Annotated in this window: 44 protein-coding genes (2 of these 44 cut by a window edge); 21 read left to right on the forward strand and 23 right to left on the reverse strand. The window is 49.1% G+C overall.

The annotated features are described in order from the left end of the window. The 3 genes in view from L4D19_RS02905 to L4D19_RS02915 are tightly spaced (at most 12 nt apart) and all read right to left on the reverse strand, a layout consistent with a single transcriptional unit that may run on beyond the window. Nucleotides 1–2,247 carry the 5' portion of an ABC transporter permease gene (locus tag L4D19_RS02905; protein ID WP_428451107.1) on the reverse strand. It extends 162 nt beyond the left edge of the window, so 2,247 of the gene's 2,409 nt are visible here — the first part of the coding sequence; its start codon is at nucleotides 2,245–2,247; its stop codon lies beyond the left edge, outside the window. Nucleotides 2,248–2,259: 12 nt separating this feature from the next. Further along, on the reverse strand, nucleotides 2,260–2,973 hold the full coding sequence (locus L4D19_RS02910) for an ABC transporter ATP-binding protein (RefSeq protein ID WP_428451108.1): 714 nt from the start codon (nucleotides 2,971–2,973) through the stop codon (nucleotides 2,260–2,262). A gap of 9 nt (nucleotides 2,974–2,982) precedes the next feature. Then, nucleotides 2,983–4,239, reverse strand: a complete 1,257-nt coding sequence (locus L4D19_RS02915; protein WP_428451109.1) for an efflux RND transporter periplasmic adaptor subunit — start codon at nucleotides 4,237–4,239, stop codon at nucleotides 2,983–2,985. A gap of 715 nt (nucleotides 4,240–4,954) precedes the next feature. On the opposite strand from L4D19_RS02915, the gene L4D19_RS02920 reads away from it, so the two are divergent. Beyond that, nucleotides 4,955–5,917, forward strand: coding sequence for a TDT family transporter (locus tag L4D19_RS02920; RefSeq protein WP_428451110.1), 963 nt, complete (start codon nucleotides 4,955–4,957; stop codon nucleotides 5,915–5,917). Between the two features lie 35 nt (nucleotides 5,918–5,952). Here L4D19_RS02920 and L4D19_RS02925 read toward each other — a convergent pair whose 3' ends face one another. After that, nucleotides 5,953–7,116: an alpha/beta hydrolase gene (locus L4D19_RS02925; RefSeq protein ID WP_428451111.1), complete on the reverse strand. Its 1,164-nt coding sequence runs from the start codon at nucleotides 7,114–7,116 to the stop codon at nucleotides 5,953–5,955. Nucleotides 7,117–7,255: 139 nt separating this feature from the next. Between L4D19_RS02925 and L4D19_RS02930 the strand changes: the two genes are divergently transcribed. From L4D19_RS02930 to L4D19_RS02950, 5 genes are all read left to right on the forward strand, one after another. After that, on the forward strand, nucleotides 7,256–7,855 hold the full coding sequence (locus L4D19_RS02930) for a TetR/AcrR family transcriptional regulator (RefSeq protein WP_428451112.1): 600 nt from the start codon (nucleotides 7,256–7,258) through the stop codon (nucleotides 7,853–7,855). Nucleotides 7,856–7,980: 125 nt separating this feature from the next. Further along, nucleotides 7,981–9,018, forward strand: coding sequence for an NADP-dependent oxidoreductase (locus tag L4D19_RS02935; protein ID WP_428451113.1), 1,038 nt, complete (start codon nucleotides 7,981–7,983; stop codon nucleotides 9,016–9,018). A gap of 19 nt (nucleotides 9,019–9,037) precedes the next feature. Next, on the forward strand, nucleotides 9,038–9,652 hold the full coding sequence (locus L4D19_RS02940) for a glutathione S-transferase family protein (protein WP_428451114.1): 615 nt from the start codon (nucleotides 9,038–9,040) through the stop codon (nucleotides 9,650–9,652). A gap of 248 nt (nucleotides 9,653–9,900) precedes the next feature. Beyond that, nucleotides 9,901–11,022, forward strand: a complete 1,122-nt coding sequence (locus tag L4D19_RS02945) for an extracellular catalytic domain type 2 short-chain-length polyhydroxyalkanoate depolymerase (protein ID WP_428451115.1) — start codon at nucleotides 9,901–9,903, stop codon at nucleotides 11,020–11,022. A gap of 227 nt (nucleotides 11,023–11,249) precedes the next feature. After that, the gene (locus L4D19_RS02950; protein WP_428451116.1) at nucleotides 11,250–12,827 is read left to right on the forward strand and encodes an alkaline phosphatase; all 1,578 of its coding nucleotides are present in this window, start codon (nucleotides 11,250–11,252) and stop codon (nucleotides 12,825–12,827) included. Between the two features lie 107 nt (nucleotides 12,828–12,934). On the opposite strand, the gene pdxY is transcribed toward L4D19_RS02950, so the two are convergent. From pdxY to tnaC, 4 genes are all read right to left on the reverse strand, one after another. Next, nucleotides 12,935–13,810, reverse strand: a complete 876-nt coding sequence (gene pdxY / locus L4D19_RS02955; protein ID WP_428451117.1) for a pyridoxal kinase PdxY — start codon at nucleotides 13,808–13,810, stop codon at nucleotides 12,935–12,937. Between the two features lie 421 nt (nucleotides 13,811–14,231). Beyond that, nucleotides 14,232–15,485, reverse strand: a complete 1,254-nt coding sequence (locus L4D19_RS02960) for an aromatic amino acid transporter (protein ID WP_428451118.1) — start codon at nucleotides 15,483–15,485, stop codon at nucleotides 14,232–14,234. A gap of 108 nt (nucleotides 15,486–15,593) precedes the next feature. Beyond that, nucleotides 15,594–17,063 (reverse strand): tryptophanase, encoded by a 1,470-nt coding sequence (tnaA, locus tag L4D19_RS02965; protein ID WP_428451119.1) that lies wholly within the window; start codon nucleotides 17,061–17,063, stop codon nucleotides 15,594–15,596. Between the two features lie 449 nt (nucleotides 17,064–17,512). Further along, nucleotides 17,513–17,611: a tryptophanase leader peptide gene (gene tnaC, locus L4D19_RS02970; RefSeq protein WP_160653042.1), complete on the reverse strand. Its 99-nt coding sequence runs from the start codon at nucleotides 17,609–17,611 to the stop codon at nucleotides 17,513–17,515. A 251-nt stretch (nucleotides 17,612–17,862) separates the two neighbouring features. Between tnaC and L4D19_RS02975 the strand changes: the two genes are divergently transcribed. Then, on the forward strand, nucleotides 17,863–19,440 hold the full coding sequence (locus L4D19_RS02975; RefSeq protein WP_428451120.1) for an alkaline phosphatase: 1,578 nt from the start codon (nucleotides 17,863–17,865) through the stop codon (nucleotides 19,438–19,440). A gap of 345 nt (nucleotides 19,441–19,785) precedes the next feature. Beyond that, nucleotides 19,786–21,030: an Lcl C-terminal domain-containing protein gene (locus tag L4D19_RS02980; RefSeq protein WP_428451121.1), complete on the forward strand. Its 1,245-nt coding sequence runs from the start codon at nucleotides 19,786–19,788 to the stop codon at nucleotides 21,028–21,030. A gap of 175 nt (nucleotides 21,031–21,205) precedes the next feature. Here the strand turns inward: L4D19_RS02980 and L4D19_RS02985 are convergent, their stop codons facing one another. Both L4D19_RS02985 and L4D19_RS02990 read right to left on the reverse strand, forming a co-directional pair. After that, nucleotides 21,206–22,399, reverse strand: coding sequence for an acetate/propionate family kinase (locus tag L4D19_RS02985; RefSeq protein WP_428451122.1), 1,194 nt, complete (start codon nucleotides 22,397–22,399; stop codon nucleotides 21,206–21,208). Nucleotides 22,400–22,743: 344 nt separating this feature from the next. Continuing rightward, complete coding sequence (locus tag L4D19_RS02990) at nucleotides 22,744–23,682, reverse strand: LysR family transcriptional regulator (protein WP_428451123.1); 939 nt, start codon at nucleotides 23,680–23,682, stop codon at nucleotides 22,744–22,746. 102 nt (nucleotides 23,683–23,784) lie between these two features. Between L4D19_RS02990 and L4D19_RS02995 the strand changes: the two genes are divergently transcribed. Next, on the forward strand, nucleotides 23,785–24,720 hold the full coding sequence (locus L4D19_RS02995; protein WP_428451124.1) for a Rossmann-fold NAD(P)-binding domain-containing protein: 936 nt from the start codon (nucleotides 23,785–23,787) through the stop codon (nucleotides 24,718–24,720). A gap of 111 nt (nucleotides 24,721–24,831) precedes the next feature. Here L4D19_RS02995 and L4D19_RS03000 read toward each other — a convergent pair whose 3' ends face one another. After that, a complete protein-coding gene (locus tag L4D19_RS03000) occupies nucleotides 24,832–25,494 on the reverse strand; it encodes a CatB-related O-acetyltransferase (RefSeq protein ID WP_428451125.1) in 663 nt (220 codons plus the stop codon). A gap of 98 nt (nucleotides 25,495–25,592) precedes the next feature. Between L4D19_RS03000 and L4D19_RS03005 the strand changes: the two genes are divergently transcribed. Continuing rightward, a complete protein-coding gene (locus L4D19_RS03005; RefSeq protein ID WP_428451126.1) occupies nucleotides 25,593–26,066 on the forward strand; it encodes a hypothetical protein in 474 nt (157 codons plus the stop codon). 193 nt (nucleotides 26,067–26,259) lie between these two features. Next, nucleotides 26,260–26,964: a 6-phosphogluconate phosphatase gene (yieH, locus tag L4D19_RS03010; protein WP_428451127.1), complete on the forward strand. Its 705-nt coding sequence runs from the start codon at nucleotides 26,260–26,262 to the stop codon at nucleotides 26,962–26,964. On the opposite strand, the gene L4D19_RS03015 is transcribed toward yieH, so the two are convergent. Beyond that, nucleotides 26,959–28,269, reverse strand: coding sequence for a tetratricopeptide repeat protein (locus L4D19_RS03015; RefSeq protein ID WP_428451128.1), 1,311 nt, complete (start codon nucleotides 28,267–28,269; stop codon nucleotides 26,959–26,961). The two genes, yieH and L4D19_RS03015, sit on opposite strands and share 6 nt — an antisense overlap. A gap of 201 nt (nucleotides 28,270–28,470) precedes the next feature. Here L4D19_RS03015 and L4D19_RS03020 point away from each other — a divergent pair, with 201 nt between their 5' ends. From L4D19_RS03020 to L4D19_RS03030, 3 genes are all read left to right on the forward strand, one after another. Continuing rightward, the gene (locus L4D19_RS03020) at nucleotides 28,471–28,866 is read left to right on the forward strand and encodes a DUF3302 domain-containing protein (protein ID WP_428451129.1); all 396 of its coding nucleotides are present in this window, start codon (nucleotides 28,471–28,473) and stop codon (nucleotides 28,864–28,866) included. Next, nucleotides 28,866–29,996 carry an HlyD family secretion protein gene (locus L4D19_RS03025; RefSeq protein ID WP_428451130.1) on the forward strand — a complete coding sequence of 377 codons (1,131 nt, stop codon included), beginning with the start codon at nucleotides 28,866–28,868 and terminating at the stop codon, nucleotides 29,994–29,996. The genes L4D19_RS03020 and L4D19_RS03025 overlap by 1 nt, the downstream gene beginning before the upstream one ends. A gap of 80 nt (nucleotides 29,997–30,076) precedes the next feature. Continuing rightward, nucleotides 30,077–31,447 carry an L-serine ammonia-lyase gene (locus L4D19_RS03030; protein WP_428451131.1) on the forward strand — a complete coding sequence of 457 codons (1,371 nt, stop codon included), beginning with the start codon at nucleotides 30,077–30,079 and terminating at the stop codon, nucleotides 31,445–31,447. An 83-nt stretch (nucleotides 31,448–31,530) separates the two neighbouring features. Here L4D19_RS03030 and putP read toward each other — a convergent pair whose 3' ends face one another. From putP to L4D19_RS03050, 4 genes are all read right to left on the reverse strand, one after another. Further along, entirely contained in the window at nucleotides 31,531–33,027 is a 1,497-nt protein-coding gene (gene putP / locus L4D19_RS03035; protein ID WP_428451132.1) for a sodium/proline symporter PutP, read from the reverse strand. Between the two features lie 96 nt (nucleotides 33,028–33,123). Then, a complete protein-coding gene (locus L4D19_RS03040) occupies nucleotides 33,124–33,822 on the reverse strand; it encodes an aldehyde dehydrogenase family protein (protein WP_428451133.1) in 699 nt (232 codons plus the stop codon). 28 nt (nucleotides 33,823–33,850) lie between these two features. Next, entirely contained in the window at nucleotides 33,851–36,979 is a 3,129-nt protein-coding gene (gene putA / locus L4D19_RS03045) for a bifunctional proline dehydrogenase/L-glutamate gamma-semialdehyde dehydrogenase PutA (protein WP_428451134.1), read from the reverse strand. Nucleotides 36,980–37,394: 415 nt separating this feature from the next. Continuing rightward, a complete protein-coding gene (locus tag L4D19_RS03050; protein ID WP_428451135.1) occupies nucleotides 37,395–38,180 on the reverse strand; it encodes a helix-turn-helix domain-containing protein in 786 nt (261 codons plus the stop codon). 1,127 nt (nucleotides 38,181–39,307) lie between these two features. Here L4D19_RS03050 and L4D19_RS03055 point away from each other — a divergent pair. Both L4D19_RS03055 and L4D19_RS03060 read left to right on the forward strand, forming a co-directional pair. Then, entirely contained in the window at nucleotides 39,308–40,018 is a 711-nt protein-coding gene (locus L4D19_RS03055; protein ID WP_160649993.1) for a PAS domain-containing protein, read from the forward strand. A 187-nt stretch (nucleotides 40,019–40,205) separates the two neighbouring features. Next, nucleotides 40,206–40,370, forward strand: a complete 165-nt coding sequence (locus L4D19_RS03060; RefSeq protein WP_075766664.1) for an addiction module component — start codon at nucleotides 40,206–40,208, stop codon at nucleotides 40,368–40,370. 70 nt (nucleotides 40,371–40,440) lie between these two features. Here the strand turns inward: L4D19_RS03060 and pdxH are convergent, their stop codons facing one another. After that, nucleotides 40,441–41,076, reverse strand: coding sequence for a pyridoxamine 5'-phosphate oxidase (gene pdxH / locus L4D19_RS03065; RefSeq protein WP_428451136.1), 636 nt, complete (start codon nucleotides 41,074–41,076; stop codon nucleotides 40,441–40,443). 200 nt (nucleotides 41,077–41,276) lie between these two features. On the opposite strand from pdxH, the gene L4D19_RS03070 reads away from it, so the two are divergent. From L4D19_RS03070 to L4D19_RS03080, 3 genes are all read left to right on the forward strand, one after another. After that, on the forward strand, nucleotides 41,277–43,091 hold the full coding sequence (locus tag L4D19_RS03070) for a sensor histidine kinase (protein ID WP_428451137.1): 1,815 nt from the start codon (nucleotides 41,277–41,279) through the stop codon (nucleotides 43,089–43,091). Next, nucleotides 43,088–44,440 carry a sigma-54-dependent transcriptional regulator gene (locus tag L4D19_RS03075; RefSeq protein WP_428451138.1) on the forward strand — a complete coding sequence of 451 codons (1,353 nt, stop codon included), beginning with the start codon at nucleotides 43,088–43,090 and terminating at the stop codon, nucleotides 44,438–44,440. The genes L4D19_RS03070 and L4D19_RS03075 overlap by 4 nt, the downstream gene beginning before the upstream one ends. 287 nt (nucleotides 44,441–44,727) lie before the next feature. After that, the gene (locus L4D19_RS03080) at nucleotides 44,728–46,710 is read left to right on the forward strand and encodes a bifunctional diguanylate cyclase/phosphodiesterase (RefSeq protein WP_428451139.1); all 1,983 of its coding nucleotides are present in this window, start codon (nucleotides 44,728–44,730) and stop codon (nucleotides 46,708–46,710) included. A gap of 112 nt (nucleotides 46,711–46,822) precedes the next feature. On the opposite strand, the gene L4D19_RS03085 is transcribed toward L4D19_RS03080, so the two are convergent. The 6 genes from L4D19_RS03085 to L4D19_RS03110 all read right to left on the reverse strand — a co-directional run bounded on the left by L4D19_RS03085 (nucleotide 46,823) and on the right by L4D19_RS03110 (nucleotide 54,923). Further along, the gene (locus L4D19_RS03085; RefSeq protein ID WP_428451140.1) at nucleotides 46,823–48,490 is read right to left on the reverse strand and encodes a flagellar assembly protein A; all 1,668 of its coding nucleotides are present in this window, start codon (nucleotides 48,488–48,490) and stop codon (nucleotides 46,823–46,825) included. Nucleotides 48,491–48,947: 457 nt separating this feature from the next. After that, entirely contained in the window at nucleotides 48,948–49,337 is a 390-nt protein-coding gene (locus L4D19_RS03090; RefSeq protein WP_428451141.1) for a hypothetical protein, read from the reverse strand. Nucleotides 49,338–49,670: 333 nt separating this feature from the next. Continuing rightward, the gene (locus L4D19_RS03095) at nucleotides 49,671–50,411 is read right to left on the reverse strand and encodes a phosphatase (RefSeq protein WP_428451142.1); all 741 of its coding nucleotides are present in this window, start codon (nucleotides 50,409–50,411) and stop codon (nucleotides 49,671–49,673) included. A 70-nt stretch (nucleotides 50,412–50,481) separates the two neighbouring features. Then, nucleotides 50,482–52,572 (reverse strand): tRNA(Met) cytidine acetyltransferase TmcA, encoded by a 2,091-nt coding sequence (locus L4D19_RS03100; protein ID WP_428451143.1) that lies wholly within the window; start codon nucleotides 52,570–52,572, stop codon nucleotides 50,482–50,484. A 153-nt stretch (nucleotides 52,573–52,725) separates the two neighbouring features. Next, a complete protein-coding gene (locus L4D19_RS03105) occupies nucleotides 52,726–53,700 on the reverse strand; it encodes a ParB/RepB/Spo0J family partition protein (protein WP_428451144.1) in 975 nt (324 codons plus the stop codon). 8 nt (nucleotides 53,701–53,708) lie between these two features. Next, the gene (locus L4D19_RS03110; RefSeq protein WP_428451145.1) at nucleotides 53,709–54,923 is read right to left on the reverse strand and encodes a ParA family protein; all 1,215 of its coding nucleotides are present in this window, start codon (nucleotides 54,921–54,923) and stop codon (nucleotides 53,709–53,711) included. A gap of 256 nt (nucleotides 54,924–55,179) precedes the next feature. Between L4D19_RS03110 and L4D19_RS03115 the strand changes: the two genes are divergently transcribed. Continuing rightward, on the forward strand, nucleotides 55,180–55,356 hold the full coding sequence (locus tag L4D19_RS03115; RefSeq protein WP_428451146.1) for a hypothetical protein: 177 nt from the start codon (nucleotides 55,180–55,182) through the stop codon (nucleotides 55,354–55,356). An 848-nt stretch (nucleotides 55,357–56,204) separates the two neighbouring features. Further along, on the forward strand, nucleotides 56,205–57,671 hold the 5' portion of the coding sequence (locus L4D19_RS03120; RefSeq protein WP_428451147.1) for a replication initiator protein RctB domain-containing protein. The gene runs 534 nt beyond the window's last position; the window shows 1,467 of its 2,001 coding nt (coding positions 1–1,467); the start codon lies at nucleotides 56,205–56,207; its stop codon lies off the right edge, out of view.

Consider the following 57,671-nt stretch of genomic DNA (forward strand, 5'->3'; position numbering starts at 1 on the left):
AATAAACAGGGCCAAGCCTAACCCTAACGTGACACCTATCAGTAGTTGAATAAAGCTTTTTCGAATAAAGAACAAAATTACCTGCCCTTCACTCGCCCCCAATGCACGCCGAATACCTATTTCCCTGACCCGCTGAGAAATGCTATTTGCCATCACACCATAGATACCCGTAGCAGCCAATAACAAAGCAACAGCACCTAATATCACAAATAACCTAGCACCAAAAACCATTCCGGCAATCTGCTTATCAAGCAAGCGTTCATATTGCATGACCATTGCCAGGGAAACATTCGCATCAAGCTCACGCATTATTGTATCAATGCTATTAAGCAGCTCTCGGCTGCTCCCATCATAGTCAATCACTGCATAATTAAATAGGGTAGAAAATTGTGAATTAGGTACGTAAATAGAACCGAGCTGTGAACTTGGCAAATACGGTGACCCATAGTCGACATGCGAAATCACGCCTATTACTGTTGCTACATAATCATCGGCAATGTCCATTAGATGGATTTGTTTACCGAGAGGAGATTGTTTTGGCCACAGCTGTTTTGCCAATGAATCACTGATCACCGTAACACGCTGGCTCTCTTGAGTGTCCCGATGATCAAATAACCGCCCGTATAATGTCCGAATACCAAATGACTCAAAGAAGTTGTTATTGGTGCTCACGGTATTTGCCAGCACTTTTTCCAGCTCATGCCGGGTATCCATTGCTTTGATAGTGCTCGCCCACGAAAAAATACCGGGCGCCGACGAGCCCAACGCAATATTCCTCACTTGCGGCAACGCTATTATCTCTCGTTCGACACTGCTCAGGAAACGGTATCGCTTACCAGGATCTACGTAACCTTCCCACGGCATATAAATGTTAAAGCTCAACATCTTATCTTGATCGAAGCGCGCGCTGGTTTCAGCCGCATTCTTGCTGTAACTGATCAACATAGAGGCAACAATCAATATAAACACCGACAGGATAACTTCGATACTCACCAGTATCCGGCTAAATCGCCCGGTATAATGATTGGTCGCCCCCCGGGAGCCATCACGCAGAATTTGATTGAAATCACGGCTGGTTGCTTTCCAGGCCGGCAAGAACCCCGATATAAAAATAGTCACAATCACGACCACCACTGTCGCAATGACGGTATCGCTATCAAGTTTGAAATCCCACCAGTAAATGGGTTTAGTAAAGCTGGCATTTGCCATTATTGAGGTTGTCAGATCCAGCGCCCAGGCAGCAATAAAGAGCGCGAAAACAGCACTGATCACACAGATGATAATGCTCTCCCACAACATCTGGCCGATTAACCTGAAGCGTGGTGCCCCCAATGCCATTCGAGTCGCAATTTCTTTGGCTCTTTCTGCCGATTTCGACAGCAGCATACTACCGACATTGATGCTCGCAAGGAGCAAGACCAATACGCTGACCCCGAGCAAGGCCCATACCGTCGGCATCATCTGCGGCGTAATGGCCTGCACCTGAAAAGTATCGACATAAGCACTGGTGCCATGGTTAGTTTCCGGGTATTTTATCGCCAGTGACGCCATGATACGTTGCACATCCTGATTGGCAGCCTCTATCGACACACCGTCTTTCAGACGGGCAACCCCGGCTAACGTAAAGCCGCTATCACGCTTGATATATTTGACACTAACAGGCAACCATAGATCGGCCGTCCCCGGAAATTCATACCCCTCAGGCATCACACCGACGACTTTCTTTCGATGGCCGTCGACATACAATACTTCCCCGATAGCATCAGCCCGCCGGGCAAAGCGTTCCTGCCACATGGTATAGCTGATTACAGCAACCGGTTCTGCTCCCTGCGCCATATCCTGAGTGTTGAACACCCGCCCGAGCACCGGTTTAACCCCGGTGAACGAAAAGCTATCTGCCTCTATCGCGATAACATGATTTCGCCGGGCCTTGGCGTCCACATCCACATTCGCCAGGTAGTAGGCATACAGGACAAAGTCCTCGAACGCATTATTTCGTTGCTTGATTTCCAAGGCATCGGCTTCCGGGATCCGCCCACCTATATGCCGCATCCCGTTTTGTAGCTGATCTATCACCACGACCTGGTCACTATCAGGAAAAGGCAGTGCCTTCAAGGCCAGTGTATTGATGAAGGAATACATATATATACTAAGTGCCAGCCCGGCGGTCATGACCAGTAAAGTAAACAGCGAAAACGCCGGCGCTTTCATCAACAACCGCAGCGCATACTTAAAATCAGTCCACATCTTCTATGGCTCCTACGCTACTTTTTCTGATTGTTGGTATTTGATATCAACCAATTTGCCATCGAACAGTTCAATCACACGATCAGTTAACAGCGCACTGGCCGGATCATGGGTCACCATACAAATCGTCGAGCCATCACGGTGAAGTGCCTTGAGCAGCTCCATCACGATGGCGGCATTTTTCGAATCCAGATTACCGGTTGGCTCATCGGCAAACACAATCGATGGCGAGGCGACGATGGCACGGGCAACAGCCACCCGCTGCTGTTGGCCACCAGAAAGCTGACCGGGAAAATGCTGCGAGCGATGGGCCATATCAACCTTAAGCAAGGCATCGTCAACTTTTTTCTTAATCTCGCCACGCTTGATGTCACTACGATAGGTAAGCGGCAAGGCAACGTTTTCCTCAACGGTTAAATCGCTGATCAGGTTGAATGACTGAAATATAAATCCCATCTTCTGATTTCGAATAACGGCTCGCTGCGAAGGTGATACTTTGGATATATCTTTCTCTTTTAATAAATACTTCCCTTCCGTATTGCTATCAAGCAAACCAAGAATAGAGAGTAGTGTCGATTTGCCGCAACCAGAAGGCCCGGTAATTGCCACGAATTCCCCGACATTAATACTGAGGCTAATATCGGATAATGCATGGGTTTCTAGCTCCTCGGTATAAAACACCTTGGTCACGTTATTAAGTTCAATAAGAACATTATTTCCCTTCATTTCTGTTCCTTAATAAATATTAATTTCCGCATAGCTTTGCCAAGGTGTGGAGTCAGACAAAATAACCTGATCACCGGGGTTTAACCCTTCTTTAATTAGGATTTGTGAGAGGGAGCCTGTTCCGAAATAAACATCATGGCGAAATGCGCTTTTTCCGTCCTCACTGAGCTTATAGACATTGTTCAATTGATCGGCCTTGGCATAAGTCGGACGCCTTACAAATAGCGCCCGATCAATTTGTTCGATGGCTATCTTTGCATCAATAGACAAATCGGGCCGGGCATCGGCAGGAAGAGGTTGGGCGAACATTACGTCTACTTTGACGATACCGTCATTCACCGACGGGGCAATCCGGCTAACCTTTCCCTTGATTAAATTGTTGCGGGTATCGACAGTCACAGCCTGATCCAGGCTAACTTGCCTGACTTGTGTTTCTGCAATATTCACTTGCGCGTAGAGCTGATCTTGCTGACCAATCAACGCCAGATTAGTACCGACACTGACCCGCTGCCCCAATTCCACAGGAATGTCTTGCACCACACCGTCAATAGACGCCGTAATTGTCAATGCCTCGACATCCTTGACCGCCCGTTGATGCTGCTGATGCAGACGTTGGAAATTAGCATTGGCGGCATGTACCTGCGCCTCAAAATTCTGACGCATCTTCTCAAGTCGACGGACTTCTATCTGCCACGCCAGCTGTTGCTGGGCAACATCCAGCTTAGATTGCTGGTAATCGATACGGGAAACGGTGCTATTGCCAATAGTCACCAGTTCGGTTTCAGCATCCAGCTTGAGGGCATTCTTGTCATAGCGCATCTTGGCAGCCAAAATCACGGTTTCCTGATCCAATAGCTTAGATTCAAGCAACACCTTATCCGCCAGATGTTTTGCCTCCATGGCTTTCAGCTCCCAGCCCAACTCTTCAACCCGCTGTGTTAATTGTGGATTGACCATGACAACTAACGTCTCGCCTTGCTTCACGAACGTGCCCGGCTTAACGTTTAACTGATCAACACGCCCAGCCACACGGGACGCCACCCAACGCTCATGAAGCGGTAACAGCACACCAGGTCCGCGCACGCTGACATTGAATGAACCATATTGGACTTCACCAATGATCAGGCTATCGCGATCAACATTAAAGCCTGCATATTGCTTGTTTATCTGCCGATAGCCCCACAGCGCCATCGCACAAAGCAGACCCGCAACCGGCAGTAACATCCAACGTTTAAACCGGCTTCGCTTCTTTCGTACTCTGTCCATCATCATCCCTCCTAAGCGATATAGAGCACAAAACAGGCCAATTTTTAAACTGTTGTATTTAAAATGATTTTTTGAGTTCAGTAGCTATAAGAAGAAAGTAAGCATCCCGCTAATGGGACGAGGTTTTCCCGATATTGGGACGATTTGCTGTAGGTGGCTGTGGCGAGAGTAATAAAAAGCCGCACCATTGCAGTGCGGCTTGGATTATATTTCTTTTCACCTTAGTCTACCTACTCAGCACACATAAGGTGTAACGATGGTCATGTAGCCATCATGAGGCTTCGCCACTCATTACGTTGAGTATGCCGTGTCCGATGCAGTCACTTCTTTAAATCGGACATCTTTGTCATTTGGCGAAGAAGTATAAATATCTTTTTTGTCACTTAACCAAATTGTAAGTCACTAAGCAATAAAGCACTTAGCTTTTCGCTTTGCCAATGTTGATTCACATCAACACCGACACGAAACTTGCACCCTTGAGCCATATGAATACAGCTTAATCCTCCAGAAGCTAAGCAAGAAACAGCTCATCACAAGCTTCATATTAAATATGGTATGAAAATCTGCTTTTCGCAAATTCAATTTCCATGAAAAGCTGTTTAAAACGTGACCTGCAGCACTTATTGACTGATTTCAAAATGGCGCTTTTTACCGCCAACCTGGTGTAAGATCCACCGTTACATCACAATCTCTTGAAAGTAGGAATAGAGGCTTAATGGTCGCAATAGGGAATGCGCTGAGACATGTGCCAACAGCACAGGCCGCACTGGCACTGGCAACAACAGGAACAGGCCTTGCGTGGTCTCTGTTTTTACCGGGCAGCGGAGAGGTGATCCGCGGTTTTTGTGCGTTTATCGGAGCATGCCTGCTGATGCCCGTACTCCTGAAATACCTGTTAAGCCCGCAGCGATTTATCCAGGATCTTCGTCATCCTCTCTATGGTAGCCTGATGGCGCCGATGACCATGACCATGCTGGTACTGGCTGATTATCTGTCGTCCATTCATATCGAAAGTGCCCGCTTGCTCTGGTATCCGGCCTTAATACTCCATTTTGCCATGCTGACCTACTTTTTCAGTTTCCAGATCCGCCGATTCCGCCTGACCAACCTGTACCCGAGCTGGTTCCTGTACCCAGTCGGCGCCATCAGCGGCACCCTTGCCGGCCCGCAGCTCGGACATACCGAGTTTGCGATCACCATGACCAATACCTGTGTCGGTATCTACTTTGTCATGTTGCCTCTGGTACTATATCGCCTCTGTTTTGCCGGACGCCTGCCCCGCCCGGCTAGGCCAACGCTGGCGATTATGGCGGCGCCTGTTAACCTGTCACTTACCGCCTACCTGCTCAACGTCGAACAGCCGGATCCGGTACTGACCGGCGCATTAGCCGGGGTCGGCATTACCATGACCATTTTGGTCTACCTGTGCTACTTCAATTTGCTTAAGCAACGCTTTCAGCCTTCGCTGGCTGCGGTCACCTTCCCTTCAGTCATTAGTGCGGTGGCTATTGAGCGACTGACCCAGTGGCTGGTCATTGATTTTCCTCACTGGGCCTGGCTTGGCAAACTGGGACTGTTTGAACTGACGGTCGCAACCGGGCTGGTCATGTGGGTGGGATGGAACTACATCGGGTACTACTGGCCGAAGGCAAGACTCACCAAGCAGCCTTCGACCTAAATCTTTGCTCTTTCCGGAGACTGGCTACACCAGCATCACCCCTGATTCATAACCTGATGCATCATCTCGATGCTGGTCTGGTAATAGGGGTTCCACGTCAGGCGGGCATGGTTCTTACCTGCCTCTGTATATCCCCAGCCAGAAAACCAGGTTTCAGCCCCCTGCAGACAGTCCAGGGTTTGCGCCTCAGTCTGACCGTTGTTACACACCCTCAGGCTACCCTCGGTACCGTAAAGTACATTATCGGGCGAGAACAACAATCCCATATGGGAGCCGTTACTGATCCGCTGCTGCGGCAGGTTCATGGTAAAGCTTGCCACCCGCTCACCGGTCGGTGGATTATCGCCATACCACACGAGCTGGCTTTTCGGGTGGGTAAAGTTTTGGCTGAAGATAGCCGACACTTTATCGGTATCAATCACACTATCGCCTTCGCTGACAGCCATAAAGACCGGCTTGGTATATTGCTTATTCTGCAATGCCTCTCTGACAACTTCTGAGGTTTGATAATAGACGGCTGCGCCATTTATCGGCAACGAATCATAGCGCGTCATGTTTGTCTCTTCATCGATATCAGCCCAATCGACGAACCAGGAGGCAATCGATGCAAAGCGAACTGTCTCACTCCTGGGTTTAAAGGCAGGCGAGAACAACAATAGCCCGGCAACATCGTCATTGCCAAGCGCTTCATGGGTTACCAAATTGGCACCAGTTGAATAGCCACCGAGCCAAACCTCACCCACTTCATCCGCGAGCAACTGCGTATGATGGCTGACAATCGACTGCCAGTCTTCGTAATCCGGCAGCATTAAGTCGGCTGGTTTACTACCATGGCCGGGCAACAAGACAGTGCGAACCAGATAGCCCTGAGCAACCAAATCCTTGGCAATATCGACATAAGAAAACGGTGAGTCACCCAAACCGTGGACCAGCAGCACCCCGCCTTTCAGAGGGGTATCCGGCTTGAGCTCAAATGGCATAACCAGTTCCAGCTCCTGCTGATGCTGATGCTGCTCGGTAATAAAAACCCGGTTACGCTCTAGCCAGTCGCGAGTTTGATCCAGGTATTCCTGAAAAGAGCTCTGCTTATAGTCGGCAAGCGCAGCCGACGGCTTCAGCATCGGATCGGCCGTCTGACCAATACAGCCCGTAAGGGTTAGCAATACAATACTGGTTGCTGCAAGTTTTCTAACAGCCATGATGGAAATACCTGACACTGAATGAGATTAATGACAATCATATTCATTACAAGATGAATACAATGTGAATATACCTCAAGTCAATAAAGGCGAAAAATAGGACTAGACGACTGGTCTAGTTTGCTTTACTCTTACCGCCATGAACGCACAAACGAATGAAACTCGCCAACATATTCTGGACACCGGCTACGCACTTATCGTCGCCAAAGGGTTTTCGAATGTTGGTCTGTCACAGCTGTTAAAACACGCCGAAGTACCAAAAGGCTCGTTTTATCACTACTTCAAATCCAAAGAGCAGTTTGGTGAGGCCTTGATCCAGGACTACTTTGCCAACTACCTTAAACGGCTTGATACCTTGCTGTTCAGTGATCATAACGGCACCCCTTACGATCGCCTAATCAGTTACTGGCAGCGTTGGGTCGATGTTGAAGATGGTGTCTGTGGTGCGCAGAAATGCCTGGTAGTCAAACTAACAGCCGAAGTCTCTGATCTGTCCGAGCCCATGCGTCTGGCGCTATTAGAAGGTGCCACGAGTATTATCTCGGCTATCCGCCAGTGTATTGATGACGGTGTGAAAGACGGCTCCATCACCGTCAGCGATAGCCAGGAGACCGCCCAGCTACTCTATAACCTATGGATTGGTGCTAGCTTGATGAGAAAGCTCACACAAGATCAATCAGGCCTGGAGCTGGCGATGAGAACGACCCAAAACCTATTGGTCGATAAAGCAACCCGCTAAACGACGAACGAAATCAAAACCCCGTCAGTATGATGACGGGGATTTTTTTAAACCATTACTAGACGACCGGTCTAATTAGGTAGTTATAGACCAGTCAAAAAGCTGAAATTCAAAAGGAATGTACGATGACAAATGCGCAAAAGACCAACTCACGTATTGTGTTAGCCTCCCGACCAGTCGGTGCCCCTACTCCGGCAAACTTCCGTTTGGAAGACATTGAAAGACCCGTTCCGGCAGAGGGCGAAGTATTGCTACGCAGTGTATACCTCTCACTGGATCCCTACATGCGCGGGCGCATGAACGATGCCAAATCCTATGCCGATCCTGTTGCCGTTGATGATGTCATGGTCGGTGCAACGGTGTGTCAGGTTGTCGAGTCAAACAACCCTGAGTTTGAAATCGGCGAGTGGGTACTTGCCTACACCGGTTGGCAGAGTTATGGCATCTCTGATGGCGAAGGCCTGCTTAAACTAGGGAAACAACCCACAGCTCCATCCTACGCATTAGGCGTATTGGGCATGCCCGGTTTTACTGCCTATATGGGCTTGCTTGATATCGGCCAGCCGAAGCCAGGTGACACACTGGTAGTCGCTGCGGCAACCGGCCCGGTGGGTGCGACAGTAGGACAAATTGGTAAAATTAAAGGATGCCGGGTGATCGGGGTAGCCGGTGGCGAAGAGAAATGCCGCTACGCCAAAGAGGTATTGGGCTTCGACGAGTGTATCGATCACAAGGCGACGGATTTCGAACAACAGCTGCAGGCAGCCTGTGACAAGGGCATCGATGTCTATTTCGAAAATGTCGGCGGCAAGGTATTTGATGCGGTGCTGCCATTGCTCAACACTGGTGCCCGCGTGCCGGTCTGTGGCTTGATCTCCCAGTACAACGCAACTTCCCTGCCAGATGGCCCGGACCGTATCTCGATGCTGATGGCCACACTGCTGATCAAGCGGATCAAGATGCAAGGATTCATCATTTTTGATGACTACGCACACCGCTACAACGAGTTCGCTCAGGACATGACCCAGTGGCTTGCCGAAGGCAAAATCCAGTACCGGGAGCATTTGGTAGAAGGGCTTGATAAGGCACCGGAAGCCTTTATCGGCCTGCTGGAAGGCAAGAACTTCGGCAAACTGGTGATCCAGGTTAACCAGCCACTATAAGCACGCAAGGAAGCCAACCATGATTACACTGCATCACCTTAATCAATCGCGCTCTAAGCGTATTATCTGGCTACTGGAAGAGCTAGGGCTTGACTACAAAGTAGTCCCATATCAGCGCGATAGCGTGACGTTTCTGGCACCGCCGGAGCTGAAATCCATTCACCCTCTGGGCAAATCGCCGGTCATTGAAGATGACGATATGGTGATTGCCGAGTCCGGGGCTATCACTGAATACCTCATCGACAGGCATGCCGCCGGACAATTGTCGCCACAAAAGGGAACGAAGGAATATATCGAATACTCGCAATGGATGCACTTTGCCGAGAGCTCTGCGATCCTCCCTTTGTTGCTAAAACTGTTCGTCGACAAAGATGGTTGTGAAACTAACTTCCTCGCCGGTTATGCCGATGCCGAGATCGCCAAGGTCATCAGCTATTTTGACCAGTCACTCGAGGGAAAACGCTACCTGGTGGCCGACAAGCTCACCGGGGCAGACATTATGATGTCCTTTATTGTCGAGATATTAGCGAACAACAACACACTGAGCAGCTTCCCCAACATTGCCGCTTACGCCAAACAGCTCAGCACCCATGCCGCTTTTCGCAAAGCCGATGACATAGAGGCCAGTCACTAAACAGCAGAGCGGCCCCGAGTAATCTCGGGGCCGCTTATTTATTTGAGCTAGTTTAACGTTCCTTGCAAATCCCCAGCGCCTATCACTCTACAATCCTGTCTCACTCGCAAATCTTCCTGTTTCAGGCATAAGCCAAAACGTAAATATTCTTATGTGTGCATATTATTTCTTCAGCTTATAGCCCAGCATTCTATAAACAAATCAATCACTAACCTTTTGTTAATATTCTAATTTATCAGGAGACAAACATGATAAAGGAACTTAAACTCACCCTTGCTCTGTTGTCTGTTTTATTCAGTGCTTTATTCAGTACTACTTACAGTAGCTATGCCCTTGCGGCAAAAACAGAACTACCGGCCCTGAACGCGCTCCCCGACGCGACCTCTATCTCCGGACTGTCTTCCGGTGCCTTCATGGCAGCCCAGTTTCACGTCGCCTTTTCCGATGAACTGGTCGGGGCCGGAATAGTTGCCGGGGGGCCATGGAACTGTGCCGGTAACAATCCGTTTAGCAACCCGTTCATCACGCCGATCCTGACCGCTACCACGACCTGTATGAATCCCTGCAAAGGCAGTATTGTCGGCTGTCCGTCCATGATGTATCCGAACAGTGGTTTTCTGGTCGATCTTGCTAAGCAAACCGCCCGTATCGGCAAAATCGATCCTGTCGACAACCTGAAAGATGACAAAGTTTATATCTTCTCGGGCGCCAGTGACGAAACCGTCGTCACCGGTGTGGTCGATACCACGGCGGAGTTTTACCAGAAACTCGGCGTCGGTGATGACCAGATCCTCTACAACAACCGCGTGGATGCAGGCCATGCCTTTATCACCACAGATCAAAACGATACCCCGTGTAGCAAAACGAAAGCGCCGTTTATCAACGACTGCGACATTCCACAGGCCCAGCGTATTCTCAAGCATATCTATGGTGATCAGAAACCTGCGGCCAAAACACTCACAGGTGAACTGATTGAATTTGATCAGAGTGCCTTCTTTGACGATCCGCTGACCAGCATGAACGAGACAGCCTTTGTCTATGTGCCGGAAAACTGCCAGACAGAGCAATGTAAAGTCCACGTTGCCGTGCATGGTTGTGAGCAGGGAGTGTCAGTGATCGGGACCACCTATGTAAAAGAAACCGGGTATCTGGAAGCGGCCGATACCAACAGTACGATTGTGCTCTTCCCACAGGTAAAAAAATCATCGCTAAATCCCATGAACCCGAAAGGGTGCTGGGATTTCTGGGGCTACAGTACCAATAACTTGCCACCGTATAACTATTACAGCAAAGAAGCACCACAGATGGTTGCCATCAATAAAATGATTGCCCGCCTGATCAGTCAGCCGGTGAAACTGACGCAAAACTAACCTTCCTTTATTGAAGCGTGGAACACTAAAAAAGCAGTATCGGGCAATCGCGCGGTACTGCTTTTATGCCAGAGTTTTCGACATCCCTTCCCCGCAATGACCTGATATGAACAGCCGCTCGAGAAACGGGTTGAAACCTAGCTGCAACCTCTAACAATCGCCACAAGCAATTGAATCAATTGATATATTGGCGCTTTCAGTAGGCTATTCACTATCAGGAAAATATAATGAAGCATATTGTTAAACCCCTCATCATTGCCGCCGCGGCATCCACCTTCTCCATGTCTGCTCTCTCGGCAGAAATCAAAAACGTTATCTTTATGATTGGAGACGGTATGGGGCCGCAGCAGGTCGGACTGTTGGAAACCTATGCCAACAATGCCCCCAACTCCATCTATCAGGGCGATAGCACCGCCCTGTACCAGCTCGCCCTGGAAGGTGTGGTCGGCTCCTCATTAACCCACCCGGATGAAGCCATTGTGGTCGATTCAGCGTGCTCGGCCACAATGCTGGCAACCGGCCTTGCTACCGCCTCGGAAGTCATTGGTATCAACGCCAACGGCGACCATGTCGAAACCGTACTGCAGAAAGCCAAACGGCTTGGTAAGGCAACCGGACTAGTGTCGGATACTCGCCTGACACACGCCACCCCGGCTTCGTTTGCCGCGCACCAACCGCATCGTTCGCTCGAGAACGATATTGCTGCCGATATGCTGGAAACCGGTGCCGACGTGATGCTCTCCGGTGGCCTGCGTCACTGGATCCCACAATCAACCAATGACAAAGGATCGGTTTACAAAAAACTGGCTACCCTTACCCGGGGAGACGTCAAACTCAAATCCAAACGCAAAGATGACCGAAACCTGTTAACGGAAGCACAAGCCGACGGCTATAGCCTGGCCTTTAACAGGAAGATGCTTGATAACTCACAGGGGGATAAATTACTGGGACTATTTGCCTACTCGGGCATGAATGACGGCATAGCCCATAGCAACTCGAAAAACGATCCCGCCCGCACGCAGCCGACGCTCAAAGAGATGACAGAAAAAGCCCTGGCCGTGCTGTCGAAAGACGAAGACGGTTTCTTTCTGATGGTCGAAGGCGGCCAGATTGACTGGGCAGGACACAGAAACGATGCCGGACGCATGCTGCACGAAATGATCAAATTCGACGAAGCCATCGATTCAGTCTATGAGTGGGCCAAGGGTCGGAATGATACCCTGATCATCGTCACAGCCGATCACGAGACAGGCTCCTTTGGGTTCAGTTATTCGTCAAAAGACATTCCTGCACCTGAACAGCGAAGCGGAGAAGCTTTCCGGAAGCTCGACTATGCTCCGAACTATAATTTTGGCTCGTTTGATATTCTCGACAAACTATACAACCAGAAGCAAAGCTACTCAGCGATGATAAAGGCGTTTGATGCGCTGGAAGGCAGCCATAAAACACCTGAAAAGCTCGCAGAGATCGTCAATGCCAATAGTGACTTCCCTATCACTGTCGCCCAGGCCTCCAACGTCTTGCAGATAAAGCCGAATCCGTATTACCGCAAAGGCCACAAGCACCTTGCTGCCAAGCAGGTTCCTAAGATCAACGACTTTGATGCTTTCTTCCCATACAACTACCGCGAAAACCTGCTCGCCCGTGAACAGGCAACAGCACAACACACCGTATGGGGCACAGGCACACACACCCATACACCGGTGAATGTATTTGCCTGGGGGCCACTGGAAGAAATTATTCCAGTATCAAAAATCATGCACCACTCAGAACTGGGCGAATACGTGATGAGCAAGGTGAAATAGGCTGCTGACAACACTGGTTAAAAGTCAGTGGAAACAAAAAGGCTCTGAGCCAATACTCAGAGCCTTATTGATATCGGGAGCGCTAGATAAATGTTACCGGCGCTGGATTAAGCCGATGTCAACTGTACATCGAGCATCTCAACTGGGAATGTCTCACTTGGCTCGACAAGCTCATCCTGCGCCAGAACGGTTTGCAGCTCCCATTCATTTTGTTGCTGCGTGCGTTTAAGCACCCCGTAGCAGGCATCATGGCAATGCTGGAAGGCCTCGCTTGGCGAATTGCCCTTAAGCAAACCGGCGGTAAAGACGGCAGAAATCAGATCACCGACGCCGACAGGTTGCAGCTCAAACGGCAGGTGGGGACGCTGAGCAAGAAAACAGCCTTCGCGGGTAGCCAGCATCATGCTGAATTTGTTGTCAGAAATGCAATACAGGTGCTTAACAAGCACAGCCTTAGGCCCTTTTTCCAATGCAATATGGCAAGCTGCTACAGCATCAGAAAGGGTGTTGATTTCCATCTGCGCGAACTGGCTGAGCTCGAACTGATTTGGCACGATGACATCAGCGATGGGCATAAGGTCATTGACCAGGTGTTCCGCAATACCGGGAGCCACAATACACCCTTTATCCGGCGCGCCCATTACAGGATCGCAAACATAAATCGCAGACGGGTTTTGAGCCTTCACTTTTTCGACAGTTCGGATCACCGCCTCGCACTGCTCTGCACTGCCTTGATAACCGGTAAGAATCGCCTCACAACGCGATAATGCATCAATATTATCGAGGCCTTGAACCAGCTCATCTATATCTGATGCCGAAAAGGCACGTCCAGTCCAACCTTGTTTATATTGAGTATGGTTGGAAAACTGAACAGTATGAATTGGCCATACTTCAAATCCCATTCTTTGCATCGGAAAAACCGCCGAGCTATTGCCTGCATGCCCGTATGCCACATGAGATTGAATAGATAAAATGCCGCGCATAATGTTTTCCTTTCTAAATACCGAAGTGCCTCAAGAAACTCGTCGCGGCGAGCGTAGAGATAGCTCAGGTATTACTTATTTTAGAAACAATCCAAACTGTATTTCTCAGGAAGAGAGAATGAACAACACAATTTGGCAGTATTTTTATTTTTGTTAATGGCAGTTAAAGGTAATTGTCATTAGATTTCAGCTCGCAATTCATATCGAAATTACATATTGAGTCGCGCTGATACGGCCTAGAATTTATCATACATTTAAACATCATGATAGCGGCCAGAAAGAGTGGTTTGTGGGTATAAAGTAGGTTTATAAACTATAGGTTAATAATGGATATTTCCGATAAAGATTGGCTACCTTTCTCTGCACAGGCAACATTCAAATAAGATAGCCAATCCCAAGGAGGTAATAACGACTAATGTTTTTAGCCAGTAAACGCCGGAAGAATACCCAGCATCGCCATAAAGTGGAATACCGCAGTTAATATCCCGAAGCCTATCACCAAGGCAATCATTACCTGGCCCCCCGGAGCCCTAAATCCTTCGCGACCATTTGCCAATGTTCTCGACTTTCTGACCAGAAGAGCCGGAATAATACAGGTCCACACCGTAGCGGCAGCGCCGGCATAACCGATGGCTATCACAAAACCAAACGGGAACAGCAGTGACATAACCAATGGCGGCAGAAAGGTCACCGCCCAGGTTTTGGCACGACCTTGTCTGGTGTCTTCGAACTTGAACAGATCAGCCAGGTAATCAAACACCCCGAGCCCAACCCCGATAAATGAAGACAGAATGGCCGCCATCGAGAAAGCATTGATCGCATTCGCTACTTTTTCGGACTCAATCACAGAGCCCAGCGCGGTCAACAAGGCATCGACATTACCGCCCTGCTCAATCACCGGGCCAAACTGGTTTCTCGGCAAGTTGCCAAAAATGCTGAATAGCCACAGGAAGTACAGGCCAAGTGCAATCGTGGTGCCGCCCAAAATCGCTTTTTTGGCTTTGCTCTCATCCCCGTAATAGGCACGCATTGACGAAACCGAATGGTGATAACCAAACGACGTCAGCGCAACGGGCAGCATCGCCATTGCGTAAGGTGCATAGTTTGCTTTTTCATTGATGGAATCAAACAGTATAGACATGTCAACTTTGACGGCCAGCCCTGACACACCGAACGCGAAGCTTAAGACCATAAAGATAATGAGTAAAACAGAGATGCGGTCTACTGCTCGTGTTGAATGCCACACGAAAGCCGAAAATACCAAAACAAACAATACTGAACTGATTTTACTGTCGATGCCCAACACATCCTGAAGGATAAGACCGGAAGAGGTGATATAGGCATAGAGCAATATCCCACCGACAAAATACACCATCAGGTTATTGAACATGTTGGCTTTATCGCCAAGCATGTCTTTCGTTACCGTATTGAACGACACCTTTAAGTCGTAATGTTTAAAGGCCTCCAGTAACATCCACCCCGACACCGTCATGACGACCATTGTCAATGTGATCGCCAGCACCGACCAGATTGTCCATGCCCCTGCACCGGCACTGGGCAAACCGAGCATTCCGGCCCCGACGCAAACACTGGCGATAATGCATGCCCCGCCAATTAACGACGGATGCTTTTCCTTCACTGTATCATTTACCACTAACGACGGACTTTTATCCATAATTCAGTCACTCTTCTAATTTCACGTTATTGGAACCATGAACCTAAACTGTTTTTTTGAGTATGTGTTTAGGAAAAGAGCGCCCATCGGGGCGCTCTTTTAAGGTTGCTATGCTTCTTCAAGTACCTTGACTTCCGGCGTCTTCACTGCCGGCTTCACAGGCTCAACTTCTTTAAGCCGAGCCGTAAAGTGGCGAAGTACCGGAGGCTCGTAGGTAAACTCCAGTCCTTTCACGTTCGTCGCGTTCTTCTTCACTTCTTCAAAGGCCTCAATGATGAAATCCATGTGCGTCTGGGTGTAAGTCGCACGGGGGATAGTCAGACGAAGCAACTCAGCCGGACACGGGTGTTGCTTCCCTGTCGCAGGATCACGACCCAGCAGTAATGAGCCGATTTCAACCGCACGGATCCCCGCCACTTTATAGAGCTCGCAAGCCAGCGCATGTGCCGGGAACTGCTCGGCAGGGATATGCGGCAACAGCTTGCCCGCATCGACAAACGCAGCGTGACCGCCAGCTTGCTGACAAACAATACCCAGTTCCTCCAGGCCGTCGACAAGATACTGAACCTGACCGATACGGTAGGCCAGCCACTCCTGGCGCATACCGTCATACAGGCCAACAGCAAGGCGTTCCATCGCACCACCTTCCAGGCCGCCGTAGGTAGGGAAGCCTTCCTGCACCACACACAAGGTCCGGCACTCGGTGTACACGTCCATCATGGATTCATCTTTAAAGCAAAGCAGGCCGCCCATCTGGACCATGGCATCTTTCTTGGCCGACATCGCAAGGCCATCTGCGTACTTATAGCTCTCGCGGGTGATCTCTTCGATCGTCCAGTCCTGATAGCCTTCTTCACGCTGCTGAATAAAGTAGGCATTCTCTGCATAGCGGGCAGAATCCATGATCACCGGAATGTCATATTTACGGGCAATTTCATACACGGCTTTCAGGTTCGCGATAGAAACCGGCTGACCACCTGCGGAGTTACAGGTAATGGTGCTGACGATATAAGGCACGTTGGCCGGACCTGCTTCGATGATCGCTTCCTCAAGCTTGACCAGATCAAAGTTACCCTTGAAGTCTGCATTGACCGCGGTATCAAACGCTTCTTCGGTGTAGACATTTTTCGCCACGCAGCAGTTCACCTGGGTGTGACCCTGAGTGGTATCAAAGAAGTAGTTTGACAAGGCAACCATCTTGCTGCGATCAAGCCCTTTTTCGGCCTCGCGTTTTTTGATCAGAACCGGAATGTAGATCTGCTCGGCACCACGGCCCTGGTGGGTCGGGATCGTTAGCTCATAGCCAAAGATGTCTTTCACCGCATCTGCCAATGCGTGGTAGCTGCGACTGCCGCTATAGGCTTCATCACCACGCAACATAGCTGCCTGCATATCTTGGGTGATGGCACCTGTCCCGCTGTCGGTCAACAGATCAATAAACACATCTTCACTATCTAGCAAAAACGGGTTCATACCCGCTTTTAATACAGCCTCTTCACGATAGGCACGGGTGGTACGTTTAACCGGCTCAATAACACGAATACGGAATGGTTCAGGTAGGTGTTTAAAGTTTTCCATAATAATGCCTTTAATCATATCAGGTGCTTAACCGCACCTTTTAGAAATGGGTAATAATATCGCCAGATGTTTTAAAATCTATCTAACGTGCTAATTTCAAGACGAACGCAGACACGTTAAATAAATAACGAACATCAAAATAATCATTTAGCTTGAATTAATAGAAACAACAGCGTTCTATTATTTACGATATAGATATTGACTGTATCGGGAAGAAGTCAGAAAGCTTACAGTCTTCAACATACCATGGCGTCAGTAATGGCTGTGATGATACTTTCAATTTAGGGCACATATTCATATTATGCTCTCAGATGAAAATACAATTTAATTATCAGACAAATAAATTAAATGCATTAACACTATTAATTCAAATCACCCTTATTCACCACAAAGTGACATGGGTACAAAATATTAAGTGCTAATGTTCGGCGTAATAACGCCGGAAGGACTTACTCAGAAGAAAGACGGAAAGAGAGCTTATGATCTACGTTATACCAAGCCGATAATATCGGCTGTGAGGGAGATTGCAATTTGAGGTACACGTCCATCTTATGTTCCTATCTGAAAAGCAATATTCGAAATTGATGAAGTCATCATCCTATAGTTAAATTAATAAATATATATTGATGATCAATAAGTGTGATCAGGGCAAATAAAAATTCACCGGTTTTATTCACAACACAGATGCACAATAAAAAAGATAATTGCACCACAATTCATATCAAATACTTATTACTGCAATAAAACCGTCATAAGTCCTTGATTTACTATCGCCGTATTTTAATATCAGGATTTTAAAATGAAACACATTGTTAAACCTCTCATTTTTGCCGCGGTAACCTCTACGTTCTCCTTCTCAGCACACTCGGCAGAAATCAAAAACGTCATCCTAATGATTGGTGACGGCATGGGGCCGCAACAGGTCGGCTTATTGGAAACCTACGCCAGCAATGCACCTCACTCTATTTACAAGGGCGACACAACGGCCCTCTTTAAACTTGCCCAAGAGGGCGTTATCGGCTCGTCACTGACCCATCCGGAAGACGCGATCGTGGTCGACTCTGCATGTTCGGCAACGATGCTGGCCACCGGCATCTACACAGGATCGGAAGTGATAGGCATCGATGCCAACGGCAACTATGTCGAAACCGTGCTTGAAAAAGCCAAGCGCGCCGGAAAGGCCACGGGGCTCATTTCCGATACCCGCCTGACCCATGCAACCCCCGCCGCCTTTGCCGCCCACCAGCCACACCGTTCGCTGGAAAATGATATCGCCTCTGATATGCTGGAAACCAATGTCGATGTCATGTTGTCTGGCGGTTTGCGTCACTGGATCCCTAAATCGACCAACGATAAAGGTGCCGTCTATAAAGAGCTGGAAGTCCTTACCCAGGGAGACGTCAAGCTGAAATCCAAACGCAAAGACGATCGTAACCTGCTTACCGAAGCCAAAAATGACGGTTACAGCCTCGCCTTCAACAAGGAGATGCTCGAAGCCGCCCAGGGCGACAAACTACTGGGGCTCTTCGCCTACTCAGGCATGAATGACGGCGTTGCCTACACCAACTCGAAAAATGATCCGGACCGTACCCAGCCAACCCTGAAAGAGATGACGGAAAAGGCCCTTGCCTTACTATCTAAAGACAAGGACGGTTTCTTCCTCATGGTTGAAGGCGGGCAGATAGACTGGGCAGGCCACAGCAACGATGCCGGCACCATGCTGCATGAAATGATCAAGTTTGACGAGGCCGTGGGCTCCGTTTACGAATGGGCCAAAGATCGTGACGATACACTCATCATCGTCACCGCCGACCACGAAACCGGATCATTCGGCTTTAGTTACTCATCGAACGAGCTCCCGACACCAGAGAAGCGTTCAGGCGAGGCCTTCCAGAAACGCGACTACGCCCCTAATTTCAACTTTGGCCAATTCGAAATTCTGGATGGCCTGTACAACCAGAAGCTGAGTTACGCCGCCATGTTAGGCGAGTTTGACAAGCTAGAGCCATCGCAGCAAACGGCGGAAAAACTGGCTAATATCGTCAACACCAACAGCAGCTTCCCGATCACCACGGCACAGGCAGCTAACGTCTTGGAAACCAAGCCAAACCCGTACTTTAAAGGTAACCATAAGTACCTCAAGCTGAAAGACATCCCGACAATCAAAGACTTTGATGCCTTCTTCCCGTACAACGACCGTGGCAACCTGCTGGCTCGCGAGCAGGCAACTGCCCAAAATACCGTTTGGGGCACAGGTACCCATACCCATACGCCAGTCAACGTCTTTGCCTGGGGACCGCTGAAAGAGATTGTCCCGGTGTCAAAAATCATGCACCACTCGGAGCTGGGCGAGTACATTAAAAGCCTGGTGAATTAAGCGCACAGAAACACCATGCCAGCTTTGTACAAACAGCCTTGGGCAACTGTGCCCGAGGCTGTTTTCTATTCAGCACCTGCCGACTTCAGGCTAGATAGTCGCCCAATAAGTTAATGTGAAGCAAAGAAACATCACCACTTTCTTCCCTAATTTCTGCATATTTCCTGCACATTGTCCTCATAGACTATCCAACATTCCGATACGTTCAACATGGATATCATGCCATCTCACTGACATAGGGAAGCCATTATGATATTTCACTCTGCAACTCAGCAGCCAGCCATTACCCCTGCTATAGGCCCTTTCATAATAAGACAGTTATTCGCCTTCGTGGCAGTGAGCTCAATGCTTGCCTTAACAGGTTGTGACGGCTCCTCATCCGAAAGCGCTGCAACAGCGACCAGCTCGACTGCCAGCGGCTATAAAATCGTAGATACCAATCAAACGGATTGCTACAGCTCATCAACTGGCCTCGTCACCCCCTGCAGTGGCCAGGGACATGACGGAGATTACGCCGGTAATCAGCCGAGTTACACCGTCAGCTCAGACGGGGTGACCGTCACAGACAACGTCACAGGCCTTATCTGGCAACAAAGCTCCGATTTAAACAACGACGGGGCAGTGAACTATGCCGATAAGCTAGAGCAGAGTGAAGCCGTCACTTACTGTGACGATCTCAGCCTTGCGGGGCGACAAGACTGGCGCCTGCCTAGTATCAAAGAAGCCTATTCCCTGATCTTGTTCAGTGGAAAGGATCCCAGTTCATATACGGGCTCAGACACCTCGAGCCTTGTTCCTTTCATTGATAGTGCCTTCGACTGGGCTTTCGGTGACACCACCACCGCCGATGGGATTAACGCCGGAGACCGGATTATCGATGCCCAGTATGCCTCCTCCACACTCTATCTGAGCACGACAATGAACGGCGATCCGACGATGTTCGGAGTTAACTATGTTGACGGCCGTATCAAAGGTTACCCGACGCATATCAAGGAATTTTATGTGCGCTGCGTAACAGGCAACACCGAGTACGGGGTAAACGCATTTGTCGACAACGGCGACGACACCGTGAGCGACAACGCGACGGGCTTAATGTGGCAACAAAATGACAGCAAATCTAGCAATTGGGACGATGCAATCTCTCAGTGCGAGACGGCAACAACCGCCTCGCATTCAGACTGGCGTTTACCCAATGCCAAAGAGCTACAGAGTATCCTGGACTACACACGCACACCGGATACCGACGGTGAGGCCGCAATAGATCCAATATTCAACGCCACCTCATTCACGAACGAAGAAAGCATCACCGACTGGGGCTATTACTGGAGCTCAACCACACATGTAGACAATGATAATAATGGCAGCAATGCCGCTTATGTCTCTTTTGGGCGAGCACTTGGTTACATAAGCGGCAATATTCTTGATGTTCATGGCGCGGGAGCACAGCGCAGCAACGACAAGCTCGACGTATCTACCGAGCCCGGCGCACAATCGGTGACCGATTCAAATGGCACCTTTTATTACAAAGGACCGCAGGGAGATATCTTACGGGCGAGCAACAAGGTAAGGTGCATTCGAAATTTTTCCTAACGCCATCGCAACAAGGGCAACCAGGGCTGAACGAAGTCAATAAACGCCGAGATCCGCCGGCAACCAACAAAAACGGCCCCGAGCATTTGCTCGGGGCCGTTTCCGTTCCGTATTTCCCTGTGTTCCAGGCAGGGAGCCAACCAAGCCCTTGGGAAACTTGGCTGGCTATAGTCTATTACGCGTGCAGTAACGCCATAGATTCTTTTGCGATAACCCACTCTTCGTTGGTAGGGATTACCATTGCAACTGGTGTATTTGGCTGGGTAATAATACCACTGTTACCGAAGCGAGCAGCCGCATTGGCTTCTTCGTCTTCGCGGTAACCGAAGATCTTCAGGTTCTCTAGGATCTTGCTGCGGATTGGCTGAGAGTTCTCACCAATACCGGCGGTGAAGATGATGCCGTCCAGCTCATCCAGTGCCACCATGTAAGAACCGATGTACTTAGCAACACGGTAAGTGAAGATTTCAAAAGCCAGGGTTGCGCCCTCGTGGCCATTTTCCATCGCCTCGATAATACCGCGGCAATCGCTTGTCAGGCCAGATACACCTAGCAGACCCGATTTCGAGTTCAGCTCTTTGAAAACATCTTCCTGAGCCCAGCCTTTCTTCAGCAGGAACTCAATGATACTTGGGTCAAGGTCACCACAACGTGTGCCCATCATCAGACCGGCCAGCGGAGTAAAGCCCATGCTGGTATCAACACTCTTGCCGTCTTTGATTGCACAAACCGATGCACCGTTACCCAGGTGAACAGAGATAAAATTGCTCTCTTCGATTGGCTTGTTGATCATCTTGGCAGCTTCACGGCTGACGAAGTAGTGGCTCGTACCGTGGAAACCGTAACGACGGATGCCGTATTCATTGTATAGCTTCTGAGAGATAGCACCTGTGTACGCACGGGCAGGCATTGTCTGGTGGAACGCCGTATCAAATACCGCGTACTGAGCCAGAGCCGGGAAAGCCTTAATTGCAGCTCGCATACCGATAACATGAGCAGGGTTATGAAGTGGTGCCAGATCGCTTAGCTTCTCGATTTCTTCCAGCACGCTATCGTCAATTTTTACTGTTTTGGTAAACTTCTCACCGCCATGGACAACTCGGTGACCGACAGCAACGATATCTTGCTTGATACCTTGCTCTTCAAGCAGGGTTACGATGCGATCGACTGCCTGCTGGTGGTGGTTACCTGAATCGTTCAGTTTGTATTCGTGCTTCTCACCGTTGATCTTCCAGCTAACATTGGCTTCAGGCAGGCCGAAGCACTCACCCAAGCCACTCAGGGTTGCCTCACCGCTAACGGTATCGATTAGGGCAAATTTTAGCGAAGAACTACCGGAGTTGATTACAAGAACTAGAGAATTGCTCATGGTTATCTCATCAGAAAAATTAGGGCCTAAGGACAAATTGTTGTCCCGTCACACGTCTTTTTTAGACTGCAGAGGAAAATGTGTGGAGCAGCATTTTCTCGGCATTATATGTTTTAATTACATTATTCAATTTTTTTTGAATAACTCAACTTTTGTTTTCAAAAAAATCAAAATAAGTTAGAAATCGCTGGTCCAGATCAAGTTTATAGCAACGAAAACGTTTAACCTTGGGCGAAAATCGCCCATCAACTAAATTTTTGTTGAATATTTCTCGAATATTTTTCAACTATTGAATAGTGCCCCCCAATCAAAATTAATATGCATTGTGATGAAATCCCTTCAACTTACATCACAGCAAGGTGTTTCTGTCTTCCCTCAGCGGGCTGCTGCTGTCGCCATTTATTCTGCTGAAACCACTGGCTCAGAAACGTCATCAGATTATGAATACGCGGATTGACATTCACGTCACGATGGCAGATCAGCCACCAGTTAAAGGGGCGCAAGGCAGCTTCCGGAAAAAGCTGCACCAGGTCCGGATACTTTTCTGCTATCGCCAACAGGGTAACCGCGACACCGGCCCTGGCGTTGAGCAGTTCAACCTGCATTTTCTGGCTATCGGTACGAAAGCTGAAATGTGACTTACTCAGGGGACGACCAATCCGAACAGCCTCTCGGAGATAAAAGTTATTGCAGTCATCGCCGATTATTTGATGGAAGCCGGCATGTAGATCCTGAAGTGAATCAGGCTTGCCATACTCTTTCAGATAATCACGATGGGCAAAAAATCCCAGTTTTCCTTCAAAGAGATGGCTGACCACAAAATCCGGTTGCTCCGGCTTTTCGACAGACACCAATAAATCGGCATCACGCTTGTTTAGGTTCACCCCTTGATCGGAAATCAGTATCTCGACTTCGATAGATGGAAACTGGCGGTTAAATGCTGTTATCGCATCCGGCAAAAAGTAGTATGCGACCACTTCACTCACAGCCAGCCGGACATGACCATCAATATGCTCTGAAGTAGCGTTAACCTGCCTGGCAAAGCTCTCGGCCCCAAGGGCGGTCGCCTTGGCGGAATCCAACAAGCTCGCCCCGACCTCGGTCACTTTGAGCCCGCTGCAGGAACGATCAAAGAGATTGACGCCGACCTTCTCTTCCAGTGCCAAAATATAGCGGCTCACTGTTGGCTGAGACACCCCGAGTACCTGCGCCGCCGCCGACATACTCCCCTCTTCGACCACAGCCAAAAATATCCGAATACTGTCCCACTCCGTGTTATTCATATTCGTATACCTACTATTCCTATCTGTGTATTTACTATAGCCACAATAAGAACCAAACTGCATAACAGTATATTGATATGAATCGCATGATTGAGGTTAACAATGAGAAAAGCCTTAGTTTTTGGAGCTTGTCAGGAGATGGGCAATAACCTCTGCCGAACGCTGATCAATAATGACTGGGACGTCATCGGTATTATTCGTGACGACTCTGCCCACGTACCGATACTCAGTCAGCTGACTTTGGCCGAGATGAATAGCAATGATATTGACTTCCTGTACCAGGTTGCAAAAGACGTTGATACCGTCTTTGTTCACCTGCCTGAATCAGCGGCTGCCAGAAAAGAGCTCATTTTCTCGATAGAACACATTATTTCGCTTTCCGAGCAGCTCAAACTCCGCTTGGTGATCACCACCAATAAATATGACGTCCAACAACCCTGGTTCCCTTCTCTTGCTGTCTGGAAAAAAAATCAACCCATAACAGTCCGCCTGCCCAAACGACTGAAAAACCGCTTACGGCAAGCGAGCTTTAACGGAGCCAAAGTTCTGGTGATCTGCTGCGGGCACAGCCTGAGCTGCGCACTGCATCATGGCTATCTGGGGATGCTGATAAAAGAAACGCAGCAAAAAGTGATCATCCAATCCCCCAGCAATCAAAGACTCTGCCACTATTGGACATTCTTACCCGATCTTGCAGACAATATTGCCCATCTCCTCTCTCACGAGCAGTGCGAGCAACCCGATTTGAATATTGTCTACTACCCCGGGCACAAAGCCAGTATCAATGATATTGCCCGCTGCCTGGCACTCAGCAGCGGTAAGCCGGTATCGATCATTCAACTATCCTGGACAATCCTTGAGTTCATAGCCTTTTTCTCACCACTATTTCGCCGGTTCCTCAAAACCCGGGAGCTTTGGCAACACGGAGGCAAGCCACCAGCCTACTCGATACCGCTCCATACACCATCAAGCTTTATCCATACGCCACTGGAGCTGGCTCTACAAAGAAGTTGGCGAAGCGTCTCTAACTATGCCTAGTGTCTAACTGTCTTCGCCTAATGTTGCTTCAATTAAGTATCTATAAACTGACAGGGGCCCTCACGGGGCCCCACTTAACATAGACATTTAAACTAGAGAAGTAATAAACACTCACCGTTCAAACTGACGGTAACGGTCGAACAAACCTTCAATATCATTACTGCACATCAAATCCATATTCTGTTTCAGAAGATCGAGCGGCCAGTCCCACCATTTCATCTCCCGCAGCATGATAATCTGTTCCTCGTTAAAGCGTTTCTTAACAACCTGCCCGGGGTTGCCGACCACTACGCCATAGGGTTCAACATCTTTGGTTACCACGGCCCGGGCACCAATCACCGCCCCGTCGCCAATGTTAACTCCAGGCATAATGACGCACTCGGATCCTATCCACACATCATTTCCGATCACCGTGTCTCCGGCCCGCTCGAAGCCTGACTTGACCTTGTCACCAAACTGGCTGACATCAAAAGGAAACGAAGACACCCAGTCATGGCGATGTCCTTGATTACCGGCCAGCATAAAGGTCGCCCCCGAGGCTATCGAACAGTATTTGCCGATAATGAGCCGGTCAACCTCACCGAAAATACCGGACTCCCAGACGGCCCGGCTGGAATGATCCCCCAACAGGTAACGTACGCACTGATCCTCAAAATGTTTATCGTGATAATAACCAGAATAGTAGGTATGCGCCCCGACAGAAATATTCGGATTATCGATATGTTCTCGAACCTCATAGCCGCCAAGCCATGAAGGAAATATGGATGATGACATAGCCACCCCTTTTTATTATGTATAGCCGTCTAATCACACTACGAAAAATGGCGTAAAATGCTGTCCTTCTTTTATCAACCATTATCGAGCCCTGCAAAATGCTAACAGAACAACTTTTTTCAGCTTACCTCGGTGAACTGTACGGCATTGCCTTTTTTTCTGCTTTCGCTGAAAAGTATAGCGATGATAGGCATATCAACAAATGGCAAAAGCTGATCCTTGTCGAACAGGTCACTGCCCGCCACCTTAAAACCGGGCTGGAAAAACTCGGCATCAACTGCCCCGACAGCCACCCGGCAATGGAAGGCAAGGGGCGTCATGATGCTGAAAAATGGCTATCACTGGAATGGCCTGCTCTAGTCGATACCATGGCATCCTGGGTCGAACCCTATGCGCTGAAATATCGTCATCAGGCCCAACAGGCACGACAGCATTCTGAATTATTCCAGCTAGTACAAGAACATGAAGATGCCATCTTGGCATTTCTACGAGGTGAGCAAAGTGAAATAATCAACAGTCAGACCGCGCTGGATAGCTTCCTTTCCCGCTATCACCGCCCCGGCAATCAATAGCGAATTTCTGCCTGATGCTGTCGAGGTATAGGTATATCTGCATTTCTAGACAGAATAAGGGACAAATCTCATAACTTACAAAAAAACGCCATTAACCGCGATTAAGATAGCAAAACGTTAATATGCGCATTGTAGAACTACAGACGGTGTATTAACAATGAGGTGTCAGCTGCATAAGAGTGGAGTGCGTTTTATGGATAAAACCAGCAACACGGTAATAAAAAAAGCATCGGGAGTACGCTGCGTCATTTTTGATTGCGACGGCACCCTGGTAGACAGCGAGATACTCTGCAACCAGGCCTTGGTCAATATATTCAACCGACTAGGTGCCAATCTCTGTCTCGAAGAGTGCCTTCGCCATTTTCAAGGCGGCAAAATGGTCGATATTCTCACCGAAACAAGGGAGCGCGCCGGCATCAAGGCCCGCATCGATGATCTCGAGCCCATGTATAGGAAAGAGTGCCGGCAGCTTTTCGAACAGGGGCTGATGCCAATCAAAGGCGTGCCTGAGCTGCTAGATGCCTTGTCGAGCATGGGGTGCGATATGTGTATTGCCTCCAATGCGCCTATCAGCAAAATCGAACACACTTTAAGCCTGACCGGACTACTGCCCTATTTTGAAGGTAAGCTATTTAGCGGCTTTCAGGCTAACAGCTGGAAGCCTGAACCGGATATTCTCCACTTCGCCGCCATGCACATGGGTGTGATGCTACAAGAGTGCGTATTCGTTGATGATACCCCGAAGGGGGTGCAGGCCGGGATCAATGCCGATATCCGTACCTTTCACTTTGCCGCGACGCCCCACTCGGTCAAGATTAACCATCCGAGAGTGACCACCATTACGGCGATGCCGCAGCTGCTTGATCACCTTGAGGTGGATTCAGTACCGGTATCATGATGACGACTTCTTCGATTCTGCCGTAAAACTGTCCCAGGAAGTGGCCCAGTTTTGCTGCTGGTACTCCTTGGTCGCTGTTTCATTCTTGGTCTCGGATGCCAAGCTGCTGTCGTCTGATCCTTCGCTTTTCTCTGCGTTTGCGCTAACGCCGTTTTCTATGTCGCAAAATTCGCTGTCCCGCTCCGGTGAGGCGACCGAAGACAAATCCATCTCCACCTCGCCATCCCGGCTGGCAATCGCCTCAGCCTGTGCCGTATCTCCTGCCAGCTCTCCGCTGGCCAGCGATGCCAGTACATCCTCGTCAGGTCGGTAGCTACTTCGAGCATATACCCGATCCATCAGATCAATTACCCGGTGGCGTGCAACTGGCTGGCGTTTAAGCAACCGAAAGACAGAGTTGGCAACACTCTGTGCCGCCAGGATAGACTCAATTCCAACATACTGCGCCGCTTCATCACGTTCGGTCTTAGCCGTTTTATGGCCAAAGGCGTTGGCAATAGAAAACCACACATAAGCGATAGCCGCATCATTGGCATCTGATCCCAAGTGCATCTTCGCGGCCAAAAACTGTGCTTCACTGCTACCCATTTCGGCCGCTCTTTCCAACCAGTAAATAGCCCGAGCGCGATCCTTGGCCACTCCGACCCCACTCTGATAACAAAATGCGGTTTTGATACAGCCCTTAACCTCATCGGTCAGCGCCGCCCGCACCCGCCAGCCGAAAGCGACTAGAGGGTCTTTGTGCTGGTTGATTTCTGCTACATACCAGTCACCGAGAAAAAGCTGCGCCTCCACATGCCCCTGCTCAGCCGCCGCGATAATTTTTTCAACCCCCGACTCTGTATCAATCTCGGTGCCGTAGCCGGATACCAGATAATACCCCAGCTGGTACAAAGCTTCCGGCTCTTTGCGCTTGGCCAGCACGACTTGCTGCCAGTATTTCGATTTCGCCTCGCCATCAGAGTCGGACCGATCTAACCGACATAGGCGGGCCAGGGCATTCTGGGCAATATCGTTGTCTAAAGCCGCAGCCTTCTGGTACCAGAAGATCGCCTGACTGATACTGGTCAGCTCAAACTCCTTTGCCAGCGACAGCTGGCTTGATACGTGCCCGGTCTGCGCCTTGAAGACTTTTTCCTCGTGCTCAGCCACTTTGGCCTTTTCCAGGACCCGCTGATACTTTTGATCTTTGAGCACTTTCTCCTGCACTTTAACGCGCTGAGATTTCATCGCGGAAAAATAGCGGACAATCACCCAAACCAGCACCACGCCGATCAAACTCAGACCGATTACCAGGTTTGACATAACCCCTCATGCAACAATTTTCTACACTCTATGTAACGGCACAATACCGCAAAACTAGAGCTATTATGCCAGAGTAATTAACCACACAAAAAACACTGTTTAAAAATAGAGAGATAAAGAAGAACTGCAAACTCAGATAGTGCCGTTATTCGATGCTATTTTTTACTTATACCATTGCCAATAACACATTAAGGATCATGGATGTTTCTCGATTACTTTGCTCTGGGGGTCTTGGTGTTTGTTGCCGTTTTTTTATTCTACGGCGTGATCGCAATCCATGATATCCCCTATGAAATATCGAAAAAACGCAATCACCCTCACCAGGATGCCATTCATTATGCCGGCTGGGTCAGCCTGTTTACCCTTCACGCCATCTGGCCGTTTCTGTGGATCTGGGCCACGCTATGGCGGGAAGATCGTGGCTGGGGGTTCACCAAAATACAAAACGAACAACACGAGCTTCACCACGAAGTCCTCCAGCTGACAGAGCAGGTAGAGCGACTGACCGAAAAAGTGGCACAGCTAGAAGTCACTCAGGCCCGGCAGTCTACCACCTCCCATCGAAACGACACAGTTGACCAGAAAGAGGAGGACTAATGGATTTATTGCTGGTTCTTACCTATACCGCACTGTGCATTGCCGTCTTTAAGATTTTCCGGATCCCGCTCAACAAATGGACAGTACCAACCGCGGTTCTGGGGGGCATTGTGCTAGTTGGCACCCTGATACTACTGATGAACTACAACCATCCACATACCAACTACGGCGGCCAGTTTTTTGTCACCACTCCTATTGTTCCCGGCGTAAGGGGAAAAGTGATCGATGTACCGGTCTCGCCCAACCAGCCGATCAATAAAGGCGAGGTATTGTTTAAAATCGATCCCACTCCCTTTGAAGCAGAAGTCAGGTTGCAGCAAGCCTCCCTGGCCGAGGCAAAACAATATGTTCTCGGTCTTGAGGCCGACTATAAATCGTCCCAGGCCACCACGGCAAAAGCCATCGCCGAACGTGACCGAACCCTGCAGCAGTTCAAACGTTACGAAAAAGGCTACAAACGCGGAGCATTTACCCAGTCAGAAGTCGATAACCGACGCCAGTTCTATCTCAGTGCCGAAGCCTCTCTGGCTGCAGCCAGGGCCGAGGAGCGCCGTTCCAAGCTTGCCTTTGAATCCGAGATCATGGGTGAAAACACCACTGTCGCCAAAATACGCGCCCAGCTCACCCAAGCAGAGTTCAATCTCAATGAAACCGTTGTCTATGCGCCTACCGATGGCTACGTCACCCAGGTTACACTGCGCCCGGGCATGATGGCCGTGCCACTGCCGCTAAAGCCTGTCATGACATTCGTTCACCAGGAAGAGCAACTCTATATCGGCGCCTTTCGCCAAAACTCCCTGCTGCGTCTTGAAACCGGGTTCAAGGCTGATTTTGTCTTTCGGGCCCTACCGGGTAAAACCTTCAAAGGTGAAGTGATCGAGGTCCTGCCAGCCATCGGTGAAAGCCAGGTACAGGCATCAGGCATGCTCTACGGCAGCGACTTGCTGCTAAAACAGGGGCGACCGTTGGTTAAACTTCGGGTAACCGATGATCTATCACCTTTTCATCTCCCACAGGGAACCAATGTCGAGATTGCCGTCTATTCCGACAGCTTCGAACATGTATCTGTCATGCGAAAAGTATTGATCCGCATGAAGAGCTGGCAGAACTATCTCTTCCTTGATCATTGATCCGAGATTAGGATCACCGTCACGGAATAAATTTGTGCGATCGGGTTGTCTAACAGATATACAGCACGAGGGAAGTGACCATGTTATCTATTTTCGATATCTACAAAGTCGGTGTCGGACCATCCAGCTCCCACACCAACGGTCCGATGCTGGCAGGGTTCAATTTTTGCCAGAAGGTTGATGCACAGATTGGCGCCATAGAACGTGTTCAAGTCGACCTCTACGGCTCATTGTCCCTGACAGGGAGAGGGCACCATACCGACCGCGCGACCCTTCTCGGCCTGATGAATAACACCCCGGACAACATTGACATCGAACAGGCCAACAAAGCGATGGCAGACGGTATCCAGACCGGGACACTCCATTTGGCAGGCAAGAAAACCATCGGTTTCAATCCAGATACCGACATGCTGTTTCACGACACCAACCTGCCACTACATGAAAACGGGATGACCATCAGTGCATTTGATACTGCCGGCAAACAGCTCTTTATCGAAACCTACTACTCGATCGGCGGTGGTTTTATTGCCACGGCCGATGAACTGCAACGCGGTAAATCTGCCGACACGGTCACTGTGCCTTACAGCTTTCACTCTGCCGAAGACATCCTTGCTACTGCGGAAAAGGAAGGCCTGTGTATCGGCGCGATGATCCTCCGCAACGAGCTGGCTTTCCGGTCCGAGGACGAACTCGATGCCAAGGCCAAGCAAATCTGGGCGGTCATGTCTTCCTGTATGAAACGCGGGTTTAAAACCGAAGGGATCCTGGAAGGTGGCCTGAATGTTGTTCGCCGTGCCCCGGCACTGCTGAAAAAACTCGAAGCCAATAAAGACGTTGATAACGATCCAATGACCATTCTCGATTGGGTGAACCTGTTTGCCTTCGCCGTCAGCGAAGAAAATGCCGCTGGCGGCCAGGTGGTTACCTCGCCGACTAACGGTGCTGCCGGGGTGATCCCGTCGGTGCTGATGTACTACAACAAATTCATCTGTCCGCTCGACACACCGCAAATCAAAGACTTTCTCGCTGTCTCGGCCGCTATCGGCATGCTATACAAAATGAACGCATCCATTTCCGGTGCCGAGGTCGGTTGTCAGGGTGAGATCGGTGTCTCCTCGTCGATGGCAGCGGCAGGTCTGACGGCAATTCGCGGAGGCAGCAACGAGCAAATCTGCATGGCGGCAGAAATCGCCATGGAACATTCGCTGGGAATGACCTGCGATCCGATAGGCGGCCTGGTTCAAATTCCGTGTATCGAGCGTAATGCGATGGGAGCGATCAAAGCCATCAATGCCTCGCGGATGGCCTTAAAGCGCAACAGCAAGTCGCTGGTCTCTCTCGACAAGGTTATCGAAACCATGTACCAGACGGGTAAAGACATGAACAAGAAGTACCGGGAGACCTCACTCGGCGGCCTGGCGATGATCCACCTCGCCCCACCCTGCGAGTAATTCAAGTAAATCGAGGAATTAGAAAAGAAAAAGCCAGCCGCTGGATGGCGACTGGCTTTGATGTTCGAGACTTGGTCTATCTGTTAGTCAAACTCAACCAGGTTCTTCTCGTAGTTCTCGTACTGCGCTTCCACTTCCTTCGATGCGCCGCCCGTCATAGAGCTGATCACAATGATAGAAATCGTCGCGAAGATAAATCCAGGTACGATTTCGTACATATCGAACAGTCCGCCTGACAGTTGCTTCCAGATCACCACAGTCAGGGCACCAACAACAATACCCGCAAGCGCACCGTTACGGTTCATGCCTTTCCAGAACAGGCTCAGCAACAGAGCTGGACCGAATGCCGCACCGAAGCCAGCCCAGGCGTAAGACACCAGCCCCAGTACCGTGCTGTCAGGGTTCATCGCCAGTACCAGCGCAACGATAGACAGCGCGATAACAGCCACACGGCCGACCATTACAATCTCTTCTGTCGTTGCCTGCGGACGGAATACCTGCTTGTAGAAATCTTCAGCCAGCGCCGATGATGACACCAACAGCTGTGAATCCGCCGTACTCATGATTGCCGCCAGAATCGCCGCCAGCAAGATACCGGCAATCACAGGGTGGAAAATCGAGTTTACCAGCAGCATGAAGATTTTCTCGCCATCAGCCAGTTCGCCACCCAGCTGGTTGTCGACAAACAAAATACCTACCAGGCCAACAAGAATAGCCCCCGTCATCGACAGTGCTGTCCATGCTACCGCGATACGACGTGCAGTACCGATATCTTTATTAGATCGAGTCGCCTTGAAACGCGCCAGGATATGCGGCTGACCGAAATAGCCCAGACCCCACGCGGCCAGTGAGATGATCGCAATCGCCGACAGCGGCTCGCCCTTGACATCATTAAACAGCGTCATCAGCTCTGGGTTCTTCGCTTCCAGTGCCGCAGCTAGATCACCAACACCACCACTCATAGCCGCAATCGGTACAATCAGCAATGCCGCCGACATCAGCAGCCCCTGAACCAAGTCAGTCCACGACACGGCAAGGAAACCACCGAACAAGGTGTAAGAAACGACACACACCGTACCAATAATTACCGCGAGGGTGTAATCAAGACCGAATACGGTTTCAAACAGCTTACCACCGGCAACCAAACCTGAACTGGTATAGAAAAGGAAGAACAGCAAAATAAAGAATGCTGAAATGGTTTGGATCAGTTTAGATTTATCGTCAAAACGGCGAGCCAGGAACTCAGGCAGAGTCAACGCATTATCCGTGGTAATACTGTAGGTACGCAGGCGCTTGGCACAGATCAGCCAGTTTAGCCAGGTGCCAATTAGCAGGCCACCGGCCAGCCATAGCGATTCCATACCTGCCGCATAGGCATAACCCGGCAGCCCCAGTAGCAACCAGCCACTCATGTCCGACGCACCGGCAGACAGTGCTGCAGGCCAAGGACCAAGCGTACGGCCGCCAAGGAAATAGTCGGCGGAGTTTGCTGTTCGCTTGTAGGCAATATAACCAATCGCCATCATACCGATCAGATAAACGATAAACGTTCCTGTAATAGCAAAGCTATTTTCTATCATTGTTGAGTTCCCTCACTTAGAGCCCCTGTCCATAGCAGGGGCTTTTTGTTTATTGTGCTGAAAGATTTTCAGCTGAGCTGTTTAGTACAACTCGCGTTAGTGTTCTTCACCACTCCCCAATTCAAGCAATGTCGCGTTTCCGCCAACTGCTGTGATATTGATGGTCCGTGTCCTTTCGGTCACGAAACGCAGTGAGTACGTAGGGCTACCGATAACAGGCAGTGACTCGCAGTCAGTCTCGCTGATCAGCTGAGCCAGCAACCCGTCACGGGCAGCCAATTGGCGCACCAGCGCCTGTGATGTTGATAGCTTTCCGGCGTACGCCACACCAGCAATTGCCGGGTGACTCACCAGATCCGCAAGCTGATCGCTATCAATTGCGGTGACAACACCGCGAGCACAGCCGCTTTTCTCCAGCTGTGCAGCCAGTTCACCTGCCGACAGCACGTAGTCCGACGGTAGGCAAACAAAAACTGTATTTCCGGTAACCAGTGCCGCCGCAATTTGGCCGACAATAGCAACCAGTGATGTCTCGACATCGGCTGTTACAATGAAACTGCCGCGACCGGCGCAATAAAGCTCGTTGGTCTCACCCGTCGGCCCGGGCATCAGCAGTGTCTCTGCCACATGCTCGCTGGCATTTCGACACTGAAACGCCACCATTGCCCGAACATCGGGGGCCAGCTCTTCAGCCCAGCGGCCCAGGATCTGTGAGCGTGCCTCATAGCCCAAGCCGTTCCACCCTTCCCAGGCTGCCGAGCTGTTATCTACCATTGCTTGAATACTTGTCGTCATAGCTATTTCCCTCTCAACTCAGCGGCCATTAAGCGTTAAACACATCTTGGGTAAAACGATACAGGTAGTGCGGACCACCTGCTTTCGGACCGGTTCCCGATAATCCCTGCCCACCAAATGGCTGTACCCCGACCACGGCACCGACCTGGTCCCGGTTGATATAGCAGTTACCGACACGGGCACGGCGCTCGATGTGGCAATAAGTACGCTCATTTCGGCTATGGATCCCCATCGTCAGACCAAAGCCAGTGTTGTTGATTTGGTCAATCACCTGCTCCAGCTCGCTGGCCTTGAAGCGTACGATATGAAGGATCGGGCCGAAGTTTTCATTCTTCAGCACATCAATGCTGCCGATCTCAAACGCCGTAGGGGCAACAAAATCACCGTGCTGACACTCTTCATCCAGTGTCGCCTGCGCCACCACCTTGGCCTGGTTCTTCAAAGACTCAATATGGGTCAGCAACTTTTCACGGGCGCCGGTATCAATCACCGGGCCGACATCGGTACTGTGCAGTTCAGGCCTGCCTACCGACAATTCATCCATTGCTCCCTTGATAAGGGAGGTAATGCGATCGGCAATATCTTCCTGAACAAACAACACCCGAAGGGCCGAACAACGCTGGCCAGCAGACGCAAAGGCCGAACGAACCACATCACGAACAACCTGCTCGGGCAGGGCCGTACTGTCGACGATCATCGCATTCTGTCCACCGGTCTCGGCAATAAACGTCGCCGGTTCACAATCGCGTGCCGCCAGCGAACGGTTAATACGCTGTGCGGTCTCGGTCGAGCCTGTAAAGGCCACCCCAGAAATACGCGGATCCGATGTCAGGGGTGCCCCCACCTGCGCTCCCGTACCTGGCAGGAACTGGATAGCCCCCGCTGGCACGCCTGCTTCCAACATCAGCTCAATAGCCCTAAACGCAATCAGCGACGTCTGCTCCGCAGGTTTTGCGACAACCGTGTTACCTGCCACCAGAGCAGCAGACACCTGACCGAGGAAAATCGCCAATGGGAAGTTCCACGGGCTGATACAAGCAAACACACCGCGCCCCTGGTAGCTCAGCAACTTGGTCGTGCCATCAAAACCGGTTATTTGCTTCGGCTCGGCAAAGTCCGTTGCCGCCTGATCGGCATAGAAACGGCAGAAATCAACCGCCTCACGAATTTCATCGATGCTATCCTGAATCGTTTTGCCCGCTTCGCGGTGGCAAAGCGCCACCAGCTCACCGGTATGTGCTTCCAGCAAATCAGCCAGGCGGACCAGGCTTTGAGCTCGCTCGCCAGCCGGTCGCTGTGACCAGCTCGGATACGCCTCGGCAGCTACGGAAATAGCGGCTTCTACCTGCTCGGCACTGGCAAATGCAATACTGCCAACAGCTTCACGGCGGTCATACGGCGCTGTAACGGCCTGCATCTCACCAGATTGTTTTTCACCATTGATAATAGGGCCAGCCTGCCACTGGTGCTGGGCAAATGTCTTGACCGAGTCCGAGAACGGACGCCATTCCGACTCGATATCAATATTAACCCCCAACGAGTTCTTACGCTGTTCACCGAAGATTTGCGGTGGCAGCGGGATCAGGGCGTTATGCAATGTCGGCCGGGACAATAGTTCATCAACCGGGTGCTGGGTCAAAGACTCAACCGGACAGTTAGCATCGACCAGACGGTGTACAAACGAGCTGTTGGCACCATTTTCCAGTAGACGACGAACCAGGTACGGCAACAAATCTTTATGGCTACCTACCGGTGCGTAAATACGCACGTTCACATTGTGCATGTCCATCACATGGTTATAGAGCGCATCGCCCATACCATGCAGGCGTTGGAATTCGTAATCCTTATTTGAGCTTGCCATGGCAACAATCGCCGACACCGTGTGAGCGTTGTGGCTGGCAAACTGCGGATAAATCAAACCACGCAGATGCTCGGACAGCAGAAATCGGGCACAAGCCAGATAAGAGCTGTCAGTCGCTTCCTTACGGGTGAACACTGGGTAACCAGAAAAACCACTCTGTTGCGACAGCTTCAGCTCGCTGTCCCAATACGCTCCTTTCACCAGACGTAACGGGATCACGTCCCCCTGTCGCTTGCTCAGTGTTGCCAGCCATGCCAATACCGGCAGCGCGCGCTTTGAGTAAGCCTGCACAACTAAGCCAAAGCGTCCCCAGCCACGAACTTCGTCCGAGCGGTACAGCTTCTCGAAAAGCTTCAGCGACAGTTCCAGACGATCCGCTTCTTCGGCATCAATCGTGATCCCGACATTCAGCTCGCGGGCACGCTTGAGCAGCGACAGCACCGACTCATACATCTCGTCCAGTACACGCGTCTCATTGGCAACATCGTAACGAGGATGCAGCGCCGACAGCTTGATAGACACAGTCGGATCCGGCGATTTCGCATTGCTGCCCTTCTGGCTCGAATAGGCATCACGTCCAACCGCTTCGATGGCCATTATGTAGTCTTTGAAGTACTTCTGGGCATCCTGTGCGGTCAGTGCGGCTTCACCTAACATATCGAAGGAGTAGGTGAATCCCTCATCGCGCTTGTCTTTACCGTTTTTCATTGCTTCGGCGATGGTACGGCCAAGAACAAACTGGTGACCCATGATTTTCATCGCCTGGTTCATGGCCTGGCGGATCACCGGTTCAGACATTTTGTTCACCAAGCGATTGATCACATGGCTAGGTGTACCATCTTCCTTGGCATCCATAGTGACTACTTTACCGGTCAGCATCAGGCCCCAGGTCGATGCATTCACGAACAACGAGTCAGAGCTTTTCAGGTGCGATTTCCAATCTGCTACGCTGAGCTTGTCACGGATAAGTGCGTCAGCTGTTGCCGCATCAGGAATACGCATCAGAGCCTCGGCAAGGCACATCAGCAAGATGCCTTCTTTGGTATCCAGGCTATATTCCAGCAACAACGCATCAATCATCTGAATCGCGTTCTGATCGGCACGAACACGCTCGATCAACGTCGCAGCCTGTTCCGTGGTGTGTTTACGTTCTTGCTCCGAAGGCTCAGCCAAAGGTATCAACTGTTTAAGCCACTGAGACTCATCAACAGAATAGAGCGGTGAAATCAATGTCCAGATTTCTTCCAATGGTCGCTCAATAAATGATGGCTGAAGTACATCTGCCGCATTGAACATAATCAATCCCTCAATAGTGAACCTGATTGAATACCAGTATCTATATCTACTAGGCGATCTCGCTCAGGTTAAATGTTACACCAGTGTTAGCATTGAGAGGATTCTATTTTCCGCCACGCCGAGAGTCTTGCTATATTCTCCGATAATTTTTAGAAAAAGTCCGTTTTTTAACAAAAATAGACACAAAACTACATCAAAAACTTTAGTTTCATATAGCGAAACGCTAATTACAGCTACGTCAATAGTGTTATTAACTAGTCGGTCAGCAGTGATTGTCGGGAACGATGATCAAGAGAGGTAGACGGATAGTAACGCCAAAAAGTACTGAAGGGATAGTGGCGAGATAAGCGCTCAATGGCTAACCGGCGTTACACTGCAAGCCATTGATAAAGAAGAGTTTGATAAACTATTAGCGTTAACTGTGAATTTTTCGGTAACGGGCTGGCGGCATACCGTAGAGGCGGGAAAATGCCTGGGTAAAGCTGCTTTGGCTGGCAAAACCGGAACTTTGTGCCACCTGAGCCAGACTCAAGTGAGACTCTTCAATAAGCTGTTTCGCCATTTCCAGACGCTTTTTCAGGACATACTGATGCGGTGTCACGCCTGTCTGTTCTTTGAACAAATAATGAAACTGGCTTTCACCGAGGAAAACCAGCCCGGCCAACTGTGTTACAGAAATTTTACGGGTAAGATGCTGAAGTATGTACTGATCGATAATATCCATATTCAGCCGGTAGATCTGGCGATCGTCGTTTAACGGCTTAAAATGGCGCTGTAGCACACACAACAAGGTATCGGTGCAGGCCTTGCTTAGCAGCAGATCATCGGGATGGGCGGTCATCTCTGCCGTCAGCGCCTGAATCAAATTCTGTGCCTGACTGTCAAGGTGAAAATAACTCGACTGATCAAATAACCGATCCATTCTATCCTGTGTATAAGAAGGGTGCAGCTGATCGACAGGCACATTCAATACCAAGATCTCATTTTTACCGATCCCGGAAAAGGCATGCTCTGAATCTGCCGTCACCAGACAGCCCTGACCGGAGCAAACAAGGTTACCGTAGCCTTCGATATCAAACTCTGTCTGGCCGGACAGTCCGATCACGACCTGGTTATAACCATGATTGTGGTGATCCATTTGCTGTGGCAGAGCGACAATTTCAGAGGGCTTAAAATTCGCGTGTTTGGATTTAATTTCCATATGTCATTAATAACATAAAAGGTGTCATCTATTTTCGGGCCAGAATACCATACCCGCCTCTTGAACCAGATAATTATATGATGATAGTGATCCAGCCCACAGGCAATCTTGATGGACACTTATCAGTATAGATGACGGCTCTATAGCTCCTCGCCCTAACGGCTTCGGAAAAATGATCAAGAACAACTTTTTTACGGCCGTTGTCATTTCAATTTACCGCGTCAACTCCAATCCCAAAACACAATCACCCAATGCCATCCCATACCCAGGATTTTCTCGCCCAGTAACACAACCGCTGTAAGCATGATTTATCCAAGTTATTCAGATAATTAACCTCAATATTCCTATAGTACTCATTGACAACAGGTTTATCGCTCATCATTGCCCAGCCCCTTCATTCACTGAAGCATGATCATCAACCTTGATCATTTTTCCATAACAACAAGGATCAAAACGATGATCACGCTTGATCATCGTTCCAATTGAAATGACACTCCCCGTTAATTAGCCTGTCTTGATCATTTTTCCGGGCATTCACAGGTATAGCGCTGGCCTTGCTGTTTACTAGTGAATGCCCGAATCAGTATTAGCAGAGGCAAGCTTTATCAGCTTGTTTGAGTAGCCATTCACTGCCATCACATAAAAACAGGGAAGCAACATCTTTCTTTACTTTGTTAATTACTCACCGCACAACAAGCGCACATCAACAGCATTTATACTATCATTGGCACCCGACAAGCCTGTGCACATTATCCCTCCCGCGTCAATAGGTGATTTCCCCCCTTATATACAATACGCCTGTAAGCTATAGTTCGTTCCGTAGACAGGGAACATACTTCACTGTTCAGTGTCTGCAGTATCCAGCATTGGATACATGCCAATGAAGTTCCTTTGATATACACCCTCATATTAAAGAGATGAACTTAATTGGATACCTCTTCTACACGTCGTACAGGATTGTGCTCTTCGGAGTCAAACTCTTGTCTTTGCCGGTCTTTTTGACCGGCTTTTTTTTTAAAAATACAGAAATATGCCCAATATACCGTCATCTGGTTATTGTAAGATTTCTTCTTTCTATTAAACTCTGTACAGTCAATAAACCAAGCCAATTTCATTAGGCAAAAAGAGTGAAAGATAAAGTCGACCCTTCTCTACTACATATTTTTAATCAGCTTCCTGGGTGCTGGGGGTGTAAAGATAAAGACTCGGTATTTATTTATGCCAATGAAGAATATGGAAAAATTATTGGTGTCGACCATCACCTCGATTGTATTGGCCGAACTGATTTTGATATGCCGAGCCCGACTGTCGAATGTGCAGATTCATTTAGAGAGCAGGATAACCTTGTCCTTTCTACGGGGAACAGAATGCGTGTCCTCGATATTCACCCCTATTCAGATGGAAGCTGGCGTGCACATTTATTCACTAAAACACCGTGGAAAGATGAGCAGAATGAAACCGTAGGTACGATTTTTTCAGGTGTCGAGTTAAAAGATACGGCCATCCTTGAAGTCGGCCATTGGATCTGCCGCGCGGCAGGGTTAAGCAATAAAGAGCAGGCGTCTTTCAGTCTTGATCTCCATAACCAGGCGGTTAGCTTGAATACCCGTGAATCGGAAGTTCTCTTTTTGCTGCTTTATGGTAAAAAACCGCAATATATCGCCAAGGTACTGAATGTTTCGGTGAAAACCGTTGAGAACTATGTTGTTCGCCTGCGCGAAAAGTTCAATGCGAACTCTAAAGGCGAACTGCTGGACCTGGCCCTTGATCTCGGCTTTGGCTCTCATATTCCGGAAAGTATGCTCAAGCGCCAGCTGTCTGTCATCCTAAAAGAGTAACCGACAGCAACAAATACTATCGTTTCATGCACTCTTAGTTTGAAATTTTGCCAATACAAGTCTGTTTCCAGATCAAATATTGCAGGTCAAACACCACCTACAATATCTGCAGAATTAATTAGTCAGGATAATTAACTAGCCTTAATTGACTCCGTGGCTTGATATTATTATTTAACTGGAAACAAGTATGAAACAATTTACTATTACCTACGTTGTACATCCACATTTTAATATTCCGTGTAAATACGAAATAGCAGCTGAAAGCGAAATCGCCTCGATTCAATCAGCCGAGAAGGCATTAAGAATACGCCACCCTGAAGGGGTGAGTATTGTTACTAGTAATCAACAGTAACCAGTTAATTCAGGATATATATAAAAAGTGTAGCGGCTAGGCTACACTTTTTTATTTCTTCCGAGGCCAATTAAGGGGCCAGACGATCAATTTCCCAATTATCAGCTTCATGTCGATACAAGAAGCGATCATGAAGGCGATTTTCCCCCCCCTGCCAGAATTCTATCGAACTGATTTTCACCCGGTAACCTCCCCAAAAAGTGGGTAACGGCACTTCACCGTTCGAGAACTTCTGTTTAAGCTCCATAAACTTACTTTCAAGGGCCTGGCGGGCAGAAATTCGGCTGCTTTGCTTACTGGCCCAAGCCGCAAGTTGGCTTTCTTTGGGACGCGACGTAAAATATTTCATCACTTCCATCTTAGACAACTTCTCAGCCTCACCCGTAATATGTACCTGACGCTCAATAGCGTGCCACGGGAAATGCAGGCTAATTTTGGCATTATGGTCCAGATGCATCGCCTTTCGACTACCGAGATTGGTATAGAAAACGAAGCCTTCTTTATCATAGTGTTTTAGTAACACGATACGCTGGTATGGCTGACCGTTATCATCCACGGTAGCCACCGTCATTGCTGTCGGATCGCTCAAATTTGCCTCAATGGCCTGTTTCAGCCACTTATCGAATAAACTCAGCGGCTCATCTGGTAAATCATGACGACGTAAACCACCTCGCGTGTATTCGCGACGAATATCAGACAATTCCATTGTTAACTCCGCTTCTTAGTCATTCTGGGGGAAATTGTGCGCTTTGCCTCTAGGAAAAACAAGTTCCTTCACTGATCTGAATGATTTTAAAACTATTTATCGAATAGCAGACCACTTCATTTCATCTCTGCTAGCTGGTTCGTGTTTTCATCGGGTAAAGTTTGCTATACAAGCCCATAAAAATGCCACGGAAACGTCAAGTGCAGAAAAGTAAATGCCTCGTCCTTATTGTAGTTGTCGGTCTGATACTCAATGTTCTTATCGCCCAGTTAACCTACCAGCAGGTCAAACAGCATCTGGCAGACAAAGTCTCCCTTGATGTCGACCTACTGGGTCAAAAGCTGGATGCGCAACTTATGCGCTATAGCAAACTACCCGAGGTGCTGGCCAATGATCCGCGACTCTTGCAACCTTTGCTGGCCGATCAGACATCACCGGAAAAGGCCGAACAAAATCATCAAACCAGCCAGTTGCTCCAGCAGTGGGCAACGACACTGAGCGCCGATACGATTTACCTGATTAACCGACAGGGAGATACCCTGGCTGCCAGCAACTGGCAACAGCCTGACAGTTTTGTCGGACAAAACTATGCCTACCGCCCCTACTTCCGCGAGGCGATTGCAGGTAATCCCGGCCAGTACTTCGCACTGGGCGCCAGCTCTGATAAACGCGGCTATTACTTTTCTGCGCCAATCTACCATCAGCAGTCTGTTATCGGTGTTATGACCATCAAGGTCGATCTGTCGCTGATTGAAGATATCTGGCAATACGAAGACATCGAATACGTCATTGCCGATTCGCAGGGCGTGGTATTCTACAGCTCTGAGAACAGCTGGCTGTACCGGTCGCTGATCCCGCTGGACGAAACCCAAAAGCAGCGGATCCTGGCATCACGACAATATGGTAATGCCAGGCTCGACCCGCTCACCGGCTACGCCCGGCTTGATAAACTCAGACACAATGAAACCATTGATATCCGACAGCCTGCGGATGAGAAAAGCGCAGCTTATGTTGTTGCCAACCATGATATGGCCCAGGCCGGGTGGGCAATTTTCGGCTTCAGCCCGATCAGTGCCGCCTATCAGTATGTGGCCCAGGCCGTACTCATGTTCAGCGTATTTTACTTTCTTCTGAGTCTGGCCGTAACCTCATGGTGGCAGACGCTTAAGGCTCAGAAGGCGCTGGCGCAGCTCAATGACAAACTCGAACAGCTGGTGGTGAAACGGACCAATACCCTGCTTGAAAGTAACCAGCGGCTAAAAGATACATTAAGACAGTACGAGCGTAGCCAGGCAGAGCTGAAACAGACCCAAAGCGAATTAGTGCAGGCTGCCAAGCTGGCCATGCTGGGTGAACTTTCGGCAAGCATCAACCATGAAATTAACCAGCCGCTCGCCGCCATGCGCACCTATGCTGAGAACTCACGCAAGCTCCTCAGCAAAGAGCGCTATGATTCGGTCGCCAGCAACATCGACGAAATCATCAAACTTAACCAGATGGTCGCGGATATTATTGCACGCTTCAAGGTCTTCGCCCGCAAGGGCAGCGAACATAACAACCGCGCCGTCGCGGCAAATTCAATTCGTTCGGCAACCAGCCTGCTGCGTAATAAACTGATAAAGGAAGGAGTGATTCTCCGTGTCGGCGACTTGCCGCCGGATATACTGATCAATGCCGATGCGGTGCAGGTTGAGCAGGTCATCATCAACTTGCTCCATAATGCTATCCAGGCATTGTCCTCGGCACACCAGCCGCAAATTGGCATTCAGCTGGCAGCCCTCGACAACCAAGCCGAAATTCGTATCTGGGACAACGGACCGGGTCTGGATGATGATCAGAAAAAGCGGATCTTCACCCCCTTCTTTACCACTAAAAGCGATGGGCTCGGGCTCGGATTAACGATTTCCCGCCGGATCATCGACGCCTTCTCCGGTACGCTCTCGGTTACCGACCACCCTGGCGGCGGTGCCGAATTTGTGATCACTCTTCCCCGTAGCACTGAGGACACTCAATGAACCAACAAGTAATTTTTATTGATGACGAAAAATCCATTCGCGATGCACTGGGGCAGACACTGGAGCTTGAAGACTATGACGTCACTTTGTTTTCAAGTGCCAAACCCGCACTAGAAATACTCGACAGCCAATACCCCGGGGTGATTATTTCTGATATCAACATGCCCGGTATTAATGGTATCGACTTCCTCAGGCAGGCACTGGCGATTGACCCCGAGTTAAGTATCATTCTGCTTACCGGCCACGGTGACATTTCAATGGCCGTCGACGCGATGCGGCTCGGAGCCTATGACTTTCTCGAAAAACCGTTCTCGACTGAAAACCTGCTTGATGTTGTCAAACGAGCGGCGGACAAGCGGGAGCTGGTGCTGGAAAATCGGGACCTACGTCGCGAGCTAGAAGCGCAAAGCGGACCCGGCCCGAGGATTTTGGGCAACACACCACAGATGAAGCAGCTACGCCGGATCCTTTCCCACATCAAAGATACCCCGGCTGACGTCATGATCCATGGCGAAACGGGCACAGGAAAGGAGCTGGTCGCACGCTTCCTGCATGATCATAGCATTCGCCAGAACCACCCATTTGTCGCGATTAACTGCGGGGCAATCCCCGAAACCATGATCGAAAGCGAATTATTCGGCTATGAAGCGGGCGCCTTCACCGGAGCACAGAAAAAACGCATCGGCAAAATTGCCCATGCCGACGGAGGAACATTGTTCCTTGATGAGATAGAGTCAATGCCGATGTCGCTGCAAATCAAGCTGCTGCGAGTGCTCGAAGAAAGGGCGGTGGAGCCGCTTGGCAGCAACAAGACGGTTCCGCTAGATATTCGCATTATTGCCGCCACCAAGGATGATTTAAAACAGATGAGTGATCGCGGGCTATTCAGGCACGATCTCTATTACCGTCTGAACGTAGTCAGCGTTGATATTCCGCCACTTCGCGATCGCAAGGATGATATTCCAATGCTGTTTCAGAACTTTACTCGTTCGGCTTCTACCCGCTACGGCGTCGAACCGCCCTCTATCAACCTGGAACAACAGCAAAAGCTACTAGAGCATGACTGGCCAGGCAATGTTCGGGAGCTACGAAATCTGGCCGAACGCCTGATTTTGATGGGAGATACGACGACACTCAGTGACAGCAGCCAGTTTAGCGAAGCGCCTTTGATCCACACGCTGGCAGAGCGGATGAATCAGTTCGAGTATACCTTGCTAAGCGATGCATTGAAGCGCCACAATGGGCGTTTGAAGGAAGTACAAGCAGAGCTAGGGCTCGCGCGAAAGACGCTGTATGACAAGATGAAAAAGCACCATATCGACAAAGATGACTACAAGGCAACAAGCTAAACACACAAAACCTGATGCGGCACGGATAACTGTTCCGTGCTTCATCGTCCTCTCTGCATGTCCACCTCCCCGGCACACTGTAACATTATCGCTGTTTCAGAATTATTTCGAAGTACCTTCAAAATCTGTTAGCGGAGAATAAATCTGCACAGTGACAGACAAGAACTTTTGATAAATTGGGTGCATATGTACAATATTTGTCAGCGTCGCAAACCGCACAACCTCATAGCCCCAATATCGCTCGGCGCATGCCTGAACAATACACCGCTATCGCTAGAGTATGTCATATGTCTTTATACAAACAGTTAATCTCGTGGATTCTGGCAATCTTCCTCCTGTTTACACTAACTATTACAGCCAGCCAGTTTTTTTCACAACGGGATCAAATAGCGGCTCAGGCCTATACGCGCCTGAATCATGATTTACTCAGCATCGAAAGCGCCCTGACCCCTTTTCTTGCCGATCAGGATTCGCAGCAACTCGCAGACCAGGTCGATCAGTTTTTTACCAGCCAAGACTGGCAACGCCTTCGCCTGAACCTGTTCGTCACCAAAGAACGTATTGAAAAACAGCGACCATCCAGCTTACAAGGCGTGCCGAGTTGGTTTCTCAACCTGAACCTGTTTGAGCCGCTCACCAAGTCGAACACCATTCACAACGGCTGGGAGCGATTGGCTACACTATCCATTACGGCCGATCAGACATCACTGTACCGCCAGCTGTGGCAATCGACGATCCAATCTCTTAGCGTATCCATGGTGTGCCTAATTGCCGGGCTCATGCTTCTTCTGTTGATGCTAAAAAGAAAACTCAAGCCGTTAGACAATATCGTCAACAGGGCAAAGGATCTGTCTTCGAATCAATTTGGGGCGCCTATTCCCCTACCCGAAACATACGATCTCGGGATCATCGTCAAAACTATCAATCACCTTTCCACCCAGCTTGAAGCCAATTTCAAGGCCCAGGCCCGCGAGGCTGCAAAACTAAGAGAACAGGTTTACCGCGATGGCGTATCGGGGATGGGAAACCGAAATTTCTTTATCAGCCAGCTAAACTCCTGGCTGACCAAGTCAGCCAAGGGCGGTCTGGCGCTGGTAAAAACATCGCTGATTGATGATTGCTACCATAATCAGGGCTTCGAGAAAGGAGACCAGCTAGTCCAAGATATCGCCAACGGCCTCAACGAAGGGATCATCTATAGTGACATTACCCTCGCACGCTTATCCTACGACGAATTTGCTTTGCTTGCGCCCGGCATTAGTGCCGAGAAGCTCAAGATAATCGGCGAAACGATGCTTACGGTTATTGACGAGTTGCAACCGGAGCACGCTAAAACCACACCGCATACGGCGCATGTCGGCCTGCTACTTAACAGCCAGCCATCAAGTTCCAGCACCTTGCTTTCCCAACTCGACAATGCCCTTAGCAAAGCAGCTCTTACACCACAGCTTCCTATTGCATTCATTGATGAGGCTTCAACCCAGATTGCACTCGGCAAGCAGCAGTGGAAGTCATTACTGCTTGATGCCATTGACAATGACCTTTTTTCTTACCATTTCCAGCCGGTCGCCAATGACAAAAACGGGATTTATCATCATGAAGTGTTCAGCGCGATAAAAACAAAAGACGATGTCTATACTGCCAGCCAGTTTCTCGGTGCTATTGAAGATCTCGCGATAGGCAGCTTGTTCGACCGCCACATTGTTGCGCAGCTTATCAACCGCCTCAATGCTGATCGTCAGCTTGGTCCTCTGGCGATAAACATCACCAACAGTAGCATCAGCGATCCCGCCTTCATTCGCTGGCTTAGTCAAATATTGGAAAAAAATCAGAGCTTATCCTCGCGTCTGTTTTTCGAGTTACCCGAGGCAAGCTTTGTCCGCCATCCCGATGCAACCAGTTTGCTCTGCTCCGCCATCCGATTCTATAAGTTCAGATTTGGTGTCGACAACTATGGCCGTCACTTCAAATCCCTGGACTATCTAAAAGAGTTCCGCCCAGACTACGTAAAAATTGACTTTGCCTATACACATCAGTTAAACGATCAGAATAAATCCGCTCTCTTGTCATCAATTTCCAGAACCGCCCATAGCCTCAACATTATGACCATTGCTACCCGCGTCGAAACAGAAACACAGCTCGAGCGGCTTTCCGAACTATTCGTTAGTGGATTTCAAGGCTTCATCATCGAGCGGTTCAAAACCAGAGCTAGAGCCGATACTCACACCGGGCATGTGAACGAATGTTATCCCGTACGAAGTGATATTTGATAAGCGGTTGGTCGCTGATAATTTACAGTGTAAATAACACTGATTAACAGTTCAGCGAAACAAGAATTGACATGATAAAAGCGGATAGTTTTCGATTTACAGTGTAAATAGCTTATGAGTTATAGGGAAGCCGTTGAAGAGTCCGATCACGATAGGCAACCACAGAGGGACCATGCTCTTGCAGTATGTTAAGTTTTTCCTTCTCAATCTGGCACATCACCCCCGAGAACAACCGCCCGATCGCTGTAATTGTGGCGTTACTAAGTTGCTCGTCGTAATCATGACGTGAATTTTGATAGGACATATTAAGCTCGGCCATGCGTTGCTTATGAAGCTGTATCGAGGACTTCACCTTCTCAACCAATTCTGGCGGACGCTTAGAAGACGGGATCTTAAGAAGCTTATGTTGTGCCTCCTTGATTTTATGCACTTTCGCTTTTTCGTCCTCAATCAGCTGAAATGCCGTATTTAATGTATCTCGTAGGGAAGTATATTGAGTGAAAGCAACAATTTCGGTCGGTACCCCAGCCAAAGCGCCAATATTGAGCGCTTCAACGCCCAGCCCGGTTTCAATATAGCCGCCACTCAGGGTGCCATGACGTTTTATTTGGTCAATAACACTCAATGCTCCCTTGGTACGGATTATACAGTGGAGGGCATGAAGGGAAAAAGAGACATCCTGGCCAGCATCAATTTCAACAAATTGAGCAAACTTGCTGGTTACCTTGCCGTTTGCCTCGAGATAACAGGGGAGGTGCTTGCCGTCCTGCTGGCGGCCAATCACTCCCTTTGCGACAGCAATATCACCACCGGCCCTTAATTCGCCCAGCTCGACGAACCCACTAACGACGATATTGCCGGTCGCGCTAACCTTCATGCCCGGTGTAACGTCGCCTGTGATCAAGATACTGCCGTCGAAATCAATATGGCCAGTGGTCACATTAACGCCTTTCAAGGTCAAGGCATCATCAACCTGCATACCACAGGGTTTTCTTAACGGGACACCCGATTTAGTGGCCACAAGCACATGCTCGTCATCTTCACAAATTGCCGTGCCGTCACCGGCTTCAAACACCAATTCATTACCGGGGATTGCGGTGATCTCCTTGCCGAGCACGTTAAAACCGTTACAACCCGTCGTTGCTGGTATCAGCTTCATAATTGGTTGACCAGCCTTAACCGTAATTAACTCTCCCAGATCAAGCATATCGACCTTACCGTCATCCGTTGATTGCGGGCGCAGAATACGTTGGCTAGCATCATTGACCAGAGGCTCGAATACGGTATCAGTACCGTGTACGGGAAAGCGACCGAAAGCGACAGGCATCGTCAGCTTTTCACCGGGAGCGAGCTGTTTTGACTTCATCAGCAGCTCCTGCAACTGAGCTTTGCGGATCCCCTTTACGATATGGTTCTCTTTTAAAGCATCAATCAACATATTTCCGGTGATCTGGGTACCACCATACGCCCCAATTACAGTGACTGAGGTTTTCATGAGATCAGGATCTGTCTTGATAAGCAATCCGGCATCGCGTCGCTCTGCTATCACAAATTGCTGAAGCTTGACCTCAACATCGCTGTCAGCCGGTTTGGAATTGATAACCGACAAGGCAGAATCGATTGCGTTGTCGAACAGGAAAAAATCGATCGCTTGAAGGTCGACCAGCTCAGTGGCGATATCGCTCTGGGTTATCGCATGCTCAGCATCTTCGCCCAACGGCTTGGCGATCAAAGATATCGTCTGACCATCTTGAGACAGCTGAAGAAGCTGTGTCGGCATAGAGCACTCCCTAAAACTTATAGCATCACCATAACGGTCTTATAGCCCATCTTAACCTAACCACATACAAACCATGTACATGCCAAGTCACAGATCCGTTAGCAAATTTATCGAGAAGTGTAAGAAATTATGCATTAAGTGAGGAGGAAATGTTGCCGCTATGGCACTCAAACAACGATATGCTGGATTCTATACTGATTACGGATGGGTACAAGTTGACACACTGCAAAATTCTTTTGGGTAGAAACCCACCCAATACATTTTACGCCAAATTCATCACTTAAATTTAAGTTAATTTTATCAATAACTTACATCGATACAGTCGAAGGCTAGTTCTGGCACGGAAATAGCATTGATATGACAATCCCTAGGACTGCTTAATATCCATTGCTGCTGTTCCCCCCGATTAAGCAGCAATACCTTAGTCCAAATTCGCCCCGGTTTTCGGGGCTTTTTTTTAATCGTAATCAATCACTAGCCGCATCAACTGCTCATCGGTCAGCCAAGTATTTGAGTGAAACTTATATTGAAAAGTGCCCTTATCACTGCTGTTAACCGGAGTGAGGTACCCCGTCAACTCATAAAATCCTTGCAGGCTAAGCTCGTAAGACGCCTTAAGCTCCAGACGCTTTGAGGACTGCAGATACAGGCAGCGTTTACTCAAACGAGAGACTGTGACACGGGAACCTATATCAAACCGGCTGATATCACTATGAATTGAAGATTTATGAAGCCTTGCAGCCAACCCTCCAAGACCAGGAGAAAAGGCAATATCTGGCTGCACGCAGTGATGGACAGGTGCCATCATCTTTTCAAGGGCTTTGTTATGTACTTTAATTAGACTCATGACACCCCCATAAACTCTCATTCCAATCAACTTTATGGGCCGAATTTACAACAAATAATTCCTCCCTAAGTTATTTAACTCTAGACCATTTTTTGGGAGCAATACCAAATTTTTTCATACATATTATATGGGATGAAGTACTGATTATGGTGAGTATAGAACAAGAGATTTGACGGGTTAATACTTTTACATCAACAGAATAGCAGTAGAATCTAGACAATAAAAACACCACCCTTTATTGAACATCAAAAGTTTGCTTGGGTTAATTTACACTGTAAACCACTTTTTTGTTTATCCGCTAACCGCTATTTACAGTGTAAATACCAAATGAAATTACAACTCGGCAAATTCCTCGATCAACGGCTGTCCTCGCTCCTGGAGAAACTCAAGAAAGCAGCGAGGATGATGAGTGACAACCTGTTCAAGCGGAAAGTTGACCCTTGCCAGTAATTTGGCAACCTGGCTGAAGTTACCGACATCGTGAGCGAAATGAGCATCCGATCCGGTAGTCAACCGAGCTCCAGCCTCGCGGGCAAATGCTGCGATCTGCTCGCAGCGAGGTTCGCTGCCCTGGCGAGAGCCGCTCAAGGAAGAATTATTGATTTCAATAAGCACGTTGTATTGTGCCGCAGCCGACACAACCGCTTCAAAATCAAAATCAAAATTGGGGTTGCCGAGATGTCCAAGGGCATGGATCCGACCCGAGCGTATGACATTAATCAAGGTGTCAGTATGCGACTGGCGTGAAGAAGGCGAATAGACAGGTTCATGCAGGCTCCCGATCACCCAGTCAAGCTGTGACGAGATACGCGGGTCAATATCAATCTCGCCATCTTGATTTAGGACATTTGCTTCAATGCCTCGAAGAATACCGACCCCATGAAGAAAACGGGGCAATACCCGCTGATTGGCAAAATGCCAGAAATGCGGTGCGCCCGGCATGCTCGGCGCATGATCAGTCACACAAAATAATGACAGCCCTTTACTCGCTGCCGCCTCGGCGTTTTCAAGCAACGTACTATAAGCATGCCCACTGGAAATAGTATGGGTGTGGGTATCAACTGAAAATTGCATATGCTCAGCTCCTTATAGAAGAAATAGAATTAGCGAAAACAGACTCGCTCTGCGTACAAGAGAATCGATATTATTGAGCCCGCAGGCTAACATACTCGCGTAACGACTTTTCAGCCATTTTTCGGCTGGTGAATCCATAGTCTGACACAATCGTTGACCAGGGCTGACGCTGTAATATCTTAGCCACAGCCATGTAGTCGTTCGTATCTAGCGCCTGCTGCTTACCCGAAAGATAGTTAGATAACCACACTTCCAAACTTGCTACCACCAGATCGTATCCCAGACCGCCATCGGCATAGATACGCACCTGCTGCTCGGCAAGGCGACCATTGAAATGTGGAAGTTGTGTCGCCTCATCCTGTGAAGAGAAATATAACTGGCTAAACAACACAGTATCAAGCTCACAATACTGTTCGACACGCTGGGCGTTAAGATTGGCGGCAAACAAGCTTTGCGCATGCCTTACCCAACTTTCTGACTCAGGAGAAATAGGTTGGATCATCAACAATGAATGGCTACCGCTTGCCGCATCTTTACTGACACCAAGTCGCACAGGGGTATATCCGGCTTTACGCCAAAAATCCACAAGCTCTGATGCCATGCCAAAACTGGTACCGAGGTAGTCAAGTTTCTCTGCGACCGCCCAGCGACGACAATGCTGCAGCAGAAGCTGCCCGATCCCTTGTTGTTGTCTCTCGGGATGGACGGCAATGCGAAGCACCCGGGCACAACTCTGTATAGCCCCCGATTCTATCCCTATATGGGCAGCGACAGACTGCGCGAGCAAGTGACCTTTAGGCCGACGCTGGCCCAGCATCACTTGCCGCGCCAACTCCGGGGTAAAGCCGCCTTCAATACTCAGCAGACAACAACCAACAACGTGATTCTTTGTTTCAGCGGCCACAAGATGAATCGCATCATCATCCAGTAACTGGACAAGATCTGCAGGAGAAGTTTGATAATGTGCATTGACCAGCAAACCAAATAGCTGAGACAGATAGGTTTCGTCACCAACCAGCGATTCGGTCGGGATATAGCGATATCGAATATCATCATTTTTCGCAACACCTGAATGTGTATCAAGTGCAGCATACTCGGCATCGAGCAGAAGCGTATTAAAAACCCATTGCTCGAGCGGATCATTATCAGCCCAGCGGATTGGCTGGTTGATTTTGAGCTGCTTCCATTGCGGCGTAACAACATCGAGCTGCTGGCAAAATTTTATAGCAAATCCACGCCCGGTCCCTTCGTAACCATGAACCGTACTGGCAAACGCAATACGATTATAATGCCGCAATAGCTTGTTCAGCATCGGGGCCGGAATAGCAGCAGCCTCGTCGACAATCAAAAAATCTAATGCCGGCTTGTCAAACAACAAGGTATCAGGGGCAAGAAATACCAGCTCACTACCACCAAATGCCAGCCTGCCCTGTGGCGCATTGTTGATACCCAGCCGCCGCGCGGCATGAGAAAACAACGTATCGGTGTTGGCATAAGCAGGAGCCGTCACCCCGATTCGCACCGTCCGTTCTGACATCAAACTGGCCGCAGCGATCCCAAGTGATGCCGATTTACCGCGGCCGCGATCTGCCGTCAGGACCAGCGGCCGCTTTCGGTGACCCGTAACGACACGCCGGATAGCCTCTACTGCTTCATATTGCTCGAGGGTAAGACAGCCAAACTCGTCATCGGAATAATCCCCTTGGCTAGACGACACAACAGGCAATGGCGGCAAAGGCAAGCCTTGGCGCAGTTGAATAATATCAGGTAGAGAGAGCAACCCAATCAAGCGGCGGATAAACGGTGACTGCTCATCGGTTTGCCGAAACCAAGTGCTCGGTGCCAGCAACAGCAACACACCACCACCTGTGACTGTTCCCGACAGCGCACCAAGCGCCTCGGCGTCAAAGGCGTGTTCGGCATTGAAGATCAGACAGTCGCATTCACGGCCAAGAAACTGTTTGGCCTTCTTTAATCTGACGGAAGGAATATGTTCGGGTGATGATTCACCAGCCCACAAGGGATGCTGGTAGCGACGAAGAAATGCACCAACCAGTTCATTGGTCCAGCCAGCATCGCCTTCAACAACGACTAGATAACGGATATTGGCCTGCTTGGCGTTCTCGCTAAGGGCGTGACAAAAATGGATAAGATCGGACATTACAACACTCAACGGTTACTCACCCAGCGATCATAGCATGCCGGTGATAACGGCGGCGAGGGTAATGCGCAACAGCGAACCAGTCACCTAGCCTGGAATAAAAAACCACGCTAGGCGTGGTTTTAGATAAATATATAAGATCTGAAATAACGATTATTTCAGATAGTCCGAGAGGTAGGCCAGGATATCATCGGCCTGTTTCTCGCTTAGCTTCTTAAACTTAAGCTGCAGTTTGTCGCCATCACGAGTAAAGCTGACTTTCCCCTTGATCAACTCCTGCGCCTTGGGCTTTTCAATCTCAACTTTCGGCTGCAGCTCATCACTGATCTGTTCAAGCAACATCGTCACTTCGCGGGTAATACGCGTAATACCCTGAGCATCGATGGTTTTCCAAATCGCCTCGTCCCCGACTGTTAGCTTGCTCACCAGCTGATCACGCTGTCCGTCATTCAAGCCAAAAAACATACGGTGCAGTTTAACGATAGTTGGTCGACCCAACTCGCCGACACTCGGGTAGGCCATTAGCAGCTCCATTGGCAGACTCGCTGCCTTCAACGCACCGCTGACCAAAGCCTCACTGCACTGACAATACTTCGCCAGTTCTTTCTGATCGGCGACTTTACCCGACGTCAGCAACAGCTGCATCTCCTTGCCACGTTCATACAACGACAGGGGTTTGTGGGCATTTGCCACATCGGACAAAAATTTGGCATGCTCGCCATTGATCCCCCTGGCGACATAGATTAAGAAATCCTTGCCGGCCAGAATACAGGACATACGACGGCGGCTACCATCAAGCACCTCGATATTGCCATTGTCTAACCAGCGCCCGACCGCGGGATATTGCTGGCCTCGATCCTTGAGTGTGGTCAAAATATCAGCCAGGGCGTGTTCGTTCAAAAACGCCTGCTCACGTGCATTTTCAGCAAATACCTGGGTGGTTGATTCCACCTCGCCGGCATTGATTTTCACCAACTCAAACGCAACGGTATCTTCACCGGCAACAGCCAGCTCAATGACAGAAGCTTTGTCGCGAGCCGCTTTCTGCGCTTCGTTGACGTTCGTCGCACGGCGTTTATCCGCTTTACCGAACAGACGAGCATTCAGATCTTTGGTTTTAATTGCCATCTGCTATGTTACTCCTGATTCAAATTCGCCCAGTGACTATGCATGACGCGCTCTAACTCGAGCCCGACTCGCTGAATTGCATCCTGGGCGGTCGACAAGGTTTTCTTACCGCCTTCAAATTCTGCTGCGGTCAGATCAAACACGGTACTGTAGGTATCCGCACAGGTCTCGAAGGCACGGCTACGAGGTACAGTAGCCATCATCACCTGGTCACGCAGTAGATAGTTCATTTCCGTCAATACCGAGACCTGTTTCTTGTTGTCATCCTCGAACATGGTCGGCATCAGGCGTATGAATTCAAGGCCATGCCATTCTTCCGGGAACATCTCGTAAACAGTCGGTAAATGCTGGAAAAAGTTAACAGTAGACGCCCAGTCAAGGCGCTTGGCCGCACAAGGAATGATCAGCGCATTCGAGGCATACATGGCATTCCAGACCAAGGGATCAATGTGCGGACCGGTATCAATCATAATAATGTCAAACTCCTCGGCAATCGGATCGATGACCCGCTCCTTGAGCAATCTGACAATATCCAAATCCTGGTTTACCGCCAAGTCCTGCCATGCATCGGCATTGAACATCGCATCTTCAGGAAACGCCGCAATGGTTTTCAGGTTCGGATACTGGGTAGGCATTACCACATTGTCCAACAGGAAATCCTTATCCATTTCCTGACCTTCAGGCACATTACCCAGCATCACATCAACCGCCGAATAGATAGTTTCCTGCTCACCGACACTGATCTGCGGGTTGAGGAACAAACGCAGAGAGCCCTGCGGATCAAGGTCAATAAGACAGATGCGATAACGCTTATCAAGATCAAGCGCCAGGCAGGCTGCCAGGTGCACCGCCGTCATCGACTTGCCTGTGCCCCCTTTCTGATTTTGAACATTAACAATCCAGGGCTTTCGACCAGCACCTTCTCGCTCATGGAATGCCGGCTTTTTGGCTGCATCCATAAGCTGATGCGCTTCTTCAAGCGTAATGGAATAATGATTGGCATTGTTCTTGGTAAACTGATGGCCCGTTGCCTCTACCCGGGAAATGGCATCATCGAGCTTACGGCGGGTGAGGCCAGAGCGTGTTTCCATCAACGCTTTGGACATCGGCGGGAAAAGCTCTTCACGACGTTCTTCTAAAACGATCTCGATCCGGTCTGCTTGTACCTGCTTGGTTTGCTCTGCAATATTGAGCAAGTTTTGAATCGTCTGTTCCCTATTCATTGTTATTGTTCGCCATTATTAGTTTTGGCACTCATTGTACAGCAAAACCCAATCCATACAATAAAAAGCTGAACATACTAGTGTGATATTGTTCTCAACTGAAAATAAGCTAAGCGAGCAAAAAACCGCACTTCTATATCGATTTAAATGCCACTTTTTCGAGGACAATAACACGGAAAGAACAATTACATAAAACTGTTACAGCGTCACTATTTTACAATGTAAATTGTAAATCAGGCCCAGTGTCTCCGGAAGCGTGAAATTATCTGTTCAATTTACGGCCAGTGTTATTTCAATCTTAGCTATCGCTTTGATCACAACATACAATAGCCAAGTTTCAGTATGGAAAAATAGAAATCGCCAAAATCAGGCTGAAAACGATGAAAACCGCTTAGTCCTTGGAACTGAACAACAATCCGCCAATGCAACTTGATCATTCTTCCAGTAAAGTAGCCCCGATCTGAAACGATGATCAAGGCAGTAATCCATGTAAAACCCTTCATCTCAAAGAGCCTGATCACATCGAGAACAACGGAAAAATGATCAAGATGAAGATCAACATCCTTGCCGGCAAATAGAAGCTTCCGGAAGCATGAACATTTAGTGCTAATTTACGGTGAGTGCAGATTGCAACAGGCCTAATGCCAACTTTCCGCCCCTAAAGCAGGTAATATACGGTAGGCAAGTGATGTTTAGACAATAAGTTGAAATACAGAACCTATAACTTGATCATCGATCCGAACACGGACACATGAAGATTGACCTCTAAATTACGGTGAGTGTGAGTTGAATACTGGTTAATTAACCGCCAACAAGCGAAGCTGCGGCAAGATCCCAGCTTGAAACTACACCGCTATGATCATTTTTCCGGAGCAATTCTTCTCTGATAACGTGAATAAATACCGCCGAAGAGGATCTACCCTGAATAAAGCTGTGGATAACCTGTTTTAATATCATGATCATCGTTTCAAAATCGTGATGATCATTGTTACGAGCTCCTGATGATCATCTTTCCTGAGGCTCTATGATCATCGTTTCTGATGAGTTATGATCAGCGTTCCGACAATATGTTGATCATCTTTCCGTATGTGTACTTTTAAAATCTGTATTTAATCAGTCACTTACGCTCGTATTTTTCACCGGATCATAAGATCAGAATATCAATAAGATCACTTTAAACAAAAAGATCAGTATTTAACTAATTCAATAAAAAGAGCTTTATTTCTTGATCTTTTTCTATTAATCTTTCCGGAAAGATGATGCTTCTACGGCTAATGACAAATGAAAGCCCCTGGTAACAACGATAATAAAACCGTCGAAAAGATTTTGATCTCAGCGCCACGATCCCACAAAGATGGCCACCTGTTCGCAATACCTTCTGCCCTTGTAGACTGGTTACCTCAGTACCAGCACTTCAAAGGTGTGACGAAAAGTATTATTGAACTGCTTAACTTAATTTCTCTTCGCGGCCTATCAAGCCAGGACGGTATGGTTTCAACCACAGAGCTGGTAGAAGCGACTGAAGGACAGCTAACACGTGCAGCCATTCAACAGCGTTTGCGGGCTGCTGTTAATATTGGTTTATTCAGTCAGCAACCCGTACGTTTTGAAGAAGGCCTGGCCGGGAAAACCATGCTGCACCACTTTCTGAATCCGGCTTTGCTGATATCTCAGCTTGGTACAGGTAGCCTGAACTCAGAGCAAAGCAAGGCTCAGGAGAAGCAGAAGCGCTCCAAAGCATTGGCGCAAAACCATGTTAACCGACGCCTGTTGAACGAATACGGCCTGGGAACCCCCCCAACCATGCCTGATGAAGCCGACCAAATAGTTGTTTCGCCAACCAGTTGGGCCGGGATCATTGATCAGGCACTGGCACCGCCGAGAACCAAGAAGAGTTATCAGAAATCGATGGTTGCGATCAGTGGCACCAAAGCGATCATCGAGACACGATCCTCAAAATCGATCATGACGGTTGATGATCTGATGACCTTGTTTGCCCTGTTTACGTTGACAGTGCAGTACCATGATCACCATTTGCCTGACTATGAGATCCAGTCCCGCCATATGGGCAACAAGACCCCGATTTATATTACGGATATTCTGGCTCTTCGTGGCAAGAAAGACAGCGGACCGGCACGTGACTCGATCCGAGAGAGTATTGACCGGATTGAATTTACCGATTTCCAGTTGCATGAGCTTACCGGTCGCTGGCTCAGTGAGAACATGCCAGAAGGCTTCAAGAGTGATCGTTTCCGCTTTCTGGCCAGAACGATCACGGCTTCGGAAGAAGCACCTCAGGAAGGTGATGACGGCGAGATCCGGATCAAGCCCAATCTGTATATCCTGGTCTGGGAACCGTCGTTCTTCGACGAGTTGTTAACTCGTGATTACTTTTTCCTCTTCCCGCCGGAGATCCTGCGCCAGCATACGTTGGTTTTCCAGCTCTATACTTTTTTCCGGAGCCGTATGTCCCGTCGGGTCAACGACTCGATGCTGCTTAGCGAGCTCAATCAGAAACTGGCTCGCAATATTGAATGGCGCCGTTTCTCGTCAGATCTGATCCGCGAGCTACGAAAACTGGCTGAAGGCAAGATCACCGATGATATCTTTGCCGTCAATCTGTGGGGTTACCACCTGACGATCACCCCGGAGGATCAGGATAAGCGCTACTGTGATTATCAGATTGACATTAAGTGCGATGCCGATGAGGTGATCCGTTATTCACGGGCTAAAACCACCAATGAAGGC

Origin of the sequence: Photobacterium kasasachensis, from assembly GCF_050336885.1 — a bacterium.
Taxonomy (GTDB): Bacteria; Pseudomonadota; Gammaproteobacteria; order Enterobacterales; family Vibrionaceae; genus Photobacterium; species Photobacterium kasasachensis.

What these genes read in the sequence shown, in the direction of transcription:
- L4D19_RS03005 (WP_428451126.1), top strand. Translation starts at nt 25,593, where the DNA reads ATGCTAACAGAACAACTTTTTTCAGCTTACCTCGGTGAACTGTACGGC.
- L4D19_RS03080 (WP_428451139.1), top strand. Translation starts at nt 44,728, where the DNA reads ATGTCTTTATACAAACAGTTAATCTCGTGGATTCTGGCAATCTTCCTC.
- pdxH (WP_428451136.1), bottom strand. Translation starts at nt 41,076, where the DNA reads ATGGAATTGTCTGATATTCGTCGCGAATACACGCGAGGTGGTTTACGT.
- L4D19_RS02945 (WP_428451115.1), top strand. Translation starts at nt 9,901, where the DNA reads ATGATAAAGGAACTTAAACTCACCCTTGCTCTGTTGTCTGTTTTATTC.
- L4D19_RS03085 (WP_428451140.1), bottom strand. Translation starts at nt 48,490, where the DNA reads ATGCCGACACAGCTTCTTCAGCTGTCTCAAGATGGTCAGACGATATCT.
- L4D19_RS02935 (WP_428451113.1), top strand. Translation starts at nt 7,981, where the DNA reads ATGACAAATGCGCAAAAGACCAACTCACGTATTGTGTTAGCCTCCCGA.
- L4D19_RS03075 (WP_428451138.1), top strand. Translation starts at nt 43,088, where the DNA reads ATGAACCAACAAGTAATTTTTATTGATGACGAAAAATCCATTCGCGAT.
- L4D19_RS03060 (WP_075766664.1), top strand. Translation starts at nt 40,206, where the DNA reads ATGAAACAATTTACTATTACCTACGTTGTACATCCACATTTTAATATT.
- L4D19_RS02990 (WP_428451123.1), bottom strand. Translation starts at nt 23,682, where the DNA reads ATGAATAACACGGAGTGGGACAGTATTCGGATATTTTTGGCTGTGGTC.
- L4D19_RS03040 (WP_428451133.1), bottom strand. Translation starts at nt 33,822, where the DNA reads ATGACGACAAGTATTCAAGCAATGGTAGATAACAGCTCGGCAGCCTGG.
- L4D19_RS03090 (WP_428451141.1), bottom strand. Translation starts at nt 49,337, where the DNA reads ATGAGTCTAATTAAAGTACATAACAAAGCCCTTGAAAAGATGATGGCA.
- L4D19_RS03000 (WP_428451125.1), bottom strand. Translation starts at nt 25,494, where the DNA reads ATGTCATCATCCATATTTCCTTCATGGCTTGGCGGCTATGAGGTTCGA.
- L4D19_RS02950 (WP_428451116.1), top strand. Translation starts at nt 11,250, where the DNA reads ATGAAGCATATTGTTAAACCCCTCATCATTGCCGCCGCGGCATCCACC.
- L4D19_RS03025 (WP_428451130.1), top strand. Translation starts at nt 28,866, where the DNA reads ATGGATTTATTGCTGGTTCTTACCTATACCGCACTGTGCATTGCCGTC.
- L4D19_RS02975 (WP_428451120.1), top strand. Translation starts at nt 17,863, where the DNA reads ATGAAACACATTGTTAAACCTCTCATTTTTGCCGCGGTAACCTCTACG.
- L4D19_RS02985 (WP_428451122.1), bottom strand. Translation starts at nt 22,399, where the DNA reads ATGAGCAATTCTCTAGTTCTTGTAATCAACTCCGGTAGTTCTTCGCTA.
- L4D19_RS02940 (WP_428451114.1), top strand. Translation starts at nt 9,038, where the DNA reads ATGATTACACTGCATCACCTTAATCAATCGCGCTCTAAGCGTATTATC.
- L4D19_RS02960 (WP_428451118.1), bottom strand. Translation starts at nt 15,485, where the DNA reads ATGGATAAAAGTCCGTCGTTAGTGGTAAATGATACAGTGAAGGAAAAG.
- putA (WP_428451134.1), bottom strand. Translation starts at nt 36,979, where the DNA reads ATGTTCAATGCGGCAGATGTACTTCAGCCATCATTTATTGAGCGACCA.
- L4D19_RS03020 (WP_428451129.1), top strand. Translation starts at nt 28,471, where the DNA reads ATGTTTCTCGATTACTTTGCTCTGGGGGTCTTGGTGTTTGTTGCCGTT.
- L4D19_RS03095 (WP_428451142.1), bottom strand. Translation starts at nt 50,411, where the DNA reads ATGCAATTTTCAGTTGATACCCACACCCATACTATTTCCAGTGGGCAT.
- L4D19_RS02980 (WP_428451121.1), top strand. Translation starts at nt 19,786, where the DNA reads ATGCTTGCCTTAACAGGTTGTGACGGCTCCTCATCCGAAAGCGCTGCA.
- tnaC (WP_160653042.1), bottom strand. Translation starts at nt 17,611, where the DNA reads ATGGACGTGTACCTCAAATTGCAATCTCCCTCACAGCCGATATTATCG.
- L4D19_RS03050 (WP_428451135.1), bottom strand. Translation starts at nt 38,180, where the DNA reads ATGGAAATTAAATCCAAACACGCGAATTTTAAGCCCTCTGAAATTGTC.
- yieH (WP_428451127.1), top strand. Translation starts at nt 26,260, where the DNA reads ATGGATAAAACCAGCAACACGGTAATAAAAAAAGCATCGGGAGTACGC.
- L4D19_RS02920 (WP_428451110.1), top strand. Translation starts at nt 4,955, where the DNA reads ATGGTCGCAATAGGGAATGCGCTGAGACATGTGCCAACAGCACAGGCC.
- L4D19_RS03105 (WP_428451144.1), bottom strand. Translation starts at nt 53,700, where the DNA reads ATGGCAATTAAAACCAAAGATCTGAATGCTCGTCTGTTCGGTAAAGCG.
- L4D19_RS03030 (WP_428451131.1), top strand. Translation starts at nt 30,077, where the DNA reads ATGTTATCTATTTTCGATATCTACAAAGTCGGTGTCGGACCATCCAGC.
- L4D19_RS02995 (WP_428451124.1), top strand. Translation starts at nt 23,785, where the DNA reads ATGAGAAAAGCCTTAGTTTTTGGAGCTTGTCAGGAGATGGGCAATAAC.
- pdxY (WP_428451117.1), bottom strand. Translation starts at nt 13,810, where the DNA reads ATGCGCGGCATTTTATCTATTCAATCTCATGTGGCATACGGGCATGCA.
- putP (WP_428451132.1), bottom strand. Translation starts at nt 33,027, where the DNA reads ATGATAGAAAATAGCTTTGCTATTACAGGAACGTTTATCGTTTATCTG.
- L4D19_RS02930 (WP_428451112.1), top strand. Translation starts at nt 7,256, where the DNA reads ATGAACGCACAAACGAATGAAACTCGCCAACATATTCTGGACACCGGC.
- L4D19_RS02925 (WP_428451111.1), bottom strand. Translation starts at nt 7,116, where the DNA reads ATGGCTGTTAGAAAACTTGCAGCAACCAGTATTGTATTGCTAACCCTT.
- L4D19_RS03100 (WP_428451143.1), bottom strand. Translation starts at nt 52,572, where the DNA reads ATGTCCGATCTTATCCATTTTTGTCACGCCCTTAGCGAGAACGCCAAG.
- tnaA (WP_428451119.1), bottom strand. Translation starts at nt 17,063, where the DNA reads ATGGAAAACTTTAAACACCTACCTGAACCATTCCGTATTCGTGTTATT.
- L4D19_RS03015 (WP_428451128.1), bottom strand. Translation starts at nt 28,269, where the DNA reads ATGTCAAACCTGGTAATCGGTCTGAGTTTGATCGGCGTGGTGCTGGTT.
- L4D19_RS02915 (WP_428451109.1), bottom strand. Translation starts at nt 4,239, where the DNA reads ATGGACAGAGTACGAAAGAAGCGAAGCCGGTTTAAACGTTGGATGTTA.
- L4D19_RS03110 (WP_428451145.1), bottom strand. Translation starts at nt 54,923, where the DNA reads ATGAATAGGGAACAGACGATTCAAAACTTGCTCAATATTGCAGAGCAA.
- L4D19_RS02910 (WP_428451108.1), bottom strand. Translation starts at nt 2,973, where the DNA reads ATGAAGGGAAATAATGTTCTTATTGAACTTAATAACGTGACCAAGGTG.